The organism is Stenotrophomonas sp. WHRI 8082 (genome assembly GCF_040223995.2).
Taxonomy (GTDB): Bacteria; Pseudomonadota; Gammaproteobacteria; order Xanthomonadales; family Xanthomonadaceae; genus Stenotrophomonas.
The window spans coordinates 287,953-345,623 of sequence record NZ_CP167826.1 but is presented as its reverse complement, the minus strand read 5'-3'; the positions used below and the strand labels follow the sequence as shown (position 1 = coordinate 345,623).

General features: G+C 61.4%; 49 protein-coding genes and 1 tRNA gene (2 of these 50 only partly in view). 33 read left to right on the top strand and 17 right to left on the bottom strand.

From position 1 onward, the window contains the following. Both ABRP17_RS01445 and ABRP17_RS01440 read right to left on the bottom strand, forming a co-directional pair. Positions 1 to 1,051, bottom strand: partial view of a 3-hydroxyacyl-CoA dehydrogenase/enoyl-CoA hydratase family protein gene (locus ABRP17_RS01445; RefSeq protein ID WP_349985231.1) — the 5' portion only. The gene continues 1,322 nt to the left of window position 1, outside the view; only the first 1,051 of its 2,373 coding nucleotides appear in the window; its start codon is at positions 1,049 to 1,051; the stop codon falls past the left edge of the window. A gap of 26 nt (positions 1,052 to 1,077) precedes the next feature. Further along, a complete protein-coding gene (locus ABRP17_RS01440; RefSeq protein ID WP_349985229.1) occupies positions 1,078 to 1,761 on the bottom strand; it encodes a TetR family transcriptional regulator in 684 nt (227 codons plus the stop codon). A 245-nt stretch (positions 1,762 to 2,006) separates the two neighbouring features. On the opposite strand from ABRP17_RS01440, the gene ndk reads away from it, so the two are divergent. The 20 genes from ndk to ABRP17_RS01340 all read left to right on the top strand — a co-directional run bounded on the left by ndk (position 2,007) and on the right by ABRP17_RS01340 (position 28,525). After that, entirely contained in the window at positions 2,007 to 2,432 is a 426-nt protein-coding gene (gene ndk / locus ABRP17_RS01435) for a nucleoside-diphosphate kinase (RefSeq protein WP_188324263.1), read from the top strand. Positions 2,433 to 2,441: 9 nt separating this feature from the next. Further along, positions 2,442 to 3,659, top strand: a complete 1,218-nt coding sequence (gene rlmN / locus ABRP17_RS01430; protein ID WP_349985228.1) for a 23S rRNA (adenine(2503)-C(2))-methyltransferase RlmN — start codon at positions 2,442 to 2,444, stop codon at positions 3,657 to 3,659. Further along, on the top strand, positions 3,646 to 4,455 hold the full coding sequence (locus tag ABRP17_RS01425; protein ID WP_188324261.1) for a tetratricopeptide repeat protein: 810 nt from the start codon (positions 3,646 to 3,648) through the stop codon (positions 4,453 to 4,455). Before rlmN ends, ABRP17_RS01425 begins: the two co-directional genes overlap by 14 nt. Before the next feature lie 6 nt (positions 4,456 to 4,461). Further along, on the top strand, positions 4,462 to 5,334 hold the full coding sequence (locus ABRP17_RS01420) for a RodZ domain-containing protein (RefSeq protein ID WP_349985227.1): 873 nt from the start codon (positions 4,462 to 4,464) through the stop codon (positions 5,332 to 5,334). An 80-nt stretch (positions 5,335 to 5,414) separates the two neighbouring features. Further along, entirely contained in the window at positions 5,415 to 6,053 is a 639-nt protein-coding gene (locus ABRP17_RS01415) for a tetratricopeptide repeat protein (RefSeq protein WP_188324259.1), read from the top strand. Continuing rightward, positions 6,053 to 7,258 (top strand): outer membrane protein assembly factor BamB, encoded by a 1,206-nt coding sequence (bamB, locus tag ABRP17_RS01410; RefSeq protein ID WP_188324258.1) that lies wholly within the window; start codon positions 6,053 to 6,055, stop codon positions 7,256 to 7,258. Before ABRP17_RS01415 ends, bamB begins: the two co-directional genes overlap by 1 nt. Before the next feature lie 16 nt (positions 7,259 to 7,274). After that, positions 7,275 to 8,672 carry a ribosome biogenesis GTPase Der gene (gene der, locus ABRP17_RS01405; RefSeq protein ID WP_188324257.1) on the top strand — a complete coding sequence of 466 codons (1,398 nt, stop codon included), beginning with the start codon at positions 7,275 to 7,277 and terminating at the stop codon, positions 8,670 to 8,672. Positions 8,673 to 8,770: 98 nt separating this feature from the next. Next, positions 8,771 to 9,907 (top strand): molybdopterin-synthase adenylyltransferase MoeB, encoded by a 1,137-nt coding sequence (gene moeB / locus ABRP17_RS01400; protein WP_372486857.1) that lies wholly within the window; start codon positions 8,771 to 8,773, stop codon positions 9,905 to 9,907. A 259-nt stretch (positions 9,908 to 10,166) separates the two neighbouring features. Beyond that, positions 10,167 to 11,999, top strand: a complete 1,833-nt coding sequence (locus ABRP17_RS01395; RefSeq protein ID WP_192080692.1) for a monovalent cation:proton antiporter-2 (CPA2) family protein — start codon at positions 10,167 to 10,169, stop codon at positions 11,997 to 11,999. 120 nt (positions 12,000 to 12,119) lie between these two features. After that, complete coding sequence (gene folD, locus ABRP17_RS01390) at positions 12,120 to 13,001, top strand: bifunctional methylenetetrahydrofolate dehydrogenase/methenyltetrahydrofolate cyclohydrolase FolD (RefSeq protein WP_188324254.1); 882 nt, start codon at positions 12,120 to 12,122, stop codon at positions 12,999 to 13,001. Between the two features lie 227 nt (positions 13,002 to 13,228). Continuing rightward, positions 13,229 to 14,683 (top strand): IMP dehydrogenase, encoded by a 1,455-nt coding sequence (guaB, locus tag ABRP17_RS01385; RefSeq protein WP_188324253.1) that lies wholly within the window; start codon positions 13,229 to 13,231, stop codon positions 14,681 to 14,683. A 109-nt stretch (positions 14,684 to 14,792) separates the two neighbouring features. Then, on the top strand, positions 14,793 to 16,358 hold the full coding sequence (gene guaA, locus ABRP17_RS01380; protein WP_349985224.1) for a glutamine-hydrolyzing GMP synthase: 1,566 nt from the start codon (positions 14,793 to 14,795) through the stop codon (positions 16,356 to 16,358). A 245-nt stretch (positions 16,359 to 16,603) separates the two neighbouring features. Then, the gene (locus ABRP17_RS01375) at positions 16,604 to 17,596 is read left to right on the top strand and encodes a restriction endonuclease (RefSeq protein WP_349985222.1); all 993 of its coding nucleotides are present in this window, start codon (positions 16,604 to 16,606) and stop codon (positions 17,594 to 17,596) included. A 270-nt stretch (positions 17,597 to 17,866) separates the two neighbouring features. Then, positions 17,867 to 19,579 (top strand): class I SAM-dependent DNA methyltransferase, encoded by a 1,713-nt coding sequence (locus ABRP17_RS01370; protein WP_349985220.1) that lies wholly within the window; start codon positions 17,867 to 17,869, stop codon positions 19,577 to 19,579. Then, positions 19,572 to 20,969: a restriction endonuclease subunit S gene (locus ABRP17_RS01365; RefSeq protein ID WP_349985219.1), complete on the top strand. Its 1,398-nt coding sequence runs from the start codon at positions 19,572 to 19,574 to the stop codon at positions 20,967 to 20,969. Before ABRP17_RS01370 ends, ABRP17_RS01365 begins: the two co-directional genes overlap by 8 nt. Beyond that, positions 20,966 to 22,006: an SIR2 family protein gene (locus ABRP17_RS01360; RefSeq protein WP_349985218.1), complete on the top strand. Its 1,041-nt coding sequence runs from the start codon at positions 20,966 to 20,968 to the stop codon at positions 22,004 to 22,006. The genes ABRP17_RS01365 and ABRP17_RS01360 overlap by 4 nt, the downstream gene beginning before the upstream one ends. Then, positions 22,003 to 25,152: a type I restriction endonuclease subunit R gene (locus ABRP17_RS01355; RefSeq protein ID WP_349985217.1), complete on the top strand. Its 3,150-nt coding sequence runs from the start codon at positions 22,003 to 22,005 to the stop codon at positions 25,150 to 25,152. Before ABRP17_RS01360 ends, ABRP17_RS01355 begins: the two co-directional genes overlap by 4 nt. A 589-nt stretch (positions 25,153 to 25,741) precedes the next feature. Further along, positions 25,742 to 26,413, top strand: coding sequence for a hypothetical protein (locus ABRP17_RS01350; RefSeq protein ID WP_349985216.1), 672 nt, complete (start codon positions 25,742 to 25,744; stop codon positions 26,411 to 26,413). A gap of 83 nt (positions 26,414 to 26,496) precedes the next feature. Then, the gene (locus ABRP17_RS01345) at positions 26,497 to 27,279 is read left to right on the top strand and encodes a 3-hydroxybutyrate dehydrogenase (protein ID WP_349985215.1); all 783 of its coding nucleotides are present in this window, start codon (positions 26,497 to 26,499) and stop codon (positions 27,277 to 27,279) included. A 499-nt stretch (positions 27,280 to 27,778) separates the two neighbouring features. Then, the gene (locus ABRP17_RS01340) at positions 27,779 to 28,525 is read left to right on the top strand and encodes a hypothetical protein (protein ID WP_349985214.1); all 747 of its coding nucleotides are present in this window, start codon (positions 27,779 to 27,781) and stop codon (positions 28,523 to 28,525) included. Between the two features lie 45 nt (positions 28,526 to 28,570). Here ABRP17_RS01340 and ABRP17_RS01335 read toward each other — a convergent pair whose 3' ends face one another. The 7 genes from ABRP17_RS01335 to ABRP17_RS01305 all read right to left on the bottom strand — a co-directional run bounded on the left by ABRP17_RS01335 (position 28,571) and on the right by ABRP17_RS01305 (position 35,170). Continuing rightward, positions 28,571 to 29,440 (bottom strand): DMT family transporter, encoded by an 870-nt coding sequence (locus ABRP17_RS01335; RefSeq protein WP_192080748.1) that lies wholly within the window; start codon positions 29,438 to 29,440, stop codon positions 28,571 to 28,573. 50 nt (positions 29,441 to 29,490) lie between these two features. Beyond that, entirely contained in the window at positions 29,491 to 30,534 is a 1,044-nt protein-coding gene (murB, locus tag ABRP17_RS01330) for a UDP-N-acetylmuramate dehydrogenase (protein WP_349985213.1), read from the bottom strand. After that, positions 30,534 to 31,589 carry a quinone-dependent dihydroorotate dehydrogenase gene (locus ABRP17_RS01325; RefSeq protein WP_188324244.1) on the bottom strand — a complete coding sequence of 352 codons (1,056 nt, stop codon included), beginning with the start codon at positions 31,587 to 31,589 and terminating at the stop codon, positions 30,534 to 30,536. Before ABRP17_RS01325 ends, murB begins: the two co-directional genes overlap by 1 nt. A 7-nt stretch (positions 31,590 to 31,596) precedes the next feature. After that, positions 31,597 to 32,367 carry a class I SAM-dependent methyltransferase gene (locus ABRP17_RS01320; protein ID WP_349985212.1) on the bottom strand — a complete coding sequence of 257 codons (771 nt, stop codon included), beginning with the start codon at positions 32,365 to 32,367 and terminating at the stop codon, positions 31,597 to 31,599. A 7-nt stretch (positions 32,368 to 32,374) separates the two neighbouring features. After that, a complete protein-coding gene (locus tag ABRP17_RS01315) occupies positions 32,375 to 32,659 on the bottom strand; it encodes a DUF4190 domain-containing protein (RefSeq protein WP_349985211.1) in 285 nt (94 codons plus the stop codon). Positions 32,660 to 32,739: 80 nt separating this feature from the next. Then, positions 32,740 to 33,507: an SDR family oxidoreductase gene (locus ABRP17_RS01310; protein WP_349985210.1), complete on the bottom strand. Its 768-nt coding sequence runs from the start codon at positions 33,505 to 33,507 to the stop codon at positions 32,740 to 32,742. 130 nt (positions 33,508 to 33,637) lie between these two features. Continuing rightward, positions 33,638 to 35,170 carry an aldehyde dehydrogenase family protein gene (locus ABRP17_RS01305; RefSeq protein ID WP_349985209.1) on the bottom strand — a complete coding sequence of 511 codons (1,533 nt, stop codon included), beginning with the start codon at positions 35,168 to 35,170 and terminating at the stop codon, positions 33,638 to 33,640. Positions 35,171 to 35,812: 642 nt separating this feature from the next. Between ABRP17_RS01305 and ABRP17_RS01300 the strand changes: the two genes are divergently transcribed. The 9 genes from ABRP17_RS01300 (at position 35,813) to ABRP17_RS01260 (ending at position 47,019) form a co-directional block, all read left to right on the top strand. Then, entirely contained in the window at positions 35,813 to 37,294 is a 1,482-nt protein-coding gene (locus ABRP17_RS01300) for an undecaprenyl-phosphate glucose phosphotransferase (protein WP_349985208.1), read from the top strand. Positions 37,295 to 37,431: 137 nt separating this feature from the next. Beyond that, positions 37,432 to 37,866 carry a low molecular weight protein-tyrosine-phosphatase gene (locus ABRP17_RS01295; protein ID WP_349985207.1) on the top strand — a complete coding sequence of 145 codons (435 nt, stop codon included), beginning with the start codon at positions 37,432 to 37,434 and terminating at the stop codon, positions 37,864 to 37,866. A gap of 54 nt (positions 37,867 to 37,920) precedes the next feature. Continuing rightward, on the top strand, positions 37,921 to 40,131 hold the full coding sequence (locus ABRP17_RS01290; protein ID WP_349985206.1) for a polysaccharide biosynthesis tyrosine autokinase: 2,211 nt from the start codon (positions 37,921 to 37,923) through the stop codon (positions 40,129 to 40,131). Positions 40,132 to 40,388: 257 nt separating this feature from the next. Next, complete coding sequence (locus ABRP17_RS01285) at positions 40,389 to 41,831, top strand: lipopolysaccharide biosynthesis protein (protein ID WP_349985205.1); 1,443 nt, start codon at positions 40,389 to 40,391, stop codon at positions 41,829 to 41,831. A gap of 15 nt (positions 41,832 to 41,846) precedes the next feature. Then, positions 41,847 to 43,223: a hypothetical protein gene (locus ABRP17_RS01280; protein ID WP_349985204.1), complete on the top strand. Its 1,377-nt coding sequence runs from the start codon at positions 41,847 to 41,849 to the stop codon at positions 43,221 to 43,223. Positions 43,224 to 43,513: 290 nt separating this feature from the next. Further along, positions 43,514 to 44,341 (top strand): glycosyltransferase family 4 protein, encoded by an 828-nt coding sequence (locus ABRP17_RS01275; protein ID WP_349985203.1) that lies wholly within the window; start codon positions 43,514 to 43,516, stop codon positions 44,339 to 44,341. 2 nt (positions 44,342 to 44,343) lie between these two features. Continuing rightward, positions 44,344 to 45,501, top strand: a complete 1,158-nt coding sequence (locus ABRP17_RS01270) for a DUF1972 domain-containing protein (RefSeq protein WP_349985202.1) — start codon at positions 44,344 to 44,346, stop codon at positions 45,499 to 45,501. Continuing rightward, entirely contained in the window at positions 45,498 to 46,307 is an 810-nt protein-coding gene (locus ABRP17_RS01265) for a hypothetical protein (RefSeq protein ID WP_349985201.1), read from the top strand. The genes ABRP17_RS01270 and ABRP17_RS01265 overlap by 4 nt, the downstream gene beginning before the upstream one ends. 25 nt (positions 46,308 to 46,332) lie before the next feature. Further along, entirely contained in the window at positions 46,333 to 47,019 is a 687-nt protein-coding gene (locus ABRP17_RS01260) for an acyltransferase (protein WP_349985200.1), read from the top strand. Between the two features lie 617 nt (positions 47,020 to 47,636). Here ABRP17_RS01260 and ABRP17_RS01255 read toward each other — a convergent pair. The 6 genes from ABRP17_RS01255 to ABRP17_RS01230 form a co-directional block, all read right to left on the bottom strand. Next, positions 47,637 to 49,769 carry a YjbH domain-containing protein gene (locus tag ABRP17_RS01255; protein ID WP_349985199.1) on the bottom strand — a complete coding sequence of 711 codons (2,133 nt, stop codon included), beginning with the start codon at positions 49,767 to 49,769 and terminating at the stop codon, positions 47,637 to 47,639. Positions 49,770 to 49,792: 23 nt separating this feature from the next. Beyond that, on the bottom strand, positions 49,793 to 50,551 hold the full coding sequence (locus ABRP17_RS01250; RefSeq protein WP_349985197.1) for a capsule biosynthesis GfcC family protein: 759 nt from the start codon (positions 50,549 to 50,551) through the stop codon (positions 49,793 to 49,795). A 3-nt stretch (positions 50,552 to 50,554) separates the two neighbouring features. After that, on the bottom strand, positions 50,555 to 51,244 hold the full coding sequence (locus ABRP17_RS01245) for a YjbF family lipoprotein (RefSeq protein ID WP_349985195.1): 690 nt from the start codon (positions 51,242 to 51,244) through the stop codon (positions 50,555 to 50,557). A 1-nt stretch (position 51,245) separates the two neighbouring features. Then, positions 51,246 to 52,355 carry a polysaccharide biosynthesis/export family protein gene (locus ABRP17_RS01240; protein ID WP_349985193.1) on the bottom strand — a complete coding sequence of 370 codons (1,110 nt, stop codon included), beginning with the start codon at positions 52,353 to 52,355 and terminating at the stop codon, positions 51,246 to 51,248. An 81-nt stretch (positions 52,356 to 52,436) separates the two neighbouring features. Beyond that, positions 52,437 to 52,769, bottom strand: coding sequence for a hypothetical protein (locus tag ABRP17_RS01235; protein ID WP_349985192.1), 333 nt, complete (start codon positions 52,767 to 52,769; stop codon positions 52,437 to 52,439). Between the two features lie 124 nt (positions 52,770 to 52,893). Continuing rightward, a complete protein-coding gene (locus ABRP17_RS01230; protein WP_349985190.1) occupies positions 52,894 to 53,502 on the bottom strand; it encodes a phosphatase PAP2 family protein in 609 nt (202 codons plus the stop codon). Between the two features lie 124 nt (positions 53,503 to 53,626). Between ABRP17_RS01230 and ABRP17_RS01225 the strand changes: the two genes are divergently transcribed. Then, positions 53,627 to 53,703: transfer RNA gene (locus ABRP17_RS01225), tRNA-Arg, on the top strand. 50 nt (positions 53,704 to 53,753) lie between these two features. Here ABRP17_RS01225 and ABRP17_RS01220 read toward each other — a convergent pair. Beyond that, positions 53,754 to 53,981: a hypothetical protein gene (locus ABRP17_RS01220; RefSeq protein WP_349985189.1), complete on the bottom strand. Its 228-nt coding sequence runs from the start codon at positions 53,979 to 53,981 to the stop codon at positions 53,754 to 53,756. 418 nt (positions 53,982 to 54,399) lie between these two features. Between ABRP17_RS01220 and ABRP17_RS01215 the strand changes: the two genes are divergently transcribed. Next, positions 54,400 to 55,218, top strand: coding sequence for a TraB/GumN family protein (locus ABRP17_RS01215; RefSeq protein ID WP_372486855.1), 819 nt, complete (start codon positions 54,400 to 54,402; stop codon positions 55,216 to 55,218). A gap of 141 nt (positions 55,219 to 55,359) precedes the next feature. On the opposite strand, the gene ABRP17_RS01210 is transcribed toward ABRP17_RS01215, so the two are convergent. After that, a complete protein-coding gene (locus tag ABRP17_RS01210) occupies positions 55,360 to 56,559 on the bottom strand; it encodes a GAF domain-containing sensor histidine kinase (RefSeq protein ID WP_349985563.1) in 1,200 nt (399 codons plus the stop codon). A gap of 619 nt (positions 56,560 to 57,178) precedes the next feature. Here ABRP17_RS01210 and ABRP17_RS01205 point away from each other — a divergent pair. After that, positions 57,179 to 57,358 carry a hypothetical protein gene (locus tag ABRP17_RS01205; protein WP_349985564.1) on the top strand — a complete coding sequence of 60 codons (180 nt, stop codon included), beginning with the start codon at positions 57,179 to 57,181 and terminating at the stop codon, positions 57,356 to 57,358. Between the two features lie 147 nt (positions 57,359 to 57,505). Next, on the top strand, positions 57,506 to 57,671 hold the 5' end (the start) of the coding sequence (locus ABRP17_RS01200) for an outer membrane beta-barrel protein (RefSeq protein WP_349985565.1). It continues 521 nt past the right edge of the window; 166 of the gene's 687 nt are visible here — the first part of the coding sequence; the start codon lies at positions 57,506 to 57,508; its stop codon lies off the right edge, out of view.

Below are 57,671 nucleotides of genomic sequence, written 5' to 3'. Positions count from 1 at the left end.
TGGCCCACAGGAACTGTGCCTGCGGGTGCTGGCTCTCGCGCAGCTTGGCGAACTTCTCCGCCGGATTCTTGACCTTCAGGATCTCGACCACTTCCGCTGCAGCGGTCCGGTCAGCGGCGCGGTAGTCCTGCTTTTCCAGGTCCAGCACCATGATGTCCTTGCCGACCTTGCGGAAGATGCCCGCGCCGGTCTTCTGGCCCAGTGCGCCCTTGGAAATCAGCGCGTCGAGCCACTTCGGCGATTTGAAGAACGCGTGCCACGGATCGTTGGGCAGGGTGTCGCCCATGGTCTTGATCACGTGCGCCATGGTGTCCAGGCCGACCACATCGGAGGTGCGGTAGGTCGCCGACTTCGGGCGGCCGACCAGCGGGCCCGTCAGGCCGTCGACTTCGTCGAAGCCCAGGCCGAATTCCTGGGTGTGGTGGATGGTGGACAGGATCGAGAACACCCCGATGCGGTTGCCGATGAAGTTCGGGGTGTCCTTGGCGTACACCACGCCCTTGCCCAGGGTGGTGACCAGGAAGCTTTCCAGGCCCTCCAGCACGCTGGCATCGGTAGTGGACGCCGGGATCAGCTCGGCCAGGTGCATGTAGCGCGGCGGGTTGAAGAAATGCACGCCGCAGAAGCGGTGGCGCAGCTGTTCGGGCAGCACGTCGGCCAGCTTGTTGATGCCCAGGCCGGACGTGTTGGAGGCCAGCACGGCGTGGTCGGCCACGAACGGCGCGATCTTCTTGTACAGGTCCTGCTTCCAGTCCATCCGCTCTGCGATGGCTTCGATGATCAGGTCGCAGTCGCGCAGCTGTTCCAGCCCGCTCTCGTAATTGGCCGGCGTGATCGCCTCGGCGTAGGACTTGCTGGCGAGCGGGGCAGGGCTGAGCTTGCCCAGGTTGGCAATCGCCTTCAGCACGATGCCGTCGGCGGGGCCTTCCTTGGCGGGCAGGTCGAACAGCACGGTGTCGACGCCGGCGTTGGTCAGGTGGGCTGCGATCTGGGCGCCCATGACGCCGGCACCCAGCACGGCGGCGCGGCGGACTAGCAGGGAATTGGACATGTCGATAAGCCTTGGTTGGTCAGCAGTTACTGGGTGGAAAGGGAAGGTGGGGTGACAGCCGGGCTGGCGGACGTCGCGGCGCTGCGTGCAGCCGCGCGGAAGCCGGCTTCGGCGAAACGGATGAGTTCCTGTGCGGCCTGGGCACCATGCGCGGCTTCGGTGACACCGGCAGGCCGCTTGATCAGGCCGAAATCGGCCATCGCATAGGTAAGCGACCCGGCCAGGAAGTCGAGGCGCCAGTACAGCTCTTCCTTGCTCAGATCCGGCACGCAGGCGGAAATGGCACGGCCGAAGTCACGCAGCACGTGGCCGTAGTGATCCGACAGGAAACGCCGCAGGTTGTCGTTTTTCTCCGCATAGGCACGGGCGATGACGCGAACGAACGCGCCTCCGCTCTGGCTGTCCTGCGCCATCGCCAGCGCCGGCTCGACGAACGCGGCCAGCACTGGCCGCAGTTCGCCCGGATGCTCGCTGCGTGCTTTCTCCAGCTGCGCCATCCGCGCGGCGGTCATTTCGTCCATGCGGCGGCGGAACACCTCGTTGACCAGGTTTTCCTTGGATCCGAAGTGATAGTTGACCGCTGCGATGTTGACGTCAGCCTGGCTGGTCACCTGGCGCAGCGACGTCCCGGCAAAGCCATGCAGCGCAAACAACGCCTCGGCGGCGCCGAGGATGCGGTCTTTGGTGGAGAAGTGGGCAGGTCTGGCCATGGAGAGCAGGGTTCAATCAAACGATTGTTTGATATTAGACCCGGCGCCCGGCGCAATGCATTGTGCGCCGCAGCATCATGCCGCCGCCGTTCATCCCCGGCCGCAGATGAATGGCCGGGGCTACCGTGTGTTGCGGCGAGGCGCTACAATAAGCCTACGTATATCAGCCTAAGCCCGCGTTTCGACGTGGGTTTTTTTCATGCTACCCTCGGGCCTTGAGTGGCCCGGATCTCGGAGATACCACCATGGCGCTGGAGCGCACCCTTTCGATCATCAAGCCCGACGCCGTCGCCAAGAACGTCATCGGTGAAATCTACGCCCGCTTCGAAAAGGCCGGCCTGAAGGTCGTCGCTGCCAAGTACAAGCAGCTGTCGCGCCGCGAAGCCGAAGGCTTCTACGCCGTGCACCGCGAGCGTCCGTTCTTCAACGCGCTGGTCGAGTTCATGATCTCCGGCCCGGTGATGATCCAGGCCCTGGAAGGCGAGAACGCCGTCCTGGCCCACCGCGACCTGCTGGGCGCCACCAATCCGAAGGAAGCCGCGGCCGGCACCATCCGCGCTGATTTCGCTGAATCCATCGATGCCAATGCCGCCCACGGCTCGGACTCGGTCGAGAACGCCACCAACGAAATCGCTTACTTCTTTGCCGCCACGGAAGTGGTCTCCCGTTAAGAGGTTGCCGTGAACGAGGTCGTACAGACACCCGCCATCCAGCCGCTGCCGAAGTCGGCAACCACGGCTGGCAAGCAGAACCTGCTCGACCTCGATCGCGCGGGCCTGGAGCGTTTTTTCGTCGAAAAACTCGGCGAACAGAAGTTCCGGGCACATCAGGTGATGAAGTGGATCCACCATCGCTACGTCACCGATTTCGATGAAATGACCGACCTCGGCAAGGGACTGCGCGCCAAGCTGCAGGAACATGCTGAGGTGCTGGTTCCGAACATCGTGTTCGACAAACCGTCCGCCGACGGCACCCACAAGTGGTTGCTGGCGATGGGCAACGATGGCAAAAACGCCATCGAAGCGGTCTACATTCCGGACAAGAGCCGCGGCACGCTGTGCGTTTCCTCGCAGGTGGGCTGTGCGCTGAACTGCACGTTCTGTTCGACCGCCACCCAGGGCTTCAACCGCAATCTGTCCACCGCCGAGATCATCGGCCAGGTATGGATTGCCGCGCGCCACCTGGGCAACGTGCCGCACCTGATGCGCCGTCTCACCAACGTGGTGATGATGGGCATGGGCGAGCCACTGATGAATTTCGACAACGTCGTGCGCGCGATGAACGTGATGCGCGACGACCTGGGCTATGGCCTCGCCAACAAGCGGGTGACCCTGTCCACCTCCGGCCTGGTGCCGATGATCGATCGGCTGTCCACCGAAAGCGATGTGTCGCTGGCGGTGTCCCTGCACGCGCCGACCGATGAGCTGCGCGAGACCCTCGTGCCGCTGAACCGGAAGTACCCGATCGCTGATCTGATGGCGTCCTGTGCGCGCTACCTGCGTGGCAACAAGCGCCGCGAATCGGTGACCTTCGAATACACCCTGATGAAGGGCATCAACGACCAGCCCGAGCACGCCCGTGCACTGGCCCGGTTGATGCGCCAGTTCGACAATGCGGTGCAGGCCAAGGGCTCGGGCAAAGTCAACCTTATCCCGTTCAATCCCTTCCCGGGCACGCGTTACGAGCGATCCGACGATGTGCAGATCCGCGCCTTCCAGACCATCCTGCTGGACAACAACGTGCTGACGATGGTGCGCCGTACCCGCGGTGACGACATCGACGCGGCGTGTGGCCAGTTGAAGGGGCAGGTGATGGATCGGACGCGGCGCCAGGCCGAGTTCAACAAGACCCTTGATGCGCTTGAGAACGTACGGACCGGGCGCGATGCAGCGGCCTGACCGCCTGCTCGCCGGTGCTGCCCTGTGCGCGCTGGTGCTCGCGGGGTGCGGTGGTGGCAGCAAGGGGGGCGGATTGAAGATGGGCAAGGCCGAGATGTCGGTTGCGCCCACCTACACAGCCCATGACGGCGAACAGGTGCGACGCCAGCACCAATACAACAACGACGTGACGCTGGCCGGGGCGGACCTCGGGGCCGGCAATCTGGACGCGGCGGAAAAGCGCGCGCGTTCGGCACTCAAGCTGGACAGTGGGCGCCCTGACGCGCTGCTGCTGCTGGCTGCCGTCGCGCAGCGGCGTGGCGACAACGTACAGACGGGCCAGCTGCTGCAGCGGGCCACCGTGCTGGCTCCCGAGCGCGGCGACGTGCTGAACAACTACGCGGCGTGGTTGTGCCAGCAGGGGCGTGCGGCGGAGTCGCTGCCGTGGTTCGACCGGGCGCTGGTGGCGCCGGGCTACGCCACGCCGGCCATTGCGCTGTCCAACGCCGGTGCCTGCGCCCTGGATGCCGGGCAGCGTGAACGCGCCCAGCGTGACCTGCGCGCATCGCTGGCCAGCGAGCCCAAAAACGCCCAGGCGCTGACCGCGATGGCGCAACTTTCGTACGACGATGGCCGTTTCATGGAAGCGCGTGCGTTTTCGGAGCGCCGCCTCGCGGCTGCACCGTCAACGCTTTCCGTGTTACAACTGGCGTCGCAAATCGAGACGCGACTGGGTGATGCGGCAGCCGCCGCACGCTACCAGCAGCGGATTCGTCAGGAATTTCCGCAGGATGCGGACCCCAATTCCAAGGGTTGAAGCATAGTGACTGACAACCAGACCGTGAACGCTTTCGAGACGGCAGCCGGCTGTGGCCAACGCCTCCGCCAGGCCCGTGAAGCGGCAGGACTGACACTTGATGAGGTCTCCAAGCGCCTGCACATGCCTGTGCAGGTCGTCCGTTCGCTTGAGGAAGAGCAGTGGCAGCGTCTGGGCGCGCCAGTGTTCGTCCGCGGCCAGCTGCGCAGCTATGCGCGGCTGCTGGGCGTGGACGTGGGCCAGGTGCTTGAACAGGCGCAGGTGGGGCCGATCGTGCCGCCTACCCTGGTCAGCCATACCCATACGCCGCGCGCGCGCCGCATCGCGGAAAGCCTGGGCCGACGCCTCCTGTACGTGGGCATCACCGCAGCGCTCGCGGTGCCGGTCTGGTTCGCTACCCGCAGCCATCTGGATAGCGGCGGGCAGGGGCCCAACACGGCCTCCCTGGATGTGATCCCGGCGACGGTGGCCGTCGCGCCGCCTGCCGATGGTCGCGATGCCGCACCGGCACCGACGGCCGCTGCGACGCCGCAGCGACCGCCCGCCCAGCCCTACATGGCCTCGTTGACGCCGGTGCCACGGCCTGCGGCGGTCGAGCCGCCGGTGGCTGCCGGCACGGCGTTGGCACTGCAGTTCAGCGGCGACAGCTGGGTGGACATCACCGGGCCCGATGGGGCGACGGTGGAAAAGGCGCTGATCAAGGCGGGCCAGTCGCGCAGCTTCCCGGCAGGCCAGGTCAGCCGGATCGTGCTGGGCAACGCCTCGCAGGTGCAGGTTCAGCAGAACGGCACCATCATCGATCTCGGTCCGTATCAGCGAGCCAACGTTGCCCGCTTTACGGTATCCTCTGACGGCTCCGTGGTCCCGGTTTCCAACTGAGACCGCGGCGGCACTCCACAACCCAATGAACAGTCCTCCCCGGCGAGCTTGTCTCCGGCTCGGGTAGGGCGAGAGTACGCATGGCGATCGACGACCTGCTCGACGAGCACGAACAAAGTGAACGCGTCCGCTCCTGGCTGCGCAAGAACGGCCTGAGCATCCTCGGTGGCGTAGCAGTGGCCGTCGGCGCGATCTGGGGCTGGGGCTACTGGCAGCAGTCGCACGGCGACAAGCTGGCCTCGGCCAACCTGGAGTACCAGAAGGTGCTCAAGGGCATCGAGGAGAACAAACTCGATGAGGCGGGCAAGGCAGTGAAGGCACTCGACGCCGGCCCGTCCAACATCTATTCCGAACTGGCTGCCCTGCAGCTTGCGAAAGCGCAGGTGGAAGCCGGCAAGAACGATGACGCGCTTGCCACCCTGCGCGCGGTCAGCGTGGAAGGCGACCTGAAGCACGTGGTTGACCAGCGCATTGCGCGTCTGCTGGTTGCGACCGGTAAGGGCGACGAAGCCATCAAGCTGCTGGGCTCGGCCACCGACAGCAGTGCGCTGGAGATTCATGGCGACGCCTTGATGGCCGCCGGCAAGCGGGATGAAGCCCGCGGGCAGTATGAGAAAGCGCTTAAGACGCTGGACGTGGCAGCGCCCCAACGGCGCCTGCTGGAAACCAAGTTGATGGACGCCGGCGGCACGGTCGCGGCGACTGAGGAGACGGTGTAATGGGTCAGATGGTCATCCTCAAGCGGGTTGCCACGGTTGCGATGCTCGGCATGGCACTGTCCGGCTGCAGCACGGTAAAGGGCTGGTTCGCCGGCAAGGACGCAGCGGCGAAGAAACTGCAGGAACCGGCCGAACTGGTGAAGTTCGATGCCACGGTGAAGATCGACAAGCTGTGGACGGTCAATCTGGGCAAGGGCGAAGAGCGCATCGGCGTCCGCCAGGGTCCGGTCGTGGCCGATGGTCGCGTCTACGGCGCGGCGATCACCGGTGGCGTGCACGCCATCGACCTGCAGACCGGCAAGAAGATCTGGACGTACGAGCCGGCCAAGGAAAAGAAGAAGCCGAAGCTGCGCCTGTCCGGTGGGCCGGGCGTGGGTGAAGGCCTGGTGGCCATCGGTACGCTGGACGGCCAGGTGATCGCGCTCGATGCCAACGACGGCACCGAGAAGTGGCGTGCCAAGGTACCCGGCGAAGTGATTTCCGCTCCGGCCATCGGCCAGGGCATGGTGTACGTGCGCAGCAATGACGGCCGCATCACCGCGTTCGATGTGTCCAACGGCACCCAGCGCTGGTTCAACCCGCGCGAACTGCCGGCGCTGACCGTGCGCGGCAACGCGCCGATCGTGCCGGGTCCGGGCGTGCTGTTTGTCGGTAACGATGACGGCAGCATCTCCGCGATGGCGTCCACCGATGGCCGCACGCTGTGGGACCAGGTGGTCGGCAACCCGGAAGGGCGCACCGAACTGGACCGCATGGCTGACGTGGATGGCGCCCCGGTGCTGGAAGGCGCCACGCTGTATGCCAGCAGCTTCAAGAACCAGACCATGGCCATCGAAGGCCCGACCGGCCGCCCGCTGTGGGCGCGCGATCACGGCGGTGCCGGTGGTGTCGCCGTGTCGACGTCCTACGTGATCGTCACTGACAACCAGGGCGGTGTATTTGGCCTGGACAAGCAGAGCGGTGCGGCCAGCTGGTCGCAGACCGGCCTGGCCCGGCGCCAGTTGACCGGCCCTGCGCTGCAGGGGGATTACGTGGTTGTCGGCGATCTCGACGGCTATGTTCACTGGCTGCAACAGTCCGACGGCGCGATGGCCGCCCGGGCAAAGACCGGCGGGACCGTCAAGGCCCAACCGATAGTCGCTGACGGGGTGCTGCTGGTGCAGAACGTCGAAGGCAAGCTGACCGCTTACCGGTTGGCCAATTAATTACGGAGTAAACGCGATGCTGCCCCTGGTCGCCCTGGTCGGACGGCCGAATGTCGGCAAGTCCACAATTTTCAACGCGCTCACGCGCACCCGCGACGCGCTGGTCCATGACCAGCCCGGCGTGACCCGTGACCGCAACTACGGTGTATGTCGCCTGGACGAGGACAACCCGTTCCTGATCGTGGACACCGGCGGCATCGCCGAGCAGGAAGAAGGCCTGGCCGGCGCGACCGCGCGCCAGGCACGTGCTGCTGCCGAGGAAGCCGACCTGATCGTGTTTGTCGTGGATGCCCGCGACGGCACCTCGTCGCTGGACGATGACATTCTGGCGTGGCTGCGCAAGCAGCAGCAGCCCAAGGTGCTGCTGATCAACAAGATCGACGGCACCGACGAGCACACCGTGCGCGCGGAATTCTCGCGGTACGGCTTCAGCGAGATGATGACCGTTTCGGCGGCGCATCGTCAGGGTCTGGATGACCTGCTCGAGGAAATCGTCGAGCGCCTGCCGGAAGAGGGCAGCGCCGAAGAGATGGACAACGATCCGAACCGCGTGCGCATCGCCTTCGTCGGTCGCCCCAACGTGGGCAAGTCGACGCTGGTGAACCGCATCCTCGGCGAGGAGCGGATGATCGCCTCTGAAGTGCCGGGCACCACCCGGGATTCCATCTCGGTGGACCTGGAGCGCGAGGGCCGTGAATACCGCCTGATCGACACTGCCGGCCTGCGCCGTCGGGGCCGCGTGGACGAAGCGGTGGAGAAGTTCTCCGTCGTCAAGACCATGCAGGCGATCGAGCAGTGCCAGGTGGCCGTGCTGATGCTGGACGCACACGAAGGCGTGACCGACCAGGACGCCACCGTGCTCGGCGCGGTGCTGGATGCTGGCCGTGCGTTGGTGATTGCGATCAACAAATGGGACGGACTGACCGACTACCAGCGCGAGCAGGCGGAGACCCAGTTGTCGCTGCGCCTGGGCTTCGTGCCGTGGGCCGAGTCGGTGCGTATTTCGGCGATGCATGGCTCCGGCCTGCGTGAACTGTTCAATGCAGTGCACCGTGCGCATGCGTCGGCGAACCATCAGTTCAGCACCAGCGAAGTGAACCAGGCGCTGGAAGTGGCCTACCAGGCCAATCCGCCGCCGACCATTCGTGGTCACGTGTCCAAGCTGCGCTACGTGCATCCGGGCGGCGCCAACCCGCCGACCTTCATTGTGCACGGCACGCGTCTGAAAGAGCTGTCCGAGTCGTACAAGCGCTACCTGGAGAACTTCTTCCGCAAGCGCTTCAAGCTGGTCGGCACGCCGGTGCAGTTCATCTTCCGCGAGGGAGCGAACCCGTACGAAGGCAAGAAAAACCCGCTGACCGAACGCCAGGTCAAGGCCAAGCGTCGCCTGATGAAGCACGTCAAGGGTCGCTGACGCGACCCGGCAACGCTGAATCCACGGTAACGCCGACCCATGGTCGGCGAGCGCAGCGGCGGTGTGCCACCCCTGCGCGCATGGCCGATAATGCCGCCATGCGTATCCCCGAAATAACCCCGGAAATCGCCCTGCAACGCCTCGCCCACGGCGCGGCGCTGATCGACGTGCGCGAGGCGCACGAGCGTGCCGGCGGCATGGCCGAAGGCGCGCGTGGCATCGCCAACGGCGAACTGCAGGCCGATCCTGGCGCGCACCTCCCGCGCACCGACCAGGACATCCTGCTGATCTGCCAGACCGGCCGGCGCTCCGTCGTCGCGGCGCAGGCATTGCTCGCTGCCGGCTATGCAAACGTCGCCTCGGTGGCCGGCGGCACCGTCGCCTGGCGCGCGCAGGGACTGCCGCTGGTGCAGCCCCTGACCTCGGCCGAAGACCGCGATTTCTACGATCGGTATGCCCGCCATCTGCTGTTGCCGCAGGTGGGCGAAGCGGGCCAGCGCCAACTGCAACGGTCGCGCGTGCTGGTGCTGGGCGCTGGCGGGTTGGGCTCGCCTGCCGGCTTCTATCTGGCCGCGGCCGGGGTAGGGCAGCTGCGTTTTGTCGACGATGACCGCGTGGAGCGCAGCAACCTGCACCGGCAGATCGTGCACACCGAAGCCAGCGTAGGCACGCTGAAAGTGGACTCGGCCCGCGAGCGCCTGCTGGCCCTGAACCCTTCTCTCAAAGTAGAGGCCATCGCCGAGCGTGCTACCTCGTCAAACATCGACGCGCTGATGGACGGGGTGGACGTGGTGCTCGACGGCTCGGACAACTTCCCGCTGCGCTACCTGCTCAACGACGCGTGCATCAAGCACGCCAAGCCGCTTGTGTATGCCGCGATCGAGCGCTTCGACGGCCAGGTGAGCGTGTTTGACGCCGGTCGCCAGCGCGGCGTGGCGCCGTGTTACCGCTGCCTGTTCCCGCAGCCGCCTCCGCCGGAGTTCGCGCCGAACTGTTCCGAGGCGGGCGTGCTCGGCGTCCTGCCCGGACTGGCCGGTATCCTGCAGGCGACCGAGGTGCTGAAGCTGCTGCTGGGCATCGGCGAGCCGCTGACCGGGCGCCTGCTGCGCTTCGATGCGCTGGCGATGCGCTTCCGCGAAACCCGGCTCAGCCCCGACCCGCAGTGCGCGGTCTGTGGGCCGGGCGTCGAGTTCCCCGGCTATATCGATTACGCCGCTTTCTGCGCGGGCCGCTGATCCGCCGCTGCGCTCGCCGAGCGTGGCTCGGCGCTACCGAGGCACCGATCTGGCGCGCAGGGCCGGGTCATCGGTAGCGCCGACCCATGGTCGGCGAGCGCAGCGGCAGCTGTTCGTTCGCAGTGTCAGATGGAACGATATGGCAATAAATTGACCACTCGTTGCGCCAACAGAACAATCAACCGCAACTCACGTGCTATTGATTACCACACGCATGCCCTATCGTTGAGCCCTCTCGACGCATCACAGGAACGGCCGCATGGCGGTGGAAGCAGCAGCAAGCAGTGAACTGGTCAAGGTCGTCGCCCTGTTGGGCGCGGCAGTGGTGATGGTGCCCCTGTTCCGACGCTTCGGCCTCGGATCGGTCCTGGGCTACTTCACCGCTGGTCTGGCGATCGGGCCGTTCGGGCTGGGCTGGTTCTCCGATCCGCAAGCCATCCTGCATACCGCCGAACTCGGCGTGGTGATGTTCCTTTTCGTGATCGGGCTGGAAATGCGGCCGTCGCACTTGTGGAGCCTGCGCAAGGAAATCTTTGGCCTGGGTACGGCGCAGATTACCGTCTGCGCCATCGTGCTGACCCTGGTCGCCAAGCTGTTCGGCCTGCCGTGGCAGGTGGCCTTCATCGGTGCGACCGGCTTCGTGCTCACCTCTACCGCGGTGGTGATGCAGTTGCTGGCCGAGCGCGGTGACATCGCGTTGCCGCCGGGGCAGAAGATCGTCTCGATCCTGCTGTTCGAAGACCTGCTGATTGTGCCGTTGCTGGCGCTGGTCGCGTTCATGGGCCCGTCTGCGGGCAGTGCCGACGGCGAGGGCTCGCGCTGGATGTCGGTGGCCATCGGCGCCGGCGCAGTGATCGGCCTCGTGCTGGTCGGGCGTTTCCTGCTCAATCCGCTGTTCCGCATCCTCGCTGCCGCCAAGGCGCGCGAAGTGATGACCGCCGCGGCGCTGCTGGTGGTGCTGGGCGCGGCACTGCTGATGCAGCTGTCCGGGCTGTCGATGGCGATGGGCGCGTTCCTGGCCGGCGTGCTGCTCAGCGAGTCGACCTTCCGTCACCAGATCGAAGCCGATATCGAGCCCTTCCGCGGCATCCTGTTGGGCTTGTTCTTCCTCAGCGTCGGCATGGCGCTGGACCTGGGCGTGGTGGCGCGCAACTGGCCGCTGATCGTCGGTCTGGTGCTGGCGCTGATGGCGGCCAAGGCCGTCTGCATCTATGCCGTGGCACGACTGCTCGGCAGCAGCCATGCGCAGGCGCTGGACCGTGGCGTGGTGATGGCGCAGGGCGGCGAGTTCGCGTTCGTGCTGTTCGCCGCCGCTGCCAGTGCCGGGGTGATCGACGTGGACATCAACGCCAACTTCACCGCCGTGGTCGTGCTGTCGATGGCGCTGACCCCGCTGGTGGTGCTGGCGCATAAGCGCTTCGCTGCACCTGCCGTGGTCAGCATGGAAGGCGTGGAGGAGGCCGAAGGCCTGTCCGGCAGCGTGCTGCTGATCGGCTTCGGACGCTTCGGCCAGGTGGCCAGCCAGTCACTGCTGGCGCGCGACGTGGACGTGACCATCATCGACAACGACGTGGAGATGATCCACAGCGCCGAACGCTTCGGTTTCAAGATCTATTACGGCGACGGTACCCGTCTGGATGTGCTGCATGCGTCCGGTGCAGCGTCGGCGCGCGCGATTGCGGTGTGCGTCAACGACGCTACCGAAGCGGACCGCATCGTTGAGCTGGTGTCGCACGAGTTCCCGCAGGCCAAGCTGCTGGTGCGTTCGTTCGACCGCGAACACTCACTGCGTCTGATACATGCAGGTGTCGATTTCCAGATCCGCGAAACCTTCGAATCGGCCGTGGTGTTCGGTCAGGCCGCGCTGATGGAACTCGGTGCCGATGAGGACGATGCACGCGATATCGCCGAGCAGATCCGCGAGCGCGACGCAGAGCGCTTCCAGCTGGAAATGGCCGGCGGCGACCTGATTTCTGGTGCGCACATGGTGTTCGGCACCTCGCTGCCCGGCGTGCCGACGCCGACCCCGTTCACCGTGCCGAAGCGTCAGTCGCGCACGCTCAATGCCGATCAGGTGCCGCCGGACGCTTGACCAGGGTAGTGACGGCCGCTGGCCGTCAGCCCCTGCAATCCCGCCTTGACGGCCAGCGGCCGTCACTACCGGGCCTGAATCAGGGACAATAGCCGTCCCCGCCGCTGCACGCCTGCTTCGATGACCCTGCCGACCGACGCCCCCTCATCCGCCCGCATCCTCGATGGCCGCCGCATCTCCGAGGCGCTGCTCGACAGCCTGAAGGTGCGCGTGGACGCGCGTGTCGCCGCTGGTGGCAGCCGCCCCGGCCTGGCCGTGGTGCTGGTAGGAGGCGATCCGGCGTCGACCGTCTATGTGCGCAACAAGCGCCGTGCGGCGGAGAAGGTGGGCATCGAAGCGCACGACTTCGACCTGCCGGCCGGCACCAACGAATCCGATCTGCTGGCACTGATCGACGAGCTGAACGCCGATCCGAAGATCCACGGCATCCTGATCCAGCTGCCGCTGCCGGGTATCCCCGATGCCCGCCGCCTGATCCAGCGCATTGATCCGCGCAAGGACGTCGACGGCTTCCATCCCGAAAATGTCGGCCACCTGGCCCTGCGCGAATTCGGCCTGCGCCCGTGCACTCCGCGTGGCATCACCACGCTGCTGGGCCACACCGACCAGCCGGTGCGCGGCCGCAACGCGACCATCGTCGGCGTCAGCAACCACGTCGGCCGGCCGATGGGCCTGGAACTGCTGATCGCCGGCTGCACCGTGACCAGCTGCCACAAGTTCACCCCGAAGGACGTGCTGGAGCAGGCCGTGCGCAACGCCGACATCCTGGTGGTCGCGGTCGGTCGCCCGGGCATCGTGCCGGGTGAATGGGTCAAGCCCGGTGCGGTGGTTATCGACGTGGGCATCAATCGGCTGGACGATGGGCGCCTGGTCGGCGATGTGGGCTTCGAGGCCGCTGCGCAGCGCGCCAGCTGGATCACCCCGGTACCCGGTGGGGTAGGGCCGATGACGGTGGCGACGTTGATGCAGAACACGCTGGAAGCGGCAGAAGCGTTCGTTTGAGAGATCGCGCGTAGAGCCCGCTGCGCTCGCCGACCATGGGTCGGCGCTACCAGTCGCCGCCTCGCCCGATAACGCCGCACCCCGGTAGCGCCGAGCAACGCTCGGCGAGCGCAGCGGCGCCTTTCACCCCGCACCCTACCGGCGCGACACACCGTCGCATCTACCCCCTGCCGCTCGGCCGACAATCAGGGTAAAATGACGCGCTTCCCCACATCTCGGGTATGCCGATGCTGCGCATCCAGGCTGAAGCTCTCACCTACGACGACGTCTCGCTCGTCCCCGCCCACTCGATCATCCTGCCGAAGGATGTCAGCCTGGAAACCCGGCTGACCCGCGACCTGCGGCTGAAGCTCCCGATCCTGTCCGCTGCGATGGATACCGTCACCGAAGCACGCCTGGCCATCGCCATGGCCCAGCTCGGCGGCATGGGCATCATCCACAAGAACCTGAGCGTGGAGCAGCAGGCCGCCGAAGTGGCCAAGGTCAAGAAGTTCGAGGCCGGTGTCATCCGCGATCCGATCACCGTCGGGCCGGAAACCACCATCCGCGACGTGCTGGCGCTGACCCAGGCGCGCAACATCTCCGGCGTGCCGGTGGTGGATGGCGGCCAGCTGGTCGGCATCGTCACCCACCGTGACATGCGCTTTGAAACCGAGCTGGACGATCCGGTCCGCCACATCATGACCAAGAAGGATCGCCTGATCACGGTCAAGGAAGGCGCCGCGTCAGAAGAAGTGCAGCTGCTGCTGCATCGCAACCGCATCGAAAAGATCCTGGTGGTCAACGATGAGTTCGCCCTGCGTGGCCTGATCACCGTCAAGGACATCCAGAAGAACACCGATTACCCGAACGCTGCCAAGGACTCCGCCACGCGCCTGCTGGTGGGTGCCGCGGTCGGCGTGGGCGGCGATACCGATCGCCGCGTCGAAGCGCTGGTCGCCGCCGGCGTGGACGTGCTGGTGGTGGACACCGCGCATGGCCACTCGCAGGGCGTGCTGGACCGCGTACGTTGGGTCAAGAAGCACTTCCCGCAGGTGCAGGTGGTCGGTGGCAACATCTGCACCGGCGAAGCCGCACTGGCGTTGCTGGATTGCGGTGCGGATGCGGTCAAGGTCGGCATCGGTCCGGGCTCGATCTGCACCACCCGCGTGGTCGCCGGTGTCGGCGTGCCGCAGATCACCGCCATCGACTTGGTCGCCGAGGCGCTGCAGGATCGCATCCCGCTGATCGCCGACGGTGGCATCCGCTACTCCGGTGACATTGGCAAGGCGCTGGCCGCCGGTGCGTCCACCATCATGATCGGTGGCCTGCTGGCCGGTACCGAGGAATCGCCCGGCGAAACCGAGCTGTTCCAGGGCCGTTCGTACAAGAGCTACCGCGGCATGGGCTCACTGGCGGCGATGGAAAAAGGGTCCAAGGACCGCTACTTCCAGGACGCTTCCAGCGCCGACAAGCTGGTGCCGGAAGGCATCGAAGGCCGCGTGCCGTATCGCGGCCCGGTCGGCGGCATCATCCACCAGCTGATGGGCGGCCTGCGCGCCACCATGGGCTACGTGGGCTGCGGCACGGTCGAAGACATGCGCAGCAAGCCGAAGTTCGTCAAGATCAGCGGCGCCGGCCAACGTGAGAGCCACGTCCACGACGTGCAGATCACCAAGGAACCGCCGAACTACCGCGCCTGAGGCCGGACGCAAGAAGAGGAACGAGGAAGCTGCTTCCCGTTCCTCTTTCTTCATCCGCCGCTGGTTGCGCTTTCGTACTCCGTTATTCCTCCTGCATCGCCCGGGCATCATGACCAACATCCATACCGACAAGATCCTCATCCTCGATTTCGGCGCGCAGTACACCCAGCTGATCGCCCGTCGCATCCGCGAGCTCGGCGTCTACTGCGAGATCTGGGCGTGGGACCACAACCCGGCCGACATTGCGGGCTTCGGGGCCAAGGGCATCATTCTGTCCGGTGGCCCGGAATCGACCACCCTGCCAAGCGCGCCGGCTGCGCCGCAGGAAGTGTTCGGCAGCGGCCTGCCGGTGTTCGGCATCTGCTACGGCATGCAGACCCTGGCCGCGCAGCTGGGCGGTGAAACAGAAGCCGCCGACCAGCGCGAATTCGGCCATGCCGAAGTCAACATCGTGGCGCCGGACTCGCTGTTCGCCGGGCTGAGCGACCACCCGGGCGAGGCACGGCTGAACGTGTGGATGAGCCATGGCGACCACGTCTCCAAGGCACCGCCGGGCTTCACCATCACCGCCACCACCGATCGCATCCCGGTGGCCGCGATGGCCAATGAAGAAAAGCGCTGGTACGGCGTGCAGTTCCATCCCGAAGTGACCCACACCCTGCAGGGCCAGGCGCTGCTGCGCCGCTTCGTGGTGGACGTGTGCGGCTGCGAAACCCTGTGGACCGCCGCCAACATCATCGACGACCAGATCGCCCGCGTGCGGGAACAAGTCGGCGATGACGAAGTGATTCTGGGCCTGTCCGGCGGCGTCGATTCGTCGGTCGTGGCTGCGCTGCTGCATAAAGCGATCGGTGACAAGCTGACCTGCGTGTTCGTCGACACCGGCCTGCTGCGCTGGCAGGAAGGCGACCAGGTGATGGCGATGTTCGCCGAGCACATGGGCGTCAAGGTGATCCGCGTGAACGCGGCCGACCGGTACTTCGCCAAGCTGGAAGGCGTGAGTGATCCGGAAGCCAAGCGCAAGATCATCGGCAACCTGTTCGTGGACATCTTCGACGAAGAATCCAACAAGCTTAAGAATGCGAAGTGGCTTGCACAGGGCACCATCTACCCGGACGTGATCGAGTCGGCCGGCAGCAAGACCGGCAAGGCGCACGTGATCAAGAGCCACCACAACGTGGGCGGCCTGCCGGAACACATGAAGCTGGGCCTGGTCGAGCCGCTGCGCGAGCTGTTCAAGGACGAAGTGCGTCGCCTCGGCGTCGAGCTCGGCCTGCCGCGCAGCATGGTCTACCGTCATCCGTTCCCGGGCCCGGGCCTGGGCGTGCGCATCTTGGGTGAAGTGAAGCGTGAGTACGCCGAGCTGTTGGCCAAGGCCGATGCGATCTTCATCGAAGAGCTGCGCAAGGCCGACCTGTACGACAAGACCAGCCAGGCGTTCGCGGTGTTCCTGCCGGTGAAGTCGGTCGGCGTGGTGGGCGATGCGCGTGCCTATGAGTGGGTGATCGCGCTGCGGGCTGTGGAGACGATTGATTTCATGACGGCGCACTGGTCGCACCTGCCGTATGAGTTCCTGGGTACGGTGAGTAACCGGATCATCAATGAGCTGCGGGGGGTTTCACGGGTTGTCTATGACATCTCGGGGAAGCCGCCGGCTACTATTGAGTGGGAATGAGTTGAATTGACGGGGGCGCCGAGAGGCGCCCTTGTTGGTTGAGGGGGGGGCATCAGTTGAGCTTAATCGGCAGCCCTGGCTGGGGCGTTTGACGAGCAGCGGGCGCTGATACAATGTCGCACATAGCGTGTTCGCTAAGATTCTGGTTCGTAGAGCCACAGCTTGCGAAGTATCAAGCCCGTCGTGCTGACAGCCGAGTTCTTGGGCGGGCTGGATAAATAGCGTCGAGAACAGGAGAAGGCGCGATGGAACGGATGTGGATGGTTCGCGGCGATGGCGGCATCTTGTATGACGCTTTCCGAGAGCGCGGTGTCGTGGCTGTGGGCTGGAGTCAGCTGGCTGCTCATGCCAAACCTGGCGTCGGTCGAAAACAGCTGATCGGCCTCTATCAGGCCGCTGAACCAGAGGCCAAGCGTGGCACGGTAGTGTCTGGCGCTTCTCAGGTCTGGCGCTTCGTTAATGACATTCGAGATGGCGACTGGGTTATTACCTATTCTCCTCCAAACCGCCTGTACTCCATCGGTAGGATTGCTGGTCCCGCTAAGCATCATGCCGATTGGGCGGAGCAGGGCATGCCCTTAGCCCGAGACGTTCGCTGGGGCGCGCAGGAACTGCCGCGCGATCGTTTGGGCACTAGTACAAAGAACACTCTTGGTTCCACCTTGACATTGTTCGAAGTGCCGCGAGTTGCTGCTACCGAAGTGCTTGCAGCTATTCAGGGACAACCGGCTCCGATAGCCGACGATGAAACCGATGAGATAGTGGCGGACCCCCTGGCAGACATCGACTCTCAGGCGGTCGAGCGAATAAAAGATCGCGTCAACGAGCTTGATTGGGACGATATGCAGCAACTCGTGGCGGGGATCTTGCGCGCTATGGGCTACAAGACTCAGGTGTCTCCACCCGGTTCAGATCGAGGTAAAGATATTGTTGCCTCGCCAGATGGGTTCGGATTTGAGCACCCGCGCATCGTCGTGGAGGTCAAACACCGTAAAGGGCAAATGGGGAGTCAGGAAATTCGAAGCTTCCTTGGTGGTCGCCACAAGGATGATCGCGGGCTCTACGTAAGTACGGGCGGGTTCACCAAGGACGCTCAGTACGAAGCAGATCGCGCCCCCATTCCGCTGGCGATGTGGACGCTAGATCACGTGGTTCGCGCGCTGATTGAGCACTATGACGCCACAGACGCCGAGACCAAACGCATTGTGCCGCTAAAGCGGCTGTATTGGCCTGCCTGACACCAGAGGAATAACAAGTAATTCCTAGAGAACAGAAGATTGAATAATTCATCGGAAAATCGCTCGCAATCAACGCCAGCTTGAAACTCTGGGTCGCCAGGACAGTATCTTCCAATGCCCCAGCCGGCATTTACCGGCGACGGCTCAGCTGCCTTGAGCGGGAACATTTTTCCCTTGCGCAAACCAATCACCGAGCCATCAGCAGCCACCAGGCGAGAAGCCAGTGAGGCCAGCAAGGGAGCCAGACGTGACGCAACACGGGACAAGAACATGAAACCCATCGAACAAGATTTCTTCAACGACCTGGAAAAGAAGCTCTGGACCGCTGCCGACAAGCTACGTTCCAACCTCGACGCCGCCGTGTACAAGCACGTCGTACTCGGGCTGATCTTTCTCAAGTACGTCTCGGACGCCTTCGAAGAACGTCAGCGCGAACTGCGCGAACAGTTCACCAGTCCAGATCATGACTACTACATGGCCCCGGCAGAATACGGTGGCGTAGGTACCCAGGAGTACGAGGAGAACATCGCCGCCGAGCTGGAAGTGCGGGACTACTACACCGAGAAGAACGTGTTCTGGGTGCCGGTAGAAGCCCGTTGGCAGACCTTGCGCGATTGCGCGCAACTGCCACCCAAGGCAGCGTTGCCCTGGAACAGGCCCGGCAAGGACGAGCCGGAGGAAATGCGCTCGGTCGGATGGCTGATCGACAACGCCATGGAGGCCATCGAGCGCGAGAACGCCCGCCTGAAGAACGTGCTCAACAAGGACTTCGTCCGCGTGCAGCTCGACTCCAGCAAGCTGGCCGGGCTGATCAGCCATTTCTCAGATACCGACTTCAGTGCGAAGGAGCATGGTGGGCAGCCGCTCGACCTGAAATCCAAGGACATCCTTGGTCACGTCTACGAGTACTTTCTCGGCCAGTTCGCCTTGGCCGAAGGTAAGAAGGGTGGCCAGTACTACACGCCCAAGAGCATCGTCACCCTGATCGTGGAAATGCTCCAGCCGTTCAAGGGCCGCGTCTATGACCCGGCCATGGGCTCCGGCGGCTTCTTCGTGCAGAGCGAGGAATTCATCGAACAACACGGTGGCGAGGCAACCAACGGCAAGAGCGGGCAGATCAGCGTCTACGGGCAGGAGAGCAACCCCACCACCTGGCGATTGGCCGCAATGAACATGGCTATTCGCGGTATCGACTTCAACTTCGGCACCGGCCCAGCCGACACCCTGCTGAACGATCTGCACCCCGACCTGCGTGCCGATTTCGTGATGGCCAACCCGCCCTTCAACATGAAGGAATGGTGGAACGAAAAGGTGGCCAAGGACCCGCGCTGGATCGCCGGCACGCCGCCGCAGGGCAATGCCAACTTCGCGTGGCTGCAACACATGCTCTGGCACCTGGCACCCACGGGCAGCATGGCACTGCTGCTGGCCAATGGTTCAATGAGTTCTAACACCAATAACGAAGGCGAAATCCGCAAGCGGTTACTCGAAGACGACTACGTGGAATGCATGGTCGCGCTGCCCGGCCAGCTGTTCACCAACACCCAGATACCTGCCTGCATCTGGTTCCTGACCCGCGACAAGAAGAACGGCTTCGCGCTGGACAAGAAGAAGCGTGACCGGCGCGGCGAGTTCCTTTTCATCGACGGCCGCCAGATGGGCTACATGAAGGACCGCGTGCTGCGTGACTTCACTCTGGACGACATCCGGAGAATCGCCGACCGCTTCCATGTTTGGCAGCAGGGCGACGGATATGAGGATGTGCCCGGCTTCTGCTATTCCGCCAAGCTGGACGAAATTCGCAAGCACGAGCATGTGCTGACGCCGGGGCGCTATGTGGGCGCGGCAGAGCAGGAAGACGATGGCGAACCCTTTGCCGAGAAGATGCAGCGGTTGACGGCGCAACTGGCCGAACAGTTTGCGAAAAGTGCGAAGTTGGAGGGGGAGATTAAGAAGAATATGGCGGGGCTGGGTTATGAGTGATGAATGGACGACAAGTACGATCGGAGCGCTCATTGCCGCAGCAGGAGGGCACATTAAAACTGGGCCGTTCGGAACCACTCTAAAGGCGAAGGAATACACAAAGATCGGTGTTCCTTTGATATCAGTTGGGGAGATCGGTTACGGTAAAATTCAAGCTCATGAGAAAACTCCGCGGGTATCTCCCGAAGTCGTCAATCGCCTTCCAGAGTACGTGCTTCGCACTGGAGATATTGTTTTTGCTAGAAAAGGGGCTGTTGATCGCTCGGCCATGGTTAGCCAAGAGCAGGATGGCTGGTTCCTTGGGTCTGATGGCATTCGGTTGCGCCCCCCTGAATCAATAGATAGTCGATTTCTTGCTTATCAGTTGCAAAGTGATGATTCCCGTCGTTGGATTATCCAGCATGCAACTGGAACTACGATGGCGTCCCTAAATCAAGGTGTGATTGATCGGATTCCGATCGTGGTCCCTCCGTTGCATGCGCAGCGCAGTATTGCATCCATTCTTGGTTCATTGGATGGGAAAATAGAAATCGATTGCAGTATTAACCGAACCCTCGAAGCCATGGCGCAAGCTATTTTCAAGTCCTGGTTTATCGATTTCGACCCGGTCAAAGCTAAAATTGCCGCTATTGAACAAGGCCAAGACCCACTGCGCGCCGCCATGCGCGTCATCAGCGGCAAGACTGGCACCGAACTCGACCAGATGCCCCGAGCGCACCACGACGAACTCGCCGCCATCGCCGCACTATTTCCCGATGCTATGGAAGAGTCGGAGTTGGGGGAGATTCCGAGGGGGTGGTCATTTCGGGCTGCCGACTTGTTAACTGAAGTCGGTATTGGCAAGACTCCGCCGAGAAAGGAGCCCCATTGGTTCACTGAAGGTGAAGGCTATCTGCGCTGGGTGTCTATCAAGGATATGGGAGCTAGTGGAGTTTTTCAGCAGCGATCTTCAGAGTTCCTAACTTCGGAGGCCGTCTCGCGCTTCAATGTCCGTGTCGTACCCGACAGAACCGTTCTGCTTAGCTTCAAGTTGACCATCGGGAGGGTATCTATCACAGATGGTCCGATGGTTACCAATGAGGCTATTGCTCATTTTAAGCTGCTTGAAGACTCTGTCATTTCTGCGGAGTACCTTTATCTGTACCTGAAGGGCTTTGATTACTCAATGCTCGGTAGTACGTCATCTATTGCTGATGCGGTCAATTCGAAGACCATTCGTGAGATGCCGATCCTTTTAGCTAACTCAGATCTGATTGACTGCTTTACAACATCAGTCACCCCTATATTTGAGGAAGTTCGAAACAGGCAGGATGAGATTGCAGCTTTGGGCGCGACGCGGGATACTTTGCTGCCCAAGCTCCTTTCAGGTGAGATCGAGGTGTCCGAATGAAGCATCTCATGCCTATGTTTGAAGATGCCTTGGCGCAAGAGGAAAATCTTTACATCGATAAGGGAAGGGTGCATATCCGAAACAAGCTCTGGGCGCCGGATGAAATCCTGGAGGGGTTGCTTGATCCAGATGCATACAACGATCTTTTTCTGGATTGGGTGCAGGAGCGCAAAGAAGAGTTGATCGAATCAGCAAGGGCAATGCTGGATGAGTTTGGCTTGCAAGACCGATTTGGAAAGCTCAAAGAGGTTTATGCCAGAGGGGGTGTTATACCTTTTGTGGGCGCCGGTTTGTCAATTCCAAGCGGTTATCCCGGATGGACTGCCTTTCTCAAGCAAAACAGCCGCGAGACGACGATTGATTCGGTTGAGTTCGACCAAGTTCTGAATGCGGGCCGATATGAAGAGGCGGCCCAGAGGCTTGCAGATGCACTTGGCCCGGCTTTCAACGAAGGAGTAGAAAACGCCTTTGGGCGATCACGTGAAATTTCTGGTTGCGTCCGGATGTTGCCTCATGTCTTCGAATCCTGCGTTATCACGACGAATTTTGATGACGTGACCAAGCGTTGTTTCGAGGCGGAGGGAAAGCCGTTCTCTGAAGAGTTATCCGGGGAGTTCTCCCAAGAATTGCCGAAAAAATTGGCAGAGGGAAAGAGGGTTCTTCTTAAGCTACATGGCACATCAATGAGCCCTCGAAGCCGAATTCTCACGGCCTCGGAGTACGACAGGCACTACGGTGAAGGAAATGAGCTGCAAAGAGCAGTAGAGGCTATTTGCACTAGGACGCTGCTTTTCATTGGTTGTAGTCTTACGGTCGACCGAACCATTTCAGTAATGAAAGCGCTTGTGCAAGCCAATGGACACGACAACATCGCACGTCACTATGCCTTCTTGCCTGCGCCAAACAACCACGACGAGAAAATTATTCGCCGTGATGCGCTGCTTGAATGCAATATCTACCCAATTTGGTACCCGGCAGATATGCATGATGAGTCCATTGAGGCTCTTTTGATGGCGCTTATGGAGGACGGGCTATGATTACAGAACAGGAGCTCGAAAATTACGGCATCTCTTGGTATCAGGAGCTTGGCTGGCAGCACGCTCAGGGTTCAAACATCGCACCGGATGGAGAGAATCCTGCCCGTACTGACTATCGTCAGCCCGTACTTTACGAGCGCCTGTTGACCGCGCTGGCGCGCATCAACCCACACATCCCCGCTGCAGCGCTGGAACAGGCGGCACGTGAACTTCTTACGGTCAGCGAGCCGCTACTGATTGCACGCAACCGTCGTGTGCATCGATTGTTGCTGGCTGGCATTCCGGTCGAGTTTCGCATGGATGACGAGAAACGCGCCGATCTGGTCAGCCTGATCGACTTCGCCAACCCACGCAACAACGACTTTCTGCTGGTTAGCCAGTTCACTGTAACGGGCACCAAGCAGTCGCGCCGCCCGGATCTGGTGGCTTTCGTCAACGGTCTGCCGCTGGCGGTGATCGAGCTGAAGAACCCGGCTAACGAGCAGACCGACATCTGGGACGCCTTCAACCAGATACAGACCTACAAGGAAGAAATCAGCGACCTGTTCAACACCAATGTGGCGGTGGTGGTCAGCGACGGCTCCACTGCGCGGCTGGGGTCGCTTACGGCGAACCAGGAGCGCATGCAGCCCTGGCGGGCAATTGCCAATGAGGACGACCGGCCGCGGCTGGAGTTCGAGTTGGAAACGCTGGTGCGCGGCTTCTTCGAGCCTAATCTGTTTCTCGACTATGTGCGCCATTTCGTGCTGTTCGAGCAGGATGCCGACCAAATCATCAAGAAGATCGCGGGCTACCACCAGTTCCATGCGGTGCGCGAGGCGGTGAAGGCCACGGTGATTGCCGCCAGCGGCCCGAACAAGGGTTTGTTGCAAGTGCAGGAGCCACGTGCCACTTATGGCAAGGAAGTACAGCCCGGCAGCCGCAAGGCGGGCGTGGTGTGGCATACGCAAGGCTCGGGAAAGAGCATCACAATGGCCTGCTACGCGGGCAAGCTTTTGCAGCAGCCGGAGATGAAAAACCCTACGCTGGTGTTGGTGACCGACCGCAACGATCTGGACGGTCAGCTTTTCGGTACTTTCTGCGCTGCCGAAGACCTTCTCAAGCAGACGCCGGAGCAGGCCGGCAGCCGCGAGGAACTACGCGAGATGCTGGCCTCGCGTGAAGCGGGCGGCATCATCTTCACCACGGTGCAGAAGTTTGCCCTGCTGGAAGATGAGGAACTTCACCCGCTGCTTTCGGATCGCAGCAATATCGTGGTGATTTCCGACGAGGCGCACCGCAGCCAGTACGGCATGAAAGGGCGACTGGATACCAAGACCGGCAAGTACGTATTTGGCTACGCCAAGCACATGCGCGACGCGCTGGCCAACGCCACCTTCATTGGCTTCACCGGCACGCCCATCGCCTTGGAAGACAAAGATACTCGGGCAGTGTTCGGCGATTACGTCAGCATCTACGACATTCAGGACGCGGTGGACGATGGCGCCACGGTACCGATCTTCTACGAAAGCCGCCTGGCCAAGCTGGACGTGAACCAGGCCGAGATCGACGCACTCAATGCCCAGGTAGATGAGGTCATCGAGGACGAGGAAGACATCACTGCCCGCGAGAAGACCAAGAGCGACTGGGCTGCGCTGACCAAGCTGGTTGGCGCGCAGCCGCGTTTGGAACAGGTGGCTGCCGACTTGGTGCAGCACTTCGAGACGCGCACGGCCACGCTGGAAGGCAAGGCGATGATCGTGTGCATGAGCCGTGACATTTGCGCCGAGCTGTACAATGCCATCGTCGCCCTGCGCCCGGACTGGCACGATGCCGACCCGGAGAAGGGCGCAATCAAGGTAGTGATGACCGGCTCGGCAGCGGACAAGCCCTTGCTGCAGCCGCACCTGTACAGCCAGCAGGTGAAGAAACGCCTGGAAAAGCGCTTCAAAGACCCGGCAGACCCGTTGAAGCTGGTGATCGTGCGCGACATGTGGCTGACTGGCTTCGACGCGCCCTGCTGCCACACCATGTATGTAGACAAGCCCATGAAGGGCCACAACCTGATGCAGGCCATTGCCCGCGTCAACCGGGTGTTCCGCAACAAGCCCGGTGGATTGGTGGTGGATTACATCGGCATTGCCAACGAACTGAAAGCGGCGCTCAAGACCTATACCGAATCCAAGGGCAAGGGCGACCCGGCGCACAACGCAGCTGAGGCCCTGGCGGTACTACTGGAAAAGCTCGACATCGTGCGCGGACTGATGCATGGCTTCGACTACAGCGGCTTCGAGACCGATGCAATGAAACTGCTGGTGCCGGTAGCCAACCATATCCTGGGCCTGAAGGACGGCAAGCAGCGTTTCCTTGATGCCATGCTGGCCGTCAGCAAGGCGTTTTCCCTGTGCAGCACGTTGGACGAGGCCGCCGCCCTGCGCACGGAGATTGCCTTCTTCGCCGCCGTCAAGGCCGCCATCGTCAAGTTCACCACGGTGGACCGCAAGCGTTCCGACGCGGACAAGAACAGCGCGCTCAAGCAGATCCTGGACAACGCCATCGTGGCGGATGGGGTGGCGGACATCTTCACCCTAGCGGGCCTGGACAAACCCAACATCGGCCTGCTGTCGGAAGAGTTCTTGGAAGACGTTCGGCAGATGAAGAGCCGTAACCTGGCGGTGGAACTGCTGGAAAAGCTGCTGCGTGATGAGATCAAGGCGCGGGCGCGCAACAACGTTGTGCAGGAGAAGAAGTACGGCGACCGCCTGCTGGAAACCCTACGCAAATACCACAATCGGGCGGTGGAGACGGCGCAGGTCATCGAGGAACTGATCCAGATGGCCAAGGACTTCCAGGCTGCGCTGGAACGCGAAGCGGCGCTGGGGCTGAACCCGGACGAAATTGCCTTCTACGATGCTCTGGCCAACAACGAAAGCGCCGTGCGGGAGCTGGGCGACGATATCCTAAAAAAGATCGCTGTCGAAATCACCGAAAAACTGCGCAACAGCACCACGGTAGATTGGCAAGTGCGCGCGAGCGTCCGCGCCAAGCTGAGGATTCTGGTGCGACGCACCCTGAAGAAGTGGAGGTACCCGCCGGTAGGTGAGGATGCCGCAATTGAATTGGTGCTGAAGCAGGCGGAATCACTGTCGAACGCATGGTCGAAGTAAATGGTGTGGCGCGGTGGTTTCGGGTCTTGGAGAGGCAATGTAAGATTGGAGTCGATTGACAATAGGCTCGAAAGTATCAACGCGCCGCAAATCGCTCCATCTCCCGCGCAAGCAAAAGAGGTGTGTTCTGGACGGTAGAAGCGACGGTAAGGCCTCGTGTCGATCGCAACCAATCCCTTTAATCACATGGGCTTACGAGCCCCGTTGATGATCGAGCGGGAGTCAGATCAGATCCCTTTGGGACTATCGCTAGCTATTGTAGAAGTCCCGTAACAGGCGCCGCCAAGGTCACGTTCCTACATGCCTTCCTTGGCGGGCTACAGGCGCGAGCAAGGTCATGGAGTCAGAGGAGACGGACGGAGGTGGCGCCGGTCTTCTCCTTGCGCTGACCGCACGGTAAGTGAAGCGCGCAGGCCCGGATCTGGAAGCCGGGCCCGAGGCGTCAGCCGAGCGAAGCGAGGGAAGGATGGACGCACGACAGGGGCGAGACCCCAGGACCGCAGGGGAGGGTGGCTCGATGTGCAGCACGATAGCGCGACCGGCTATCTCCCAGTTGGCCGGGGACGCCCGACGGCTTTGCGATCCCAGCATGGAGCAAACCGCCATCGACCAAAACGACGTTCCCTTGGAGCACATGCTGCTCCGGTCCGATGCCTTGCACGAGCGACTGGACGAACTGTTAGGCGATGCCGCATTCGATGGATCGGTCCGGGGCGAATCGGCCCTGGGCATGTGTCTGGTCGCCATGGAACACGCAGCATCGTTGCGGGCATTGATGGCGTTGGGCATGCCCACCTCGGCCGTCAGCCTGATGCGGCTGCAATTCGAGGCGCTCACCCGTGCCATGTGGCTGATCTATGCCGCCAGTGAGTCGGCCATCGAGAAGTTATCAGCACCCTTGACGCTGGAAGCCGAACAGGCTGCCAAGAATCTCCCTAGCGCGAAGGAGATGATCGACCAGATCGGCAAGCGCGTCGGGCAAGGCGTACCGGCGGCGGCCCACCAGATGCTGGCCCATTTCAAGGACGTGTCCTGGAATGCCATGAATTCGTTCGTGCACGGCGGAATCCACGCCTTGCGACGCAGCGCCGATGGCATCCCTGAGCACCTGGCGCTGCAGGTGCTGCGCAACTCGAACGGGCTGAGCAACATGACCTGCATGACCATGGCCCTGCTCACCGGCGACGAAGCCATCGCCAAAGCCGTGAGTAAGATCCAACCGGCCTTCGCTGACTGCCTGCCGGATCTGCTCAAACCCTGAAAGCACCAGGGGGAGAGTGTCCTTACAGCGTGCGGGATCTACCGTAACTACACTACCCACCCACACCCGATGGAATCCCGCCCATGCTCAATGGAAAGGTCGCAGTAGGCACCGGCTCCACCAGCGGTATCGGCCTCGGCATTGCCACGGCGCTGGCGCGGCAAGGCGCCGACATCGTGCTGAATGGGTTCGGCGATGCGCAGGAAATCGAAAGGATCCGCGCCGGGCTGGAGGCCGACTTCGGTGTGAGGGTTGCGCATGATGGCGCCGACCTGTCGCGTGGCGAGGCGGTGCGGGAAATGATCGCCCACGCGGTTGCGACGATGGGGCGCATCGACATCCTGGTGAACAATGCAGGCATCCAGCACACAGCGTCGATCGAGGAGTTTCCCGTCGAAAAGTGGGATGCGGTCCTCGCGCTGAATTTATCGGCGGTATTTCATGCAACAGCGGCGGCCTTGCCGTACATGAAGCAGCAGGGATCCGGTCGCATCATCAACATCGCGTCGGTGCATGGACTGGTTGCGTCGGTGAACAAATCGGCTTATGTAGCAGCGAAGCATGGCGTTCTTGGATTTACCAAAGCGACGGCGCTGGAAACCGCGGGCACAGGCATCACCGCCAATGCCATCTGCCCAGGGTGGGTGCGGACGGCGCTGGTCGAACAACAGATCACCGCATTGGCGGAGCGGGAGGGAGTGGATCAGGAGTCTGCCGCTCGCGCGCTGCTGGCCGAGAAGCAGCCAACGCTGCAGTTCGTGACGCCCGAGCAACTCGGCGCCATGGTGGTCTTCCTGGCCTCGGACGCCGCGGCGCAGATGACCGGTACGGCGCTTCCGGTGGATGGTGGCTGGACCGCCCGCTAGGCATTCCGATGACACGCTGAGCCGGAGCATCGTGGCGCGCGCCTGCGTGCGGGGATCACGGCGCGAGGCCGCCCGCCATGGGGCGGCGCTACAGCAGCCCTCAGCGATTGGTTTGTGCCCGCCGTGGAAGACCGGCGCGGATATAGGCCGCCGACCATGAGTCGGCGCTACCAGAGCTGACCAAGGCCGGCGTCGTGCAGTAGCGCGTTCGCGCCGCGCCATCCAGATACCGCGCTGCACCTTATCTGATAGCAGCAAGGCCCCAGCCGACGCATGCTGCGCGACTTGGCGGGCGTCTGTGTCTGACAGGCTGCGACGATCAAGGGCATAGGCCCCACCAATCGACGGTCATGGGGACTATGTGTCGTAAATGACCCGTACGTTGCCGTGGTTAAAGGTCGGAAGGCGACGTCAGGTGGCGTCTGAGGGCCATTTCGACACGCGTTTCTCGTGCGTCTGGGATAGTGCGGATTCAGACCAGTCCGATGGCGGATCGCTCATGACCCACGTGCCCATAGTCCATGTGACCGAGATGCTGGCGCATGCCTTCGGCATTCTTGCGAACACGGTAGTGCCGCAACCCTACGCGCCTCACCGCGCCGTGGTGCGGTTCTTGATTACTGACCGTGACGGCGCCTGTTGGTTCCTGGACGTGTCTGACGCACGGCCGCAGGCCGCAGGTCTGCCCGCAGAAGGCATCCAGTGCGTTGCCCGGCGCTGGGGGCGGTATTGGGCGGTGTTGCCGGCAGAGACGGCAGGCGCGGCCGCTGCGCCGGGGGCGTGGGTGGCTGACCCTGCCAGTGCGGTGGCACGCCCTCGGCTGGTGCTGAACTGCGCCGATGGTCGCGCGCTGGAGCGGGTGGGGAGCTGGCTCACGCAGCCTGCGGGCCTGCCCGTGGCCACCGATATCCTGGGCCAGTGCTTCGTCGAGGCGTGGGCCCGCCATCGCGAGGGGATTGCCGCTGTACACGCCCGCGCGGAGGCAGTGCGCGATGCGCTGGAACACCCAGCGGCACGTGAGGCGGGCGAGGGGGAGTGGGCCGGGCAGTGGCCGATGGGCAGTGAGGCGTATCGGCACCAGCGGGTGTTGCGTCATCTGGTGGACAGCCAACACATCCTGCTGGGACCGCAGGCCGCCGCGTTTCCGATGCCACAGCGTCGTGCCACGCTTCGACGCCTGACGGCCCTGCTTGAAGCGGTGCAGGGCAGGGAGATGCTGCCTGACACGCTGTGGCGGGCGGGCTGAAGATACGTCGTTACCCGTTTGGGGTTGCCAGCCAGCGGCCGGCGCTCACTCGCCCGGCTTGGCCGCAGCGCTCACCGCTGCGCTTTTGGCACGCCGCGCCAGCACCGCCTCACGGTGTGCGATGTAGGCGTTGGAACCGAGGATGATCAGCGCGCCGATCACCGTCCAACGGTCCAGGGCTTCGCCGAACAGCAGCCACGCCATCACGCTTACCAGCGGCAACTGCATGAAGCTGATCGGGGTGAGTGCCGAGACTTCGCCCAGGCGCAACGCGCGCGTCCACAGCAGCTGCCCCAGCGTACCCAGTACACCGGTGAGCGCCAGCCACAGCCATGCGATGCCGGTCGGCCATACCCAGACGAACAGCGCCGGGATCAAGGACAAGGGCACCCAGAACACATACGTGTAGAAAACCACCGTATCGGCACTGTCCACGCGGGTGAGCTGCTTGATCTGGATCGCCACGATCGAACTGAGCACCGCCGCCGCCACGGCGACCAGACTGCCGGCACTGAAGCTGCCCGTGCCCGGACGCACGATCACCAGCACGCCGATGAAGCCGATCACCACCGCCGCCCAGCGCCGCATGCGTACCGTTTCGCCCAGCCACAGCACGGCGGCGATGGTGACGAACAGCGGTGTCGAGTAGGACAGGGAAATCGCCTGCGCCATCGGCAGGTGGCCAAGCGCCCAGAAGGCACACAGCATCGAGGCCAGGCCGATCACGCTGCGCATGAAGTAGCGAGGCAACTGTTGCGTCTTCAGCGGTGTGCGACCCGGACGCATCAGCATCGGCAGCAAGGCGACCAGGCCGAAGGCATTGCGGAAGAACGCCACTTCCTGGGTCGGCACGTACGCGGTGGCGTAGCGGATGGCCAGCGCCATGAACCCGAACGACAGCGTGCTGCCGAGCATCAGCCACGCAGCGCGCAGCGGCGGCGCGCCGGTGGTGGACAGGGCAGGGGTCACCACTGTGCGCCGATCAGGCGCGGCTCCGGCTCAATGGCGACAGAGAACGTCTCCAGCACGGAAGCCGAAATGCGACGCGCCAGCGCGAGCAGCTCCGCGCCGGTGGCAGTGCCATGATTGACCAGCACCAGGGCGTGGCTCTCTGCCACGCCGGCGTCGCCCTCGCGGAAGCCCTTCCAACCGCAGTGCTCGATCATCCATGCAGCAGATACCTTGCGCTGGTCCTCGCGCTCGGCCGGGTATACCGGCAGGTCCGGGAAGGTCTGCTGCAGCACCTCGACCTGGTCCACCGTGAGGATCGGGTTCTTGAAGAAACTGCCCGCGTTGCCGAGTTCGTTGGGGTCCGGCAGCTTGCGGCTGCGGATGGCGATCACCGCGTTGGCCACATCCACCGCGCTGGGCAGTTCAACACCCTGGGCCTGCAATTCTTCGGCAATACCTGCGTAGTCCATGCGCAGTTCGTGCAGCAGCGGCAGCCGCAGCTCGATGGCGGTGATCAGGTAACGCTCCGGTTGTTGCTTGAACACGCTGTCGCGGTAACCGAACGCGCACTGCTCGTTGTCCAGCCGCACCCAGTCGTTGGCCTCGCGGTCCCACGCTTCCACGGTCTGGATGAACTCACCCACCTGCACGCCGTAGGCGCCGATGTTCTGGATCGGCGATGCACCGCAGGTGCCGGGAATCAGGGCCAGGTTTTCCAGCCCGGACAGCCCGTGCTGCAACGACCACAGCACCAGTTTGTGCCAGTTCACCCCGGCGGCGGCGCGCACGATGGTGTGGTCGGCGCGGTGCTCCAGGATCTCGATGCCCTGGTTGGCGAACACCAGCACGGTGGCGTCCACATCGCCGGCCAACAGCACATTGCTGCCACTGCCCAGCACCAGCAGTTCACCTGCGGTGACCTCGGGCAGCGCCAGCGCGTCGGGCAGCTGGGCCGAATCCTGGATCTCCAGCAGGCGGGCCGCATGGGCCTGCACATGGAACGTATTGAGGCCAAGCAGCGATGCGTTCTCAGTCATCGTCCAACCGGTCGCCACCATCACAGCCCTCCTACCGCGCCACGACTGGGCGCTTCGCGGCGGCGACGGATCGCCTCCACGCATTCCGATACCAACGCAGGGCCACGGAAAATCATCCCGCTGTAGACCTGCACAAGGGCAGCACCCGCTGCCATTTTCGCCACCGCATCGGCACCGGAAGTGATGCCGCCCACGCCGACCAGCGGCATGCTTTCCGGCAGGCGCGCACGCAGGCGGCGCAGTACCAGAGTGGACTGGTCCAGCAACGGCGCACCGGACAGCCCGCCGGCTTCGTTGGCCAGCGGATCCCCCACGATGGCGGTGCGGTCGATGGTGGTATTGGTTGCAATCACGCCGTCCACCTGCAGTTCGGCCAGCACACGGGCGGCCGCGTCGATGTCGCGCTCGTTGAGGTCCGGGGCCACCTTGACCAGCATCGGCACGCGCTTGCCGTGCACGCTGGCCAGCTGTTCCTGGCGATCGCGCAGGCCGGCGACCAGCTGCCGCAACGCGTTCTCTTCCTGCAGCTCGCGCAGTCCGGCGGTGTTGGGCGAAGAAATATTCACCGTGATGTAGTCGGCCAGCGGATACACCTTGTCCAGGCACGCGATGTAATCATCCAGCGCGTTCTCGTTGGCGGTGTCCTTGTTCTTGCCGATGTTGATGCCCAGCACCCCGCGGCGGTCGCGTGCGCGCTCGACATTGCGCACCAGCGCGTCCACGCCGTCGTTGTTGAAGCCCATCCGGTTGATGATGGCGCTGTGCGCCGGCAGCCGGAACAAGCGCGGTTTGGCATTGCCGGCCTGCGGACGCGGGGTGATGGTGCCGATCTCCACCGAGCCGAAGCCCAGCGCGAACAGCGCATCGATGTGCGCGCCGTTCTTGTCCAGCCCCGCAGCCAGGCCGACCGGATTGGGGAAGGTCAGGCCAAAGGCAGGGGTCGGCAACGGGGCGATGCGCGGGGCGATCAGGGGCGTGGTGCCGATGCGGTAAGCCGCATCCAGCGCGGACAGGCCGAGGCCGTGGGCACGCTCGGCATCAAGCGAGAACAGAAAGGGACGGGCAAGCGAGTACATGGGCAGATCAGTCCAGCGTGCCGAGGAAGGCACGGGTTTGGTATTCAAATGCCACCCGGCCATCAACGGCGTGGGTGTCGAACAGGGTACGCAGCGCGGCCAGCATGGCATCGTGCCCCTGCTGGCCGGCGGTGGGCGCATACGAGGACGACAACAGCCGACCCTGCAGTGCGTCGAAATCGAGCATCTGCACATTGGGGAAGTGGCCGGTTGCCTGCAGGCCGCCGCCGAACCACTCTCGCATCTGCTCGTCGGTCTGGTAACGCTCGGCCACGGCGCTGTAGTCGGTGCCGAAATCCAGCAGCAGTTGCTCGTAGCCACGCAGGAACGGCGAGGCGTCGAGCAGGCGCGAATTCCAGAACACCAGTACGCGGCCGCCCGGTGCCAGGATGCGCTGCCACTCGGCGCGCACGGCCACGGTGTCGAACCAGTGGAAGGCCTGCGCGGCACTGACCAGGCCCACGCTGGCGTCGGCCAGCCCGGTCGCTTCGGCGGTGCCGTCGATGGCGCGGAAATTCGGGTATTCGGTGCCCAGCCAGGTCTCTGCGGCCGCGCGCATGGCGGCGTTGGGTTCCACTGCGATCAGCGGATGGCCGGCGGCCAGCAGCATCTGGCTGGAGATGCCCGTACCGGCGCCGATGTCAGCCACCAGCGCTTCATGCGGCACGCCCTGCTCGCTGTGCAGCCACTGCAGCAGGGCAGGCGGATAGCCGGGTCGGAAGCGGACGTAGTCGTCGACGCGGTTGGAAAAACGGGATGCGGATGCGGGGGTGCTCATGCCCACCTCATGAGTTCACGTGGGCCAACCAGGCCAGGCCGCCGAAGAACAGGATGAAGGCACCGACGGCCAACAGCGCGCCGATCACCATGACGTAGCCCAGGATCAGCCCGCCGATGGCCATGCCATCGCCGTCCAGTTCGTAGGGGCGGCGGCGGATATCGGCACGGGCCATGTGGCCGGTGATGATCGCCCCGATGCTGGCGATGAAGGGCAGCACAGTCCAGCTGCAGATCCCCAGGACCAGGCTGGCCACAGCCAGTCCACTGGTTTGACGGTTAGGCACGCTCATGCGGGACCTCCTTGGTGGAGCGCCCATGATAGAGGTTGTGGGTCGACAAGCCCATGCCGCTGGCGGACAAAGCCCCCTGCTCAGCCCATCAGTACCTGGCCGCCATCGACGTTGAGTACGTGGCCGGTGATCCAGCGCGCCAGCGGCGAGCACAGGAAGAGGGCGGCGTTGGCGATTTCTGCAGGCTCACCGAAGCGGCCGAACGGGATGCGGGCGAGGGTGCCGTGGTACAGCGCAGGATCTTCCACGCGACGGCGATCCCACAGGCCATCTTCGAACTCGATCGAGCCCGGCGCAATGGCATTGACCCGGATGCGGTCTGCGGCCAGCGCCAGCGCCTGGCTGGTGGTGTAGTGCGAAAGCGCCGCCTTCGCGGCGGCATACGGTGCGCCGCCCGGGCGCGGCATCTGCGCGGCAATCGAGGAAAGGTTGAGGATGCAGGCGTCGGCCGATTCCCGCAGCCAGGGCAGGGCGAGGCGCGATGCCCGTACCGCCGCCATCAGGTCGACCTGCAGGCTGGCGGCCCACCCGTCTTCATCGTCGGCCATCCCGTAGCCGGTGGCATTGTTGACCAGCACATCGATGCCGCCGAGAGCGTCGGCGGCATCCTGCAGCCAGTGGTCGATCTGCTCCAGGCGGGAAAGATCGGTCACGTGCGTGTGCAGCGGGGTGCCTTGGGCCAAAGCATCGGCCTGCAGGGCGTCGAGCCCGGCCTGGCCGCGTGCGCACACCGACACCGAGGCACCGGCAGCGGCGAAGGCCAGGGCCATGCAGCGGCCGATGCCCTTGCTGCCGCCGGCGATGACCACCCGGCGGCCGGTGAAATCAAGGCGAGGAGCATCCGACATGAAGGGGCTTCCCTGTAGCGCCGAGCCACGCTCGGCGGTGTGCCGGTCCGGTCGGGGATGCGCCGGATCGCGGCGTTGGGCAGGTAGTCGACGAGCGGGGCTCGGCGCTACCCGGGTTTCCGGTTTCCGGTTACAGGTCGAACTTGATGCCCTGGGCCAGCGGCAGCGAATCCGAATAGTTGATGGTGTTGGTCTGGCGGCGCATGTAGACCTTCCAGGCATCCGATCCCGATTCACGTCCACCGCCGGTATCTTTCTCGCCACCGAAGGCGCCGCCGATTTCCGCACCGGACGTGCCGATGTTGATGTTGGCGATGCCGCAGTCGCTGCCGGCTGCCGACAGGAAGCGCTCGGCGGTCTTCAGGTTGGTGGTGAAGATCGACGAGGACAGGCCCTGCGGCACGCCGTTCTGCATGTCGATGGCTTCGTCCAGCGTGCTGTACTTCATCACGTACAGGATCGGGGCGAAGGTCTCGTGCTGGACGACGTCGTCGCTGTTTTTCAAGCCGGTGACGATGGCCGGCAGTACGAAATTGCCGGCACGATCGATGCGCGTGCCACCGGTCTGCACGGTGCCGCCGCTGGCCTTGGCCTTCTCGATCGAGGCCAGGAACTGCTGCACGGCGCCGTCGCTGTTGAGCGGGCCCATCAGGTTGGCCGGGTCGGTCGGATCGCCGATCTTGCCTTCCACCTGCTTGTACGCCTTGATCAACGTGGCCAGCACGTCGTCATGGATGGATTCGTGCACGATCAACCGGCGCGTGGTGGTGCAGCGCTGGCCGGCGGTGCCGACCGCACCGAACACGATGCCCGGGATAGCCAGCTTCAGGTCGGCGGTTTCGTCCAGGATGATCGCGTTGTTGCCGCCCAGCTCCAGCAGGCAGCGGCCCAGGCGATGGGCGACCTTCTCGGCGACCGTACGGCCGACCTGGGTCGAACCAGTGAAGCTGATCAGCGGCACGCGCTTGTCGGCCACCATCTTCTGCGACAGCTCGGTGCCGGCATCGTTGATCAGGAAGAACAGGTCCGGGAACCCGCCCTCGCGCAGCGCTTCGTTGCAGATGCGCATGGAGGCGATGGCGGTCAGCGGGGTCTTGTTGGACGGCTTCCACAGGCAGATATCGCCGCAGATGGTGGCCAGGAACGAATTCCACGCCCATACCGCGACCGGGAAGTTGAACGCGCTGATGATGCCCACCAGGCCCAGCGGCTGGTACTGCTCGTACATCCGGTGGCCCGGACGCTCGGAGTGCATCGTGTAGCCATAGAGCATGCGGCTCTGGCCCACGGCGAAATCGGCGATGTCGATCATCTCCTGGACTTCGCCGTCGCCTTCCGGCTTGCTTTTGCCCATTTCCAGGGCGACCAGCGAACCCAGCGCGTCCTTGTTGGCGCGCAGCGCTTCGCCGCACAGGCGCACGGCTTCGCCACGGCGCGGTGCCGGGGTGGTGCGCCATACCTTGAAGGCTTCCTGCGCGCGGGCCACGATGGTTTCGTAGTCGGCGTCGGTGGTGGCATGGACCTGGGCGATGGCTTCGCCCGTGGTCGGGTTCACCGGGGTGATCACACCGGCGTCGGTGGCCGTGGACCACTCCCCGTTGCCCAGGTACGTACCCGCGTTGATTGCATCCAGGCCCAAGGCCTTGAGCAGCTCGGAAGACATGCAGACTCCTGTTTCATCATGTTGTTCTGGTGCCGCCGCGGCACGGGATGCCGGCGGCGAGCTAAGCCGACGATGGTAGCAGAGGGGCTGGTGGGGGCATGGTGCGGTGCGGTGGGGCCGCGTGACCACGTACTGCCACTGGATTGTCACGTCACTGGTAGCGCCGAGCCATGCTCGGCGGGATTCGCCGGCGCCACTGTGTCCGCATCGGGATGACCAACAATTGTTGCTTCCGATAAAAGCGATGGGCAACCTCGACTGCGGCGTCTGGCCAGTACCAAAGTCTAGTTGCCGATGACATTGTTGGCCGACCGCACGCTCACCGCTCCGACCGTTTCATGCGGAGCGGGGAGGGGTGGGATTTTCCCGCTGGCGCAAGGGCGCGGGCTGTGGCGAAATGCTGGGCACAAGAGGCGCCGTGCTGTTCGATCACGTTGAACCGCGGCGACTGTATCCACGTCAAATTATTGGCGTTTTTCGGACTTGTACTAGCGACCTGTGAAGCAGTTCACTCTTTACTAGTGCAGGGGCGAGCGCGATCTCTGGTACATTTACGTCATAAATCAACGCGTTTCACCCATTTTTGTGTATACAAATGCGCTGCCAGGGGAGGCCAGCGCACTAGAGAGAAGGTGCCGGGTGATGCGTAGTCCAGGAGAAGTCGAGGTGCTACAGGGATCTGTAGAAGACCTGCCAAAACCGCAGGCAATCAGCCGCGGTCGGCGTGTAGAGGCGCGTGCCGCGCTGGAGTTGGGGCTGCGGCTTGCTGATCTTCTGGTCATTCCGGGTGCTGCCATCGTCAGTCACTTGGTACGCAACGGCGGCATTGCGCCTTCGCAGCCACAGCGCATCGTGTTTGGCGCGTTGCTGCTCAGCACGGTGATCTGTTTCGGCATCGCCCCGGTCTATCGCAATTGGCGTGCGCGTGGCCTGCTGGCCGATCTGTGGGTGGTGCTTCTGGCGTGGACAGCCTCCTTTGGCCTGTTCTCCATCTATGCCGTGCTGGTGGACATGGCCGACGCGGTGCCAACGTTCTGGTTGGTGGGCTGGTACTCGTTGGGGCTGCTGGGCATGACGGCCACGCGGGTCTGTCTGCGTGTCCAGTTGCATCGCTTGCGCTCAAAGGGGCTGGATCGGCAGCGGGTGGTACTGGTGGGCCTGCGTGCGCCCTCGCTCAAGTTGCATCGCCTGCTGCGCGGCAAGCCGGAACTGGGCAAGGAAGTCATCGGTTACTTCTCAAGCCCGGGCGACATCGTGCGGCCACGCCGTAACGACGGTCCGCGCTGCCTGGGCACCATCGATGATCTCCCGCAGTACATGGACCTGCATCGCGGAGAGTTCGACCAACTCTGGGTGTCTCTGCAAATGGGTAGCGGCCAGCAGATCAAGGAAATGCTGAAGAAAATCGAGCGCTACCCGGTGCCTGTACGCATCATTCCGGACATCAGTGGCTACGGCACGCTCAATCCGGGCGTGCACCTGGTCGGCAACGTGCCGATGATCGGTGTGCGCCAAGGCTTGCCGGACCAGCATTTCAGGCTGGTGAAGCGTATCGAAGACATACTGGTGGCCGGCATCGCGCTGGTCCTGCTTGCGCCGCTGCTGGCGGTGCTGGCGGCGGGGGTGAAGATCAGCTCGCCGGGCCCGGTTCTGTTCAAGCAGCGCCGTCATGGCTTGGGTGGCAAAGAGTTTTCGATGCTGAAGTTCCGGTCCATGCGGGTGCATGCGGAGACGCCGGATAAGATCACCCAGGCGACCCGCAGCGACCCGCGCATCACGCGTTTCGGGGCGTTTCTGCGTAGGTCCAGCTTGGATGAGCTGCCTCAGTTCCTGAACGTGTTGGGCGGCAGCATGTCGGTGGTGGGTCCGCGTCCGCATGCAATCCAGCACAACAATCAGTACGAAAAGCTCATAGAGCGTTACATGCACCGTCACTACGTCAAGCCGGGCATCACCGGATGGGCACAGGTGCACGGCCTGCGGGGCGAGACGCCGGAGCTGCGATCAATGAAAAAGCGCGTTCAATACGATATCGACTACATCCGACGTTGGAGTCCGACGTTGGATGTGCGGATCATCGCGTTGACGGCGTTCAAGGTCTTCGGGCAGAAGTCGGCTTATTGATCTGGTCAGCCAATTTTGCGATGTAAATCAATGAAATAATCTGTAATCGTCGGGCCCGCCGCCCTTGGTGCGGTATCCTGTGCGACTGCCGCCGCCCCGTCTTGGGCGGCCTGCACGGATAGCTACAGGATCGAGTTGTGTTCAAGAACATTCTTTTTGTCTGCGTTGGAAATATCTGCCGGAGCCCCTCGGCCGAGGTGATGCTGCGCCAGCTTGTTGAAGCGAAGGGCATACAGGTGTCGTCTGCGGGACTGGGTGCGCTGGTGGACCATGGCGTGGACGGCATGGCACAGGCCTTGTTGCTGGAGCATGGTCTGGACGGGACGGGTCACCGCGCCCGGCAGATCAATGGCGGCATCCTGGGCCAGGCGGACCTGGTGCTGACCATGGAGCGAAAGCATGTGCGCCGTATCGCCGAGATTGCCCCCGAGGCATCTGGCAAGACCTTCCTGCTGGGCAAGTGGCAGCAGGAGCGCGAAATTCCCGATCCGTACCGCCAGCAGCGCCCGGCGTTCGAACATGTTTATAAATTGATGGCTGAAGGCGTGGAGAGCTGGTCGCGTCATCTTTGATGCGCCCCTCCCGGTTTCAAACGTTACCTCCTTTTCTCTTGATGCCCCATACCCATGACCACTGATTCGCGCAACGCCGCACCGGATGACAACGACGAGATCGACCTGCGCCAGTTGCTTGGCACGCTGGTTGACCACAAGTGGTGGATCATCGGCATCACCGGACTTTTCTTTGTGGTGGCCGCTGCGTACGCGCTGCTGTCCACGCCGATATATCGGGCTGATGCGATCGTACAGGTCGAGCCGAAGGTGCCGTCATTGCCTGGCCTTTCCGACATCAGTCAATCACTCGGGGTCAGTACAGGATCGATTGAAGCCACTACGGAGATCGCTCTGATCACCTCTCGATCGGTGATCGGCAGCGCGGTGAACACGTTGAAGCTCGACATTACCGTGGAGCCCAGTCGTTTCCCGCTGTTGGGCAACTTCTTGGCGCGCCAAGCGGAGAAGTCAGCGCCGGGAGAGCTCGCAGATACGCGTTTCGGACTTGATCGATTCGCTTGGGGCGGCGAGGTCCTTGAGATTTTCCAGCTCGATGTGCCGCGCAAGCTGGTAGGCACGGAGATGACCTTGGTGGCCGGCCAGCGAGGCAATTACGAACTCTTTGACGAAGACAACAATCTTCTTGTCAAAGGTTTGGTAGGGCAGCCGGCGAAGGGGCGCGGCGTGGTCATGCAGGTTGCTCGATTGCAAGCGCATTCCGGTGCGCGCTTCAGCGTTGTCCGTGAGATCCATCTTGCCGTTGTTAATGAGCTTCAGAAAATGGTAGGCGTCGGGGAGTCCGGCAAAGATTCTGGAATACTAAGGCTCTTCTACGACAATGCCGATCCTGTCCTTGCGCGCACCTTCCTGCAGCATGTCGCGCAGGCCTATGTGCGTCAAAACGTAGAACGAAACTCTGCGGAAGCGTCCGCACAGCTGGCCTTCGTGAAAGATGCGCTTCCCAACATCCGTAAGCAGGTGGATGCTGCGCAGAAGGCGCTTACTGCCTACCAGCTGAAAGCAAACTCCGTGGATCTTACTCTTCAGACCAAGGGGCTCTTGGATCAGGAGGTAGCTGTTGAAACAAGCATTCAGCAGCTGCGATTGCAGCAAGCTGAGATGGATCGGAAGTTCACGCGAGACCATCCCGCTTACCAAGCATTGATCCGGCAGATTGGAGATCTGGAAGGGCGCAAAAGTGGGTTCCAGGGGCAAGTAAAGCAGCTTCCAGAAGCTCAGCAGGAGTTGCTCCGGTTGACGCGCGACCTACAGGTCAGTAATGAGATGTATACCGGGATGCTCAACCAGGCACAGCAGCTCGATGTGGCTCGTGCTGGTACTGTGGGCAATGTGCGCATTGTTGACGCTGCCGAAGTGGATGAGACTGAGCCCGTAAAGCCGCGTCGATCAATTATTGTGCTCCTGGGCACCGCGCTTGGACTCGCGCTCTCCATTGCGCTGATTCTGCTTCGACAGTTGCTGAATCGAGGCGTTGAAGATCCAGCTCAGATTGAAGAGTTGGGGTTGCCGGTGTATGCGTCCATTCCGGTGAGTCAGGAGCAGCAGAACGATTCCGTGCGCGGCAAGTTCAAGGCCGACGGCAGATTGCATCTTCTTGCGGTAAAGGATCCAGCAGACCTTGCCATCGAGGCAGTGCGAAGCCTGCGTACAAGCCTCCACTTCGCGCGGCTTGAGGCTAAGAATAACGTCGTCCTCATTTCGGGTTCCAGCCCAAATGCTGGCAAGACCTTCGTATCATCCAACCTCGCTGCTGTCATCGCCCAGGCTGGGCAGCGTGTCTTGATTATTGACGCCGATATGCGAAAAGGTACACTTCACAAGGCCCTGGGCGCGGTCCAGACGCCCGGGCTTTCTAATTTCCTGGTCGGAAAGTCCGATTTTGAGAGCGTCATACGCTCGGTTCCAGAGATTGAGAATCTCAGCTTTATTTCGCGTGGTGACGTTCCGCCAAATCCATCCGAGTTGCTGATGCATGAAAACTTCACGGCGCTGCTTAAGCGTGTGGAGCCTCTCTATGATCTGGTGATTATCGATACCCCGCCGATTCTTGCTGTAACGGATGCCGCAGTCATCGCGCACCATGCGGGAACCTGCCTTCTGGTCGCGCGCTTTGGCTTGAATCAGCCAAAGGAGCTCGCTCTTGCCAAAAAACGATTTGAGCAGAACAACGTTACACTGCGCGGTGCGATCTTCAATGCAGTTGAGCGGCGGGCAGCCGGATATTATAGCTACGGTTATTACGAATACAAGTCGACTAACTGAGCCATGCCGAGTTTTGCGACCGCAAAGTAACAGGTAATGACTTGCGGCGCTTGATGATTCGGCATTCGGTCGAGTGATTGGCAAACGTGCGTAGGTCGCACAAGGAGACGCCCGTTGAAGAATATTTCCATGGGCCAGTATGAATCGAGTGACCTAGCAATGTACTTCAAAGGCAAGAGCGGCGGATGGCCTCTCAGGAGAAGCAAGTACAACGTGTGCTATACACAGTCGATCCCCGAGTGCTTGGAAGTTAGCTGGTGAGCGCATTCAGTAATGCGCGCTGGGTAGCTCTTGCCCAAGGTTCCAAGATACTCGCCCAAGTAGCGGTGGTGTTCGTGCTTGCGCGATTGATGTCGCCCGCCGAGTACGGAGCTGTCGCGATGGCCACGATCGTGACGAGCTTCGCGATGTTGTTCCGTGACATGGGCGTTTCGTCCGCTGTAATCCAGCGCCCGGACCTCACTGAGGTAACGAAGCAAGCTGCTTTCAGAATCGCGACCTTCGGCGGAATTGCCATCGCGGCTTTCGTCTGTATGGCCGCACCGATGGCTTCAGCGTACTTTCGCACCCCCGTGCTTTTGCCCGTCCTGCTGCTCATAAGCGTCGCGTTCCCTCTTTCAGGCCTAACCTCGGTCCATCAAGCATTGCTTGAGCGGGATTCGCTCTTCAGAGTGGTCGCGCGCATTGAGGTAGTGTCGAACATCAGTGGAGTGATCGCAGCGATAACGACCGCGCTTCTGGGTGGAGGTGTATTCAGTCTCGCGGCACTGGTGGTTGTCACGGCTGCTCTTAATTCCATCCAGTTTTTCTGGGCGGTGACTTGGCGGCCGAAGAGAGTCGTATCAGTAGCGCTACTGGAGTACCGGCAAGTCTTGTCTTTCAGTGCGAATGTCATAGGGTTTAACTTCGTGAACTATTTCGCACGAAATTCCGACTCTCTGATAATCGGTCGGCTCTATAGCCCGGCAGTGCTCGGCGCTTACTCGCTCGCCTACCGGATCATGCTTTTCCCGCTACAGAGCCTCACTTTCGTCGCAACCAGGGCTTTGTTTCCTGTGCTGACGCTGCGCTATAGGGAAGGTCAGCCTCTGGCCGGGCCTTACTTGGATGTTGTGCGCGCGATCGCTTTGGTCGTGGCGCCCCTGATGGCTGGATTGTTCATACTCAGAGAAAGCATCGTTCCGCTTGTTTTCGGTGAAGGCTGGGGTCTGGTGATAACGCTTCTCGCATGGTTTGCCCCCACCGGGTTTCTCCAATCGATAATGAGCGTTTCCGGCGTTGTCTTCATGGCCGTCAATCAGCCCCGCTTGCTTTTCCGCCTCGGTATCTTTGGCGCCATCCTCCAGGTCGCCGCGTTCGCCTTGGCTGCTCCTGATGGCGTAGAGCGCATGGCGCAGTATTATCTCGTAGCGAACATCGTGAACTTCGTGCCCGTCATCTATCTGTGCACGAAGGTTGTTGGTGCGAGCATTGGCCAAGTTGTGAAGATAATGCTGGCAGCATCCTTCTGCGCATTTTTCATGATGCTATCCGTTTACTTCACACCTGGCCTCAGCAAATTCATGCCTTCAACACCTTGGATAGATGTTGCTGCGAAGATCGCTGTTGGAGTGATTAGTTACGCTGCGGCGGCCTATGTGTTTGTGCCAACGGTGCGAATTGTTGCGAACGCGCGCGTCATGCGAATGGCGCGGCGATAAGGGAAGGCTCTAGGTATGTATATTATTGTAGCTATTCTCTCTTTGGTGACAGCCTTTAGCATATTTTCGGCCAGGGCGAAGTCCATGGCGCTATATGGGCTTGTTATTTTTTATCTGGGTATTGACTACTCGAACTATCTTTTTCAGCTGGGAGATAGTTTGGCCGGCACTCTGGCGAAGTCCTACAAGGAGATGCTCCTTCTTGCTCTTTTGCTGATGGTCTCCTATTCAGCTGCACGACGCAGAGTGCTCGATAGCGATGTTCTTGTCCTGCTGCTGGTGTCTTCAATGCTGCTGCTGTACGGAGGCACACAGAATGGATTCTTCTTGGCTGCTGTAGATTGGCGGGATTCAGTGCTGCCTGTGGTCACTGCCGCTCTGCTTGCAGCATGCGGGCTGCTGGAGGAGCGGAAACTGGAGCGGTTGCTAATGCTTTTTGCAACTTTGATAGCTGCCAATTCACTTCTGGCCGTGTTCCAGTACTATTCATTCTCGGGAGACTACGAGTCGATCTGGCGCTACGACTTCCTCTTGCAGGAGTCCTTGCGCGCAGATTCCAGTTTCGAAGATCGAATGGTTGAGTACCAGATTGTTCGGGCTGGCGAGCTTCGCTCTTCAGGGCTCTTTGCGAGCGCGCTCCAGTACTCATACTCCGCTGCGCTTTGTTGTTTCTATTTCTATTGCATTGCATGGAGTCGTCTTTCAAAAACGCGATTACTGGCTGCAGTGTTGCCTTTGACCTTGATGGCTGTTTGTGCCATGGGGGTCTATGTAAGCCAGGTAAGGGCCTCCTTGATGATCGTCGTCGTTTCAATCGCCATACACTTCTTCGCGTTCGGCGGAATCAGCGGGAAGCAAAGGGTTGGGCGAGCGTTGTTCATTGGCTTCGGCTGCGTTGCTGCGTTCCTCGTTGCGATCATCTTTTTCTTCAATAGCTTCGATAGTTCGGTGCAAGGCCGCGTGCCCCAGTACGCGTTGCTCATCCAAGAGTTCAGGTTCTTCGGACATGGAGTTGGCGCTTTCCGCGGGAGATTCGATTCCTACTATGTCTATGGCATGTTGACATTTGGCGTCTTGTTCCCGATCTGGATAATTTGGGTCATCAACCTCTATCGAAGATCCTTTCCGAGCAGAAGAGTTGGAGCACGGCAAAGCGGAAATGTTGTGATTCAAGGGTTCATTTTTGCATCAATAATTCCGGCATTGGTTATTGCCTGCTTCCAGCATTTTTCCGCCTCACTGTATTATCAAATGATCTGGCTCATGCTTTTTTCTGCTGTTCGTGCTGCTCGCGGCCGTCGCAGCTCGGCCCTGCATTCGGTTGCTGGACAGTCGGAAGAAATGTCCGCCGGAAATATGCTTCTAAATAAGGCCGAGAGGGGGTTGAGGTGAGAGTACTCGCCATACATCAGAGCTCGGAACTGTACGGTTCGGATCGGAGCTTCCTGGCTGCAGTGGAATCCCTGGCGGCCGACGTTACTACAAAGCGAGAGATTCTTGTCCTCTTGCCAGGGCACGGACCGCTCGCGGACAAGTTAGTTGAAGCGGGAATCGATGTTGAGTACGAGGCGCATGGATATGTGCGGAGAAGTGAGCTCCGATCACCACTGCGATTCGCGCTCTCCATTCTTGGTGGTCTGCGGTCACTCCGGCGGCGTCTAGGTAAGGACGATGTGATTTATGTGAACACGCTGGTCTGCTTGTCAGCGATCCTCCTGGGCGCTGTCGCGCGAAACCGCCTGATCGTCCACGTGCGCGAAATTCCGCGCCCTCGGGAAGCTGTGTTGTTCAGGTGGCTCCTGAAGTTCACGCGTGCCGAGATTGTGTACAACTCTAACGCCACCATGGAAGCGATCGGTGTCGTGGGCTCTGTTGTATATAACGGCGTGGACGCACCCGAACCGGCTTCGGCCGAATCAACACTAATAAACGGCACCGGCGTTGATGAGGCTGAGTCGAGGCTTCGGCTGCTCGTGCTCGGCAGAATCAATGCTTGGAAGGGGCAGGAGCTTGCGCTCAGTGCTCTAGCCCTAGTTGAGCGAGTGATTGAGCTGCGTATTGTTGGCTCTGCAATCGAAGCGCAGAAGCATCTTGAAGTACAACTTAAAGCTCAGGCGTCTGAACTGACGAATAGAGTGAGCGTTGAATTCCATGAGTTTTGCGACGATCCCTCGCCACACCTTGCTTGGTGCGACTATGTGCTGGTTCCGTCGACGCTACCAGAGCCATTCGGACGTGTCGCCATTGAAGGAATGTCATTCGGCAAACCTGTGATCGGTTCCGCGCACGGAGGCTTGATGGAGATTGTCAGGCATGGAAAGAATGGATATCTCTTTGCACCTGGTAGCTCATCGTCATTGTCTGAAATCATCTCCGTCCTGCCCTCTGTCGACAGCAGGTCTTACCTTGAACTGAGCAGCGAGGCAAGTGCGGATTTCATGGCCCGCTTCTCCACTGCATCGTATGCGAAAGCCTTGGTCAACGTGTTCGTAGAAAAGAGATCTAATTAGTCATGAAGCCGACTCTTCGTATACTTGGTATCCGCGGTGTGCCCGCAGCACACGGTGGCTTTGAGACCTTCGCGGAATACCTGGCGCTCTATCTTGTACAGCGCGGCTGGCGAGTGATCGTCTACTGTCAGGAGGGTGGCGGGGGGGCGACGGTGAACGATATGTGGAATGGGATCGAACGAGTCCGTATTCCGGTCAGTGCGAGGGGTGCCGCAGGAACGATCGTTTTCGACTGGCTCTCGATAGTTGATGCCTCGCGCTTCAGTGATCTGTGCTTGACACTCGGGTACAACACAGCAATTTTCACCGCGGTCCTGAAGGCGAAAGGGCTGAAGAACGTCATCAACATGGATGGCATCGAATGGGCTCGTGCAAAGTGGGGGCCATTGGCGAAGGCATGGTTCTATATCAACGAGCGGGCAGGGTGCTTGCTTGGCGATCACCTGATAGCCGATCATCCGGAGATAAAGGCGCACCTCGCAACCCGAGCGTCAGCTTCGAAGATTACGACGATTGCGTATGGGGCGGAAGAGATTGGGTATGCGGACCCTGATCGCGTCAGGGCGCTTGGGCTTGAGCCTGGCACGTTTCTGACGGTAATCGCGAGAGCTGAACCCGAGAACTCAGTCCTTGAGATTGTGCAGGGATTCTCCAAGAAATCGCGTTCCCATAAGCTTGTGGTACTAGGTGCTTATAATCCAGACAACTCCTACCACAAGCGGGTTATGGACAGCGCCGGCACTGATGTCGTCTTTTTGGGTGCAATCTACGACAGAGCAATCGTACAGGCGCTCAGATTCCATTCAGTTGCCTACGTCCACGGCCATCAGGTTGGTGGCACCAACCCCTCGTTGGTCGAGGCGATGGGGGCAGGAAATGCTGTCATCGCTCACGACAACAAGTTCAACCGCTGGGTTGCTGGTCAAGGTGCAAAGTATTTTGACAGTGCGGACTCTTTCGGACAGGTGATCGATGAGCTTGATTCACTTCGTGATGATTTGGACCGAATGGCGCGCGAGTCGAAGATTCGGTTTGAGGAGGAGTTCACCTGGGCTAAAATACTGCGGCAGTACGAGCAGCTCCTAGAGCAGTGGCTTGATGAGAATGCTGCAGCCGGCGGAAGGCATGGCTCGGGATCGCAGGCGAGCGGCCGCCGATGAAGTTTCACATTCTAGTGGTTCTTTACAAGACGTCACCGGGTGAATCTCGCACACTAAGCTCGCTTGCGCGTGCCGGCCAAGAAGATGATCGTCTCTCGGGGCGATTGACAGTGTGGGATAATAGCCCTGCTCCATATGGGCCGGCTGCACTCGACTGTCTTGATTTCGGCCAACTGGACGTTGTTTATAGATCCTGCCCTGAGAATGCACCCCTTTCCTTGGTCTACAATACCGTCCTTACTGGTATGGATCTCGATTGCGCGGTTATCCTGGATCAGGATTCGGATCTGCCGGTCGACTATTTTTCTCACTGCAGACGATCTCTGAGCGCCCAACCTGGCGTCCCTCTTCACCTTCCGATCGTCAAGTCTCATGGTCTCGTCGTGAGCCCTGGCAGGCTGATGTTCTTCAAGGGAAAGCATGTCAAGAACCCGCAGTCGGGTTTGCGGAAAGCGCGCGGGATGCTCGCGATCACGAGCGGCATGGTGCTTTCAAGAAGCTACCTGCAGGTGCCTCGGTTCGACGAGCGCTTGAATCTATATGGCATCGATACCAAGTTCATGATCAATCTTGCGGATGCTGATGAAGGCGTAGTGGTCATGCCGGTAGTCCTCGATCACGACACTGCTCTGTGGTCAGACATAAGTGCGGATGCTATGTTGTTCAGGGCGAAATCATTGGTTGCGTCTTGGCATGTTGTTTTCGAGAGCAGGCCCATAGCCTCATGCTTGGCGGGTATATACGCTAGATTCTTTATGGCAAAGTTGGCAGTGAAGTACAGGGATATGCGGTTTTTAAAGAGTTAATTACTTTAGGCGTCTTGGGAATCTCATGTCTTTTTTTACAAGCATTGGGTCGGCGTTCTCGTTGCGGTTCAAACTGGATGACCGAATCCCGCTGAGTTATAAGATTGGGTTGGCTATCGAGCACCTCTTCAGCTTGGCCAGAGGGTTCCTGACCTTTGGCGTACGCAAGCGTTTGTTCACTCCGGTGTTCAGAGGAAGAGGGGCCTCGATTAGATGTGGGTCGCTGGTCAGCCTGGGTCGTGGGGTCAGGTTAGGTCGCTTCTCATTGGTCGACGGCTTGAGTTCACGCGGTGCTTCGCTGGGTGACGGTGCAAAGCTTGGTGATTTCAGCAGAATCGTCTGCTCGGGTAGCCTCGGCAACCTGGGCGTCGGCGTGGTTATAGGCCATAGAGTGGGCATCGGCGAGTATTCTCGCCTTGGAGGCTCCGGTGGGGTGTTCATTGGCGATGACACCATCATCGGCCAGTACTTCAGCGCACATCCAGAGAATCATAATTTTCTTGATAAGTCCACGCTGATCCGGCTTCAGGGCACGGAGCGGGCGGAAATCGTGGTGGGCCCAAACTGTTGGATCGGCGCAAAGGTCACGCTTTTGGCCGGGGCAACGATCGGTCACTCATCTGTTGTGGCAGCCGGCAGTGTTGTTAATTCTAGTTTCCCGCCTTACTCCGTGATCGGTGGAGTTCCCGCGCGGTTGCTGAAGAGCTATTGATGGTCTTCGAGAGGCGCTCGGCATGTTGCCGGGCGGCCCGTATGGCCTCACTGCCTCGTTGAAGGGTCGCCCGCTGCGGAAATCTGCAGGCACAAGCTGAAGCATGCACAGCTGGTGCCCTTGGTGCGAACGGCATTAGGAGTTCCGCCGTTCGTGGCTCCGCGTACGCCTGCTGCGCGTAGCGTGCATGCGGTGATGTTCGGCTGAGCCGCGTCAGTGCTGATCCGCACTGGTGGGTTCGTGGCGCCTGTTCTAGTCGAGTGCGTCAACACATGGCCGAGGAGTTCTACATGGGAGCGGGCCAGATTCAAGGTGGCTGCAGTCACTGGATTGCACTGCGCTGAAGTCTGATTGGGCGGACGGTTGCGGCTGTCCATGCATCAAGATGTATGTAGCCCCCCGTGCGCCTTCAGACGTGCCGAAGCACGTCCGATGCCACAGACTGCCCTAGAGCTCCGATTGGCGAGCATTTTACGCTTATGCCGGCTTGGTTCGACATGACGCGCGCCGATGGACGGGTCCAAGCCCAGTGAGCCGGCACCTAACGTTGCAGGCGTTTTTCGCTGGTTCGCAGCGTTGGCTGACGACGGGTGCTGCCCGTTCATTATTGCTGTTGGTCAGTCGTCAATTTGATCTATATTTTCATAAAAGTACCGCGTGTCACGTTCGCCGGTCAAATTGTAGAGTTGATACTTGCGAGCTAGCATGGCCGCACCATCTCTGATCAGAGGGTTCCACGTAATCGTCGCTCTCGCGCCAGTGGATCGTGGGAGAACGTTGTCGAGCGGTATGCTGAAATAAATGCCTTTATCGAAGCTTCCTTCGCCGAAATCTCTGGAAGAAACATTGGTCTTCGATGCAAACGCGCCCATTGTCATGCCATTGGGAAACACCCTGGCAATGTTGAGCGTTGCTCCATAGTCTCCGGCGAGGTATCGCCCGGCGCTCAGAGATGCAATGACGCGCTCTTGCCTGTCGAAAGAGTAATAGAGCGTCGCGTGACCGGTAGTTACGGAATAATCTCTCAGGCCAAAGTGCTGGTCGTAGTCTCGCTGCTTTACCCAGTTAAGGTTCGCACCGAGGGCCCACGGCTCACCAACAGGGCGATAAAGAATTTCTCCGCCTACACCCGCAAACATCCATTCCAGATAGCCCGCGTAGGCTATGGAGTACAGGTCCCGTCCAAGCCTCCGCGTGACATTGAGCTGTAGGTTTGGAAGCGTCAAATCAGACGTAGTCGTGTACTGCCGCAGGTCAGTTCGAACTTTCGGAAGGAAGCTGGGTGCGTCGTATTTGAACTTATTATAGTTGTTCAGCAAATCCTGGCTGGCCGTTCCCGTTAACCAGAAGCCGGGTGTCAGGAAATAGGTTGCGCTGTAGTTGGCTGCAATCTGATAGAGGATGAAGCCGTCTGGCCCGCCTATGTTCTGGCGGTATCCAACATTGAAGCCGCCGCCGAATTTTCTCACCTTAGGTGCGTAGACATCTCTGACCGGGTTCGTATCTGGTGCGGAGATGGCAGTACTGCGTTTCAGGGTGGATTGTTCCAGGGTCCCTTCAATGTATTTTTCCAGCGACTCTCGTCTTATGGACGAATCAACGATAGGCAGCCCAAGACGCTCGGTTCTGACCGAGTGCCAGTCATACGAATCTCCGAGTTCCGAAGATAGTACGCGGGAGACCCTGCCCAAGCTCTTGGCGCTATTCGTGAAGCGGGTCTGATATCCGCTCACCAGCAGTTCGCCATCTCGCTCAGATATCTTGGTTACTCGGAATGCAGCATCAGACCGCAGCTTCGTAGATACTTCCGCCCACTTTGCTTCTTTGTCGTCACTCTGGTCGGGAGTCGGCGCAGTCTTGTGTTCGATGCGCGCTGGCGGTGGGTCGAATGGTTTGGGTGATGGAGAAGCATGTCCAGGATTGCCTCTCAAGGCGATAGAGAACATTGCTGCGTCGCCGCGCTCCCAAGCGGCGGTCAGTTCAACGTTCTTATTCGGAACAAACACCAAGCCGAAATTCAGCGGCGTGGTCTGTCGCAGGTTGCTTCCGCGCGGTTCGTTCTTGTAATCATTACCATCGTACTCGACCTTTACAATCAGTGAATCCCAGACGGTTTGATAGGACACGCCTCCGAAAACGCCCACTCGCCCACGAAACATTGCGTCTGCCCCAAACTTGCCGGCGTTGACAATGGCGCTGGTTGGAACGGGGCGTGACTCGAATCGATCATCGATAATGCTTAGAGGATTTGAAAAATCCCCGCGATTACCGATGTATCCGGTAGCAAATCCGAGGGAGGCGTCGAAACGACCAAAGCGTTTACTTGCGACGAGGTACTCGCTGGAAAAGAGCCCTGTACCACCCACGTCGCGGACACCGAAAGCGACCTGTGGAATCCATCGTGATTCAGCCAAGAGGCGAATCTTGAAGTCGATGGACTTGTCCTTGTAATTCTGATCTCCGCTAACCTCCGGAACGCCGTACCTCAAGTTGGAGACGTTGATGTACCGGAAAGAGCTTTCAAGCCACGAGAACGGCTGCATGGTGACGTTGTAGCGACTATAGGGGGAGTTGTGCGACGCCGTGAAGGCAAAGTCGCCGTCTTCCGCCATGCGTGCCGTGGGAGTCTGAAGAAGGCCCACACCGCCCCACTCACTGGCAGTAGGGGGTGGTGCTTCTTGCGCGCAGGCGTTTGTCGCAGTTAGCAACGAAAATGCCACGGCAACAAAAAGATAGGAGCGATTGGGCACGTCAGAGGTTGAGCATCGATTCATCAGGGGCTGACGGCCAGAGTAGAGACAAAGGTGGCAAACTCATCATTGAAATGTACATCGACCTTACGGGCGGCTGACTCTGCTATCGGTATATATATTCTGCCGCCTGGTGAGACGGTTTGGGGGTCGGCGCGGTTCCATGACGCAATTCCATGCCGCGTCACTTGTCCATCTGCCTGGATGATGTAGATGTAATCAGGGTCCGCGCTGGTCTCTTGTCTGCATTCCCTTGCATACTGCGCCGCTACTTTGAGGGGCGAGTGCGTCAAGATGCATGGCGCTTTCACCGCGCCTATCACGTGCACTGTGGTGGGTCGACGTGGGAACTGCAGGCTGTCACCGTCGACTAGTTCAGGGTTGTTTTTCGGCTGGATCTGCATGAGTCGCATGTCAATCGCTTGTCTCACTCGGCCAGTGGCTGGCTGAGTGCCCAGCCATGTAAGCAGTGAGCTGGCTGTGCTGCTGACAGCGGCGGATTCATTGCGCTTTAGTACGCTTAAGTCGTACATCAGTCCTGCTTTCAAACTTTGTTGCTGGAATTCTGCCTCTTTCCGACGAAAGGAGGTGCCAAGTAGGTAGGCGTCAACCAGAGGGGCGGCTGCAGCGATCACGTCTGAAAGTCGCGCGTGATCTTCCAGTCGTTGCGTACCTGGATTATCTACGGCGCCTTCGACCGTTACTTGCGACGCCTCAGCCGAGTGGAGGTAGATGCCGCCAAGCAGCAATGCAGATGCTGCTTTCAGATACAGTGGGTTCATCGCTCAGCTTCCCTTTGGCCGAAAGGGCTTGAGCTGTGTCAACTCTACTCGGTAGCCCGGTGCAAGATACTGAGTGCTTTTCCAGATAAATCCACTTTGCTGGTCTGCCCAGTAGACATTCGTGTGATTCATTCCCGCACCGGAGAGCTCTTCCTCAAAGCGCATCAATGACATGGTCCGTCCAAGGATCTCAACGGGCTCCGCACTCTTCCGAATAAGCGTTCCGACCACTTGCGCTCCCATTTTATATTCAGGCAGCCAGTCGTACTCTCGATTAATCGTGGTGGTTTGCGAAACACTCTGCAGGTGATCGAACGGTGAATCCCCGATTATCCTGCTGGCATAAGTTCGGTTTAGTCCGGTGGTGCCAGTCAATAGGCCGCTGGAGCTCGTGTAAAAGATCGCGTGCGTGCCCGCATACCATACGAGCTCGCCTCTATCGACATGGCCCAGAACGCTGACGGCGCTCACATCATCTGCTTTGAGCTGGAGTTGGGGGTAGCGGTTGGCGGCGACCTGCTGAGCGGTCGCCTGAACGTTTCTGTTCAGGAGCAGCCTGAACGTATCGCTGGTCGCACGACTGCCTGTCGTACAAGCAGTAAGACCACCCGCGAGCAGGAAACACAGCGCAATGCATGACTGCTGGCTCCAGTCGCGCCTCAGTGAAATAAGAGGCCTCTTCCCTTGCGTCATATCAGTTAGTGTCGAGGTCGTTGCGTGCACTAGCCGCGTTGCTGATAATCGAGGTGAACGGCAACAGCTGATTCACGAAGCGGCTCCAGCGTGTCACGCCGGCAGCACCTACGAACACCACATCGCCAGGCAGGAGCTTGAACTGACTGCCTGCTGCGAATGCCGCAGGTGAGCGAGCCGACAACTGATAAATGACCGATGGCTCAGCGAGAAGATCCTTGGCGCCGCGTATCACGTAGACGGCGTTGCCGTTTGAAGTCGTCTGGCTCAGTCCGCGGGCTCTTCCGAGAGCCTGATTGAGCGAAACGTCCCCAGTGCGGAAACTAAATGCGCCGGGCTGACCGACTTCACCCACGACGAAAATTTCTTTGCGATCAAGGAATGGTACGTAGATTGAATCACTTGGCTTGAGGTAAAGCTGCTGCCCGCCGTACTGACTAGCCAGCGCTTCAAGATCAATGGTGTACGTTACTCCGTCTCTACTGAGCTGCACGCCGGATAGATCGGCGCCTGCGGCGCTCAAGCCTGCTTGACTGATCGCATCGGATAACGTCAATGGTGACGTCCCCAAGGAGACGGGAGTCGATTGTTGCGCGGCGCCAGTTACCCAGACGCGCTGACTGCCAAATGTGAGTACCGAGACGTCAACCTGAGGCGATTCGATGTACTTTGCCAGGCGTTTGCCAATTTCTTCCCTGAGCTCACCGGGTGTCTTTCCCGCAGCGTCCACCTTTCCGATGTACGGATAGAATACCGTGCCGTCGCTTTGAACCGCGCGACCGGCAAGATTGGGAGTCTGCTGCGGACCAGCCGGGACGGTCAGCTCGGGATGGTCCCACACAGTAATGTAGAGTGAGTCGCCGACTCCGACACGGTAGGATTCTGGCTTGTATGACAAAAGCGCAGCAGGCAGATTGCGCTGCTTGTCATTGAATGCGTTCATTGCAATCAGCTTTGGAGTGATATCAATCAGTTCCAATCGGCCATCATCGCTTTGATCCTGCCGTGTCAGATCACCCTGGCGCAGATGCTGCCCTGGCGCCCAGATGCAGCCGGGGAGGACGGTGGCAGTCAAGATAGCGACGGCAAGGCTATAACGCATCGTCTTCATGCTTTTCCAAGTTTCCTACAGGCAAAAAAAACCCTCGCCAAGCAACTCCCGGCGAGGGCTCGTTCGGGTCGGGGCGTATTATCAGCCGCCAGTGCCGCCAGTGCCACCCGTGCCACCAGTGCCGCCGGTTCCACCAGTGCCGCCGGTACCACCGCCGCCGCCGCCACCATTTCCGCCGCCGTCGTTGTCGCTGCTGGTGCTGTCACCGCCAACACTGTAAAGAACAGCAGCGGTTGCAACAGTTGCAACAACAGTGCCAACAACAGCTGCGGTCGAGTATCCGGCCGCGCTGGTGCCAGCTACTTCGCTGCTCGTGGCAGCTGCTTCAGTCGTACCCTGCTCAACCTGTGCATCCTGTGCCAGGACGGGGGAGGACAGACCCACAAGGGCCAGAACTGCAAAAATCTTCTTCATAAACGGGGTCTCCTACTCCGTCGGGGGGATTACATCGCCCCTATGGTCACGGTTTGTCGTATTTGGTGTCAAGGCGTTTGAGACATAAATTCTTGATCTGCCGGAAGTTCCAGTAACGCAGGTCTCATTTTTCATCGTGCAACGCGCTGCGATCGAACTCCTTAGCGGCCCCCGACAGCGATTTTGCCATCTGAACGACCAGTTGGTGCGTGCGCACTTGGGGGAACAGCACGGGCATGCAGCACCCGACCACCAGCGCCAGCGCTGCCCATCGGACGCGCAGTCGCCGCGCGGTCGTGGTGGTTGCCGCGAGTGCCCACGCACTGCTGAGTGCGCCCATCGAAGTTCCGGCGATCACTTCGGACAAAGAGTGCGCGTTGAGCGGCAGGCGCGAGTAGCCGATCGCGAGGGCGAGAACCAATCCGAGCAGGGCAGCCCATCGTCCCAGTCGGTGTGTCGGCGCTGCGATGTAGGCGGTCACTGGCCAGATGGCAGCTGATATGGCGGCGTGCCCACTGAAGCCGGTGAAGTCCAGCCGCGCCACGCCGATGCCCCAGCCGAGGAAGGCCAGCTTGGATGCCAGCACGATCAGTCCCACAACGCTCAAAGCCAGCGCCCAGCGGATGCGCCACGGAGACTCGGCGCGCCACCCGGCGATCAGCAGCACGGCCGCCATTGGCAGCAAAAGACGGCTGTCGCCGAGCAGGGAGAGGGAGTGCCAAGGAGAGGGCATGCGATCCAGAGGGCGAGCGGGCAGGGTGCGTCAGCATACGGGGCCGTGAACATGCTGAGCTGACCGAGCGCCATCCGAGGTAGTGCTGCCCGCCGCCACCCTGTATCCTTCACACCCTCAATCTGGCCCCGTAGCTCAGCTGGATAGAGCGTCCCCCTCCTAAGGGGAAGGTCGCCCGTTCGAATCGGGCCGGGGTCACCAGAGTTCCAAGCGCCATGCACCGCCGTCTCAGCGGCATCGGCAGGCGCAGGTCAGTGCCGCGAATCCGCGCGCCGACGACCCGGCAGGAACCTCGCCTCGGACAGCGGTTGCGTCGCATGACAGCCGATGCATTCAATCAGCAATCGGCCATCGGCCGGGCTGCTTTCAATCTGACGCTGCCCGCAGCTATTGCAGAACAAAGAAAGACTGAGGAAACCGGTGGCGCCCCTGTCAGACGGATCAATCAGTTCGATGCAGAAGTAATGGGCCGTGGTCATGGGGTGGTGCCATTCGGGGACGTGACTGTGTATCAGTCTCGCCGTGAATTCGGTGCAGACGTTCGGCACGACGGCGCGTCCCAGCCCCTTTTGACGTGCTTCCACCAGTTGGAAGCGTCGCCCCGGCATCGGCGCCGGTCCGCACTACGCTTGCGCCTGCGCCATTGGTAGAGTGCGGACTCACTCGGGAGGATGTCAGATGCCGCAGCACGTATCTCCCACGCGGTCCCTCCTCCGCGGGGCAGCGCTCTGCCTGCTGGTGGGTGCGGCGCCCGCATCCGCAATCGCCCAGAACGCACTGCAAGCCGCAGGGCCCGTCGTCGACATGGCCTCCGTCCAGGTCACCGGCGAGCAGCCCGGTCCCGGTCTCTGGAAAATCACGTCGCCGCAAGGCCATGTTCTTTGGCTGCTCGGAACGGTGTCGCCGATTCCTGCGGGCGTGCAGTGGCGTTCCACCGAGGTAGAGCAGGCCATTGCCGGCGCTGACCATGTGTTGGGTCCACCGGGCTGGATGCCGGACGTAAAGATCGGGGTGTTCCGCGGGCTGACGCTGCTTCCGCTGGCGCTCAAAACCGCCAAGGACCCGCAGGGCCGCACGCTGCAGGAGATCATCGAGCCGGCGACGTATGCACGTTGGTTGACGCTCAAGCAGACCTACCTCGGGCGCGACCGGGGCGTGGAGAACAAGCGCCCGATGATTGCCTCGGGCGAGCTCTACAGTGCTTTCCTGAAGCGCAATGGCTTACGCGAGAGCAAGCAGGTGACCGAGGCGCTGGAGCGCATCTACAAGGACAACGACCTGGTGCCGGAAGAGGCGCGGGTGAAGTTGAAGATCGATGACGCCCGCGATGCGCTGAAGGAACTGCGCGGCACCGAAGTCGATGACCGTGCCTGCTTTGCGCGCACGCTGGATACGGTGGAGTTCGATGCGCCGGTGCTGCGCGAGCGTGCCAATGCGTGGGCGGCCGGTGACATCGCGGCGCTGCGGCGGCTCGCATTGCCAGCGATGGCCCAGACCTGCATGGGCGTGGTGCACGATTCGGAATTCGCGCGTCGGCGTGGGTGGAGCGACCTGCCGGCGCAGACCAAGGCGCAGTGGCTTGGGTTGGTGGACAAGGCGCTGGCGCAGCATGCGAGTACGTTTTCCACGGCGCCGGTGAGTCTGCTGATGGGCAGGGAGGATTACCTGGGAGCGTTGGCGGCGCGGGGGTATGGGGTGGAGGCGCCGCCAGAGTAGGGGGGGGAGATTTGGGGGGGGATTTGCGGGGGATTTGCGGGGGATTTGCGGGGGATTTGCGGGGGATTTGCGGGGGTAGAGCCGACTTCAGTCGGCTGGTCTTGGCCCCCGCAGCCGACTGAAGTCGGCTCTACCTGTCGTTCAGTGCGACAGCGGCAGGCGGGCGGTGAAGGTGGTGCCGGTGTCTGCCGCCGATGCGGCGGTCAGGGTGCCGCCGTGGGACAGGGCGATCTGCGCGGCGATGTACAGCCCCAGTCCAAGGCCGGAATCCAGCCGCTGGTCGCCAGAGCGATGGAAGGGCTTGAACAGTGTGTCCTTTGACCCTTCCGGGATGGCGCCGTGGTTCTGCACTTCCAGGGTCATGTCGCGGTCGTCCGCGCGCCCGCGGAGCACGATGGGCTCGCCCTGCTGGCCGTGGACAGCGGCGTTGATCAGCAGGTTGCCGATCAGCTGGCCCAGACGGTCCACGTCGCAGTTCACCACCTCGGGAAGATCGAGGTCGATTTCCAGCGGGCAGCCGGGGTAGGGCGCCAGCGCCTGCTGGCTGACCCGGGTCAGGATAGTGGCCAGGCCGGTGCAGGGTTTGATGCGCAGGGCCAGCCCGGATCCCAGGCGTCCGCGGGCGAAATCCAGGGTAACGTCGATCAACTCAGCCATCCGGTCCGCGCTGTCGTCCAGGTGCTGCAGTAGGTTCTGTTGGGCTGGCGATGCGGCCGACAGCGCCAGCAGTTCCGAGGTGACGCGGATGGCCTGCAGCGGATTGCGCAGATCGTGCGCGAGCACGGCGATGAACTCCTCGCGCTCACGGCCTTCTTCACGCAGCGCGCTGTTGACCATTTCCGATGCCTGCAGCCGCTGTTCGGAGTGGGCGAGCGAGGCGCTGGACGTGTGTTCGACCGCACCGACCTGCTCGGCGACGACCTTGGCCAGCGCGTGCATGGCCCGGAGGCTTTCGTCGGTGACCTGGCGAGGGTCCGGGTCCAGCGTGCACAGGGTGCCGTAGACCTGCCCATCGGCCAGGACTACCGGCACCGAGATGTAGCTGCGGAACCCATGTGCGGCCGGAATCGGACTGCTGCAGTGGATGGGGTCCTGCTGGGAGTCGCTGAACCAGACCGCCGCACCGGTCGCGGTGACGTCGCGGCAGAAAGTGTTGATCAGGTCCAGACGCAGGCCGGCAGAGATGCCCATGCCGGCACGATCCAGCGCATGGATGGCGCGCCATTCGTCATTGCTGACCTCCCCCACCAGTGCCACGCGCATGCCGCTGACCGCACACGCCAGCTCAAGGCAAGAGTGGAACGAGGGGAACGTACCGTCCTTGGAAGGAATTCTGCGCATCTGGCGGCTTACGCTTTCAAGGGCCTTCGGGCCCCTGCAGGAAAAAGTGAGGTGTCGATTGTGACATCTCGGACGAGCGAGCGCAGTTCGTGCGTCGTGTCTCTGATCCTGAAGTGTTAAGCATCTTGCGCGTAGCCCGCTGATTTTCTTGCCCATAAGGCAGATGGGTGTCCGGAAATGCGCACTGTCTTGCAGAACGCAGCAGGGCGTACGCGTTAGGTTGAAAGCGACAGGGGCTGTCGTGTTCGTTGTCGCGGGGAGATCGCCATGCACTTGTTGTTTGCCCTGTCTGAAGTGGCCATCGGCTTCGCCTGCGTGCTTGGGGTAGTGCATCTGGCTCAGCGGCAGCGTGAGCGGCGCCGCACTCGCCGTGCTACGGAGGGGCGGCACTTTTCGGATAAGTCTCATTGAGTGCATGAGGTCCCAGGCTTAGCGTCGGCGGGCAGTTATTCGCTGCCTGTGCCCTGCTGACGGCGCCGACGATGCACTGCCCGCGGCAGGTGTCGTGCGCCCGGAGATTCATGACGACTTTGCTTTCTGTGCCGCGATCGGCTTCTTTGCAGCTGACCTCTCTTTCTTTCGGCCGCGATATGGCGGCAAGCGTCAGGGAGGCACGCCCATGCCCCTGAGACGCTTTCGCTATGCGTACGCCAAGCTGCGCAGCTGGCATGTCGGTGTGCTTGTTGCCGTGTCCGGCGCCGCGCGTTACGTGATCACCGGCGACAGCGGCCAAGTGCGTTCTCATGGCGGATGGCGCAAGTCGCGGCTGCGCAGTGCAACCGCCGCCGACCGTGACTGATCGGCGCGGCCTGACGCTTATCGCCTGCGATTCCAGCCCCGTCCTATTGGACAGAGGGGAGCGCCTGCGTACTTTGTGCCAAGGCAATTACGCCTCTTTCCGCTGCCTCGGCGCCCGCGGTGCCGGGTCATCCAATGAGAAACCCTCGTGTCCTCGATCAAGATTGTTTCGCTTTCGCTGCTGGTCCTCGCCGGCATGCAGTCCGCCTCCGCCTTCGCTGATGACGGCAGCTATTATGTCGCCGGCCGGGTCGTGGCAGCCGAGCACAAGGCACGTGAGATGGCCGACAGCGCCCGTCCGGGTATTGGCGCGT

Excerpts from the sequence above, each read along its gene's own strand:
- ABRP17_RS01265 (WP_349985201.1), top strand. The coding sequence starts at position 45,498 with ATGAAGTTTCACATTCTAGTGGTTCTTTACAAGACGTCACCGGGTGAA.
- ABRP17_RS01230 (WP_349985190.1), bottom strand. The coding sequence starts at position 53,502 with ATGCCCTCTCCTTGGCACTCCCTCTCCCTGCTCGGCGACAGCCGTCTT.
- ABRP17_RS01270 (WP_349985202.1), top strand. The coding sequence starts at position 44,344 with ATGAAGCCGACTCTTCGTATACTTGGTATCCGCGGTGTGCCCGCAGCA.
- guaB (WP_188324253.1), top strand. The coding sequence starts at position 13,229 with ATGCTGCGCATCCAGGCTGAAGCTCTCACCTACGACGACGTCTCGCTC.
- ABRP17_RS01395 (WP_192080692.1), top strand. The coding sequence starts at position 10,167 with ATGGCGGTGGAAGCAGCAGCAAGCAGTGAACTGGTCAAGGTCGTCGCC.
- ABRP17_RS01425 (WP_188324261.1), top strand. The coding sequence starts at position 3,646 with ATGCAGCGGCCTGACCGCCTGCTCGCCGGTGCTGCCCTGTGCGCGCTG.
- ABRP17_RS01415 (WP_188324259.1), top strand. The coding sequence starts at position 5,415 with ATGGCGATCGACGACCTGCTCGACGAGCACGAACAAAGTGAACGCGTC.
- ABRP17_RS01345 (WP_349985215.1), top strand. The coding sequence starts at position 26,497 with ATGCTCAATGGAAAGGTCGCAGTAGGCACCGGCTCCACCAGCGGTATC.
- ABRP17_RS01290 (WP_349985206.1), top strand. The coding sequence starts at position 37,921 with ATGACCACTGATTCGCGCAACGCCGCACCGGATGACAACGACGAGATC.
- ABRP17_RS01205 (WP_349985564.1), top strand. The coding sequence starts at position 57,179 with ATGCCCCTGAGACGCTTTCGCTATGCGTACGCCAAGCTGCGCAGCTGG.
- ABRP17_RS01260 (WP_349985200.1), top strand. The coding sequence starts at position 46,333 with ATGTCTTTTTTTACAAGCATTGGGTCGGCGTTCTCGTTGCGGTTCAAA.
- ABRP17_RS01440 (WP_349985229.1), bottom strand. The coding sequence starts at position 1,761 with ATGGCCAGACCTGCCCACTTCTCCACCAAAGACCGCATCCTCGGCGCC.
- ABRP17_RS01235 (WP_349985192.1), bottom strand. The coding sequence starts at position 52,769 with ATGAAGAAGATTTTTGCAGTTCTGGCCCTTGTGGGTCTGTCCTCCCCC.
- ABRP17_RS01240 (WP_349985193.1), bottom strand. The coding sequence starts at position 52,355 with ATGAAGACGATGCGTTATAGCCTTGCCGTCGCTATCTTGACTGCCACC.
- ABRP17_RS01375 (WP_349985222.1), top strand. The coding sequence starts at position 16,604 with ATGGAACGGATGTGGATGGTTCGCGGCGATGGCGGCATCTTGTATGAC.
- ABRP17_RS01325 (WP_188324244.1), bottom strand. The coding sequence starts at position 31,589 with ATGTACTCGCTTGCCCGTCCCTTTCTGTTCTCGCTTGATGCCGAGCGT.
- bamB (WP_188324258.1), top strand. The coding sequence starts at position 6,053 with ATGGGTCAGATGGTCATCCTCAAGCGGGTTGCCACGGTTGCGATGCTC.
- ABRP17_RS01315 (WP_349985211.1), bottom strand. The coding sequence starts at position 32,659 with ATGAGCGTGCCTAACCGTCAAACCAGTGGACTGGCTGTGGCCAGCCTG.
- ABRP17_RS01350 (WP_349985216.1), top strand. The coding sequence starts at position 25,742 with ATGGAGCAAACCGCCATCGACCAAAACGACGTTCCCTTGGAGCACATG.
- ndk (WP_188324263.1), top strand. The coding sequence starts at position 2,007 with ATGGCGCTGGAGCGCACCCTTTCGATCATCAAGCCCGACGCCGTCGCC.
- murB (WP_349985213.1), bottom strand. The coding sequence starts at position 30,534 with ATGGTGGCGACCGGTTGGACGATGACTGAGAACGCATCGCTGCTTGGC.
- ABRP17_RS01335 (WP_192080748.1), bottom strand. The coding sequence starts at position 29,440 with ATGCTCGGCAGCACGCTGTCGTTCGGGTTCATGGCGCTGGCCATCCGC.
- ABRP17_RS01370 (WP_349985220.1), top strand. The coding sequence starts at position 17,867 with ATGAAACCCATCGAACAAGATTTCTTCAACGACCTGGAAAAGAAGCTC.
- folD (WP_188324254.1), top strand. The coding sequence starts at position 12,120 with ATGACCCTGCCGACCGACGCCCCCTCATCCGCCCGCATCCTCGATGGC.
- ABRP17_RS01310 (WP_349985210.1), bottom strand. The coding sequence starts at position 33,507 with ATGTCGGATGCTCCTCGCCTTGATTTCACCGGCCGCCGGGTGGTCATC.
- der (WP_188324257.1), top strand. The coding sequence starts at position 7,275 with ATGCTGCCCCTGGTCGCCCTGGTCGGACGGCCGAATGTCGGCAAGTCC.
- ABRP17_RS01365 (WP_349985219.1), top strand. The coding sequence starts at position 19,572 with ATGAGTGATGAATGGACGACAAGTACGATCGGAGCGCTCATTGCCGCA.
- ABRP17_RS01280 (WP_349985204.1), top strand. The coding sequence starts at position 41,847 with ATGTATATTATTGTAGCTATTCTCTCTTTGGTGACAGCCTTTAGCATA.
- ABRP17_RS01305 (WP_349985209.1), bottom strand. The coding sequence starts at position 35,170 with ATGTCTTCCGAGCTGCTCAAGGCCTTGGGCCTGGATGCAATCAACGCG.
- moeB (WP_372486857.1), top strand. The coding sequence starts at position 8,771 with ATGCGTATCCCCGAAATAACCCCGGAAATCGCCCTGCAACGCCTCGCC.
- ABRP17_RS01220 (WP_349985189.1), bottom strand. The coding sequence starts at position 53,981 with ATGACCACGGCCCATTACTTCTGCATCGAACTGATTGATCCGTCTGAC.
- ABRP17_RS01250 (WP_349985197.1), bottom strand. The coding sequence starts at position 50,551 with ATGAACCCACTGTATCTGAAAGCAGCATCTGCATTGCTGCTTGGCGGC.
- ABRP17_RS01340 (WP_349985214.1), top strand. The coding sequence starts at position 27,779 with ATGACCCACGTGCCCATAGTCCATGTGACCGAGATGCTGGCGCATGCC.
- ABRP17_RS01320 (WP_349985212.1), bottom strand. The coding sequence starts at position 32,367 with ATGAGCACCCCCGCATCCGCATCCCGTTTTTCCAACCGCGTCGACGAC.
- ABRP17_RS01355 (WP_349985217.1), top strand. The coding sequence starts at position 22,003 with ATGATTACAGAACAGGAGCTCGAAAATTACGGCATCTCTTGGTATCAG.
- guaA (WP_349985224.1), top strand. The coding sequence starts at position 14,793 with ATGACCAACATCCATACCGACAAGATCCTCATCCTCGATTTCGGCGCG.
- ABRP17_RS01360 (WP_349985218.1), top strand. The coding sequence starts at position 20,966 with ATGAAGCATCTCATGCCTATGTTTGAAGATGCCTTGGCGCAAGAGGAA.
- ABRP17_RS01210 (WP_349985563.1), bottom strand. The coding sequence starts at position 56,559 with ATGCGCAGAATTCCTTCCAAGGACGGTACGTTCCCCTCGTTCCACTCT.
- ABRP17_RS01300 (WP_349985208.1), top strand. The coding sequence starts at position 35,813 with ATGCGTAGTCCAGGAGAAGTCGAGGTGCTACAGGGATCTGTAGAAGAC.
- ABRP17_RS01245 (WP_349985195.1), bottom strand. The coding sequence starts at position 51,244 with ATGACGCAAGGGAAGAGGCCTCTTATTTCACTGAGGCGCGACTGGAGC.